This is a genomic window from Cricetibacter osteomyelitidis, assembly GCF_004340985.1.
Taxonomy (GTDB): Bacteria; Pseudomonadota; Gammaproteobacteria; order Enterobacterales; family Pasteurellaceae; genus Cricetibacter; species Cricetibacter osteomyelitidis.
Genome location: NZ_SLYB01000007.1, coordinates 1 through 56,941 on the forward strand (window position 1 = coordinate 1; position 56,941 = coordinate 56,941).

At 41.0% G+C, this 56,941-nt stretch carries 58 protein-coding genes, 2 tRNA genes and 1 riboswitch (1 of these 61 cut by a window edge); of the genes, 35 read left to right on the forward strand and 25 right to left on the reverse strand.

All coding sequences use genetic code 11. The features are described 5' to 3' along the window. Positions 1–198 precede the first annotated feature (198 nt). The 4 genes from miaA to tsaE are packed head-to-tail and all read right to left on the reverse strand — an operon-like array spanning position 199 to position 4,720. Positions 199–1,134 carry a tRNA (adenosine(37)-N6)-dimethylallyltransferase MiaA gene (gene miaA, locus EDC44_RS04525; RefSeq protein ID WP_131975819.1) on the reverse strand — a complete coding sequence of 312 codons (936 nt, stop codon included), beginning with the start codon at positions 1,132–1,134 and terminating at the stop codon, positions 199–201. Between the two features lie 8 nt (positions 1,135–1,142). Then, positions 1,143–3,026, reverse strand: a complete 1,884-nt coding sequence (gene mutL / locus EDC44_RS04530; protein WP_131975821.1) for a DNA mismatch repair endonuclease MutL — start codon at positions 3,024–3,026, stop codon at positions 1,143–1,145. Between the two features lie 9 nt (positions 3,027–3,035). Then, on the reverse strand, positions 3,036–4,244 hold the full coding sequence (locus EDC44_RS04535) for an N-acetylmuramoyl-L-alanine amidase (protein WP_131976025.1): 1,209 nt from the start codon (positions 4,242–4,244) through the stop codon (positions 3,036–3,038). A gap of 5 nt (positions 4,245–4,249) precedes the next feature. Beyond that, positions 4,250–4,720 carry a tRNA (adenosine(37)-N6)-threonylcarbamoyltransferase complex ATPase subunit type 1 TsaE gene (tsaE, locus tag EDC44_RS04540; RefSeq protein WP_131975822.1) on the reverse strand — a complete coding sequence of 157 codons (471 nt, stop codon included), beginning with the start codon at positions 4,718–4,720 and terminating at the stop codon, positions 4,250–4,252. A gap of 182 nt (positions 4,721–4,902) precedes the next feature. On the opposite strand from tsaE, the gene dhaK reads away from it, so the two are divergent. Genes dhaK through dhaM form a run of 3 tightly spaced genes read left to right on the forward strand, consistent with a single transcriptional unit; the run spans position 4,903 to position 7,012 of the window. Then, entirely contained in the window at positions 4,903–5,976 is a 1,074-nt protein-coding gene (dhaK, locus tag EDC44_RS04545; RefSeq protein WP_131975824.1) for a dihydroxyacetone kinase subunit DhaK, read from the forward strand. 1 nt (position 5,977) lies between these two features. Continuing rightward, positions 5,978–6,607 carry a dihydroxyacetone kinase subunit DhaL gene (dhaL, locus tag EDC44_RS04550; protein ID WP_131975826.1) on the forward strand — a complete coding sequence of 210 codons (630 nt, stop codon included), beginning with the start codon at positions 5,978–5,980 and terminating at the stop codon, positions 6,605–6,607. A gap of 3 nt (positions 6,608–6,610) precedes the next feature. Continuing rightward, on the forward strand, positions 6,611–7,012 hold the full coding sequence (gene dhaM, locus EDC44_RS04555; protein WP_131975828.1) for a dihydroxyacetone kinase phosphoryl donor subunit DhaM: 402 nt from the start codon (positions 6,611–6,613) through the stop codon (positions 7,010–7,012). Between the two features lie 65 nt (positions 7,013–7,077). Here the strand turns inward: dhaM and EDC44_RS04560 are convergent, their stop codons facing one another. Continuing rightward, positions 7,078–7,731 carry an OmpW/AlkL family protein gene (locus EDC44_RS04560; RefSeq protein ID WP_131975830.1) on the reverse strand — a complete coding sequence of 218 codons (654 nt, stop codon included), beginning with the start codon at positions 7,729–7,731 and terminating at the stop codon, positions 7,078–7,080. Between the two features lie 278 nt (positions 7,732–8,009). Here EDC44_RS04560 and EDC44_RS04565 point away from each other — a divergent pair, with 278 nt between their 5' ends. Genes EDC44_RS04565 through EDC44_RS04580 form a run of 4 tightly spaced genes read left to right on the forward strand, consistent with a single transcriptional unit; the run spans position 8,010 to position 10,170 of the window. Continuing rightward, complete coding sequence (locus EDC44_RS04565) at positions 8,010–8,816, forward strand: YciC family protein (protein WP_131975832.1); 807 nt, start codon at positions 8,010–8,012, stop codon at positions 8,814–8,816. 9 nt (positions 8,817–8,825) lie between these two features. Beyond that, the gene (locus EDC44_RS04570; RefSeq protein ID WP_131975834.1) at positions 8,826–9,377 is read left to right on the forward strand and encodes a septation protein A; all 552 of its coding nucleotides are present in this window, start codon (positions 8,826–8,828) and stop codon (positions 9,375–9,377) included. A 2-nt stretch (positions 9,378–9,379) separates the two neighbouring features. Next, the gene (gene yciA / locus EDC44_RS04575; protein ID WP_131975836.1) at positions 9,380–9,874 is read left to right on the forward strand and encodes an acyl-CoA thioester hydrolase YciA; all 495 of its coding nucleotides are present in this window, start codon (positions 9,380–9,382) and stop codon (positions 9,872–9,874) included. Next, positions 9,874–10,170, forward strand: coding sequence for a YciI family protein (locus EDC44_RS04580; RefSeq protein ID WP_131976027.1), 297 nt, complete (start codon positions 9,874–9,876; stop codon positions 10,168–10,170). The genes yciA and EDC44_RS04580 overlap by 1 nt, the downstream gene beginning before the upstream one ends. A 61-nt stretch (positions 10,171–10,231) precedes the next feature. Here the strand turns inward: EDC44_RS04580 and ffh are convergent, their stop codons facing one another. After that, on the reverse strand, positions 10,232–11,611 hold the full coding sequence (gene ffh, locus EDC44_RS04585) for a signal recognition particle protein (protein ID WP_131975838.1): 1,380 nt from the start codon (positions 11,609–11,611) through the stop codon (positions 10,232–10,234). A 266-nt stretch (positions 11,612–11,877) separates the two neighbouring features. Here ffh and EDC44_RS04590 point away from each other — a divergent pair, with 266 nt between their 5' ends. After that, the gene (locus EDC44_RS04590; protein WP_131975840.1) at positions 11,878–14,208 is read left to right on the forward strand and encodes a TonB-dependent receptor plug domain-containing protein; all 2,331 of its coding nucleotides are present in this window, start codon (positions 11,878–11,880) and stop codon (positions 14,206–14,208) included. A 58-nt stretch (positions 14,209–14,266) separates the two neighbouring features. Next, a complete protein-coding gene (locus EDC44_RS04595) occupies positions 14,267–17,035 on the forward strand; it encodes a M16 family metallopeptidase (protein WP_131975842.1) in 2,769 nt (922 codons plus the stop codon). A gap of 48 nt (positions 17,036–17,083) precedes the next feature. Here the strand turns inward: EDC44_RS04595 and EDC44_RS04600 are convergent, their stop codons facing one another. Both EDC44_RS04600 and ampD read right to left on the reverse strand, forming a co-directional pair. Beyond that, positions 17,084–17,554, reverse strand: coding sequence for a hypothetical protein (locus tag EDC44_RS04600; protein WP_131975844.1), 471 nt, complete (start codon positions 17,552–17,554; stop codon positions 17,084–17,086). An 89-nt stretch (positions 17,555–17,643) separates the two neighbouring features. Next, a complete protein-coding gene (ampD, locus tag EDC44_RS04605) occupies positions 17,644–18,198 on the reverse strand; it encodes a 1,6-anhydro-N-acetylmuramyl-L-alanine amidase AmpD (RefSeq protein ID WP_131975846.1) in 555 nt (184 codons plus the stop codon). Positions 18,199–18,346: 148 nt separating this feature from the next. On the opposite strand from ampD, the gene ppdD reads away from it, so the two are divergent. Genes ppdD through EDC44_RS04640 form a run of 7 tightly spaced genes read left to right on the forward strand, consistent with a single transcriptional unit; the run spans position 18,347 to position 23,330 of the window. After that, the gene (gene ppdD, locus EDC44_RS04610) at positions 18,347–18,787 is read left to right on the forward strand and encodes a prepilin peptidase-dependent pilin (protein ID WP_131975848.1); all 441 of its coding nucleotides are present in this window, start codon (positions 18,347–18,349) and stop codon (positions 18,785–18,787) included. 14 nt (positions 18,788–18,801) lie between these two features. Next, positions 18,802–20,220 carry a GspE/PulE family protein gene (locus EDC44_RS04615; RefSeq protein ID WP_131975850.1) on the forward strand — a complete coding sequence of 473 codons (1,419 nt, stop codon included), beginning with the start codon at positions 18,802–18,804 and terminating at the stop codon, positions 20,218–20,220. A 9-nt stretch (positions 20,221–20,229) separates the two neighbouring features. After that, on the forward strand, positions 20,230–21,459 hold the full coding sequence (locus EDC44_RS04620; RefSeq protein WP_131975852.1) for a type II secretion system F family protein: 1,230 nt from the start codon (positions 20,230–20,232) through the stop codon (positions 21,457–21,459). Continuing rightward, a complete protein-coding gene (locus EDC44_RS04625; RefSeq protein WP_131975854.1) occupies positions 21,456–22,187 on the forward strand; it encodes a prepilin peptidase in 732 nt (243 codons plus the stop codon). Before EDC44_RS04620 ends, EDC44_RS04625 begins: the two co-directional genes overlap by 4 nt. 19 nt (positions 22,188–22,206) lie before the next feature. After that, a complete protein-coding gene (coaE, locus tag EDC44_RS04630) occupies positions 22,207–22,815 on the forward strand; it encodes a dephospho-CoA kinase (protein WP_131975856.1) in 609 nt (202 codons plus the stop codon). Between the two features lies 1 nt (position 22,816). Beyond that, complete coding sequence (gene yacG, locus EDC44_RS04635; RefSeq protein ID WP_131975858.1) at positions 22,817–23,041, forward strand: DNA gyrase inhibitor YacG; 225 nt, start codon at positions 22,817–22,819, stop codon at positions 23,039–23,041. 10 nt (positions 23,042–23,051) lie between these two features. Then, positions 23,052–23,330 (forward strand): GNAT family N-acetyltransferase, encoded by a 279-nt coding sequence (locus EDC44_RS04640; RefSeq protein WP_131975860.1) that lies wholly within the window; start codon positions 23,052–23,054, stop codon positions 23,328–23,330. A gap of 22 nt (positions 23,331–23,352) precedes the next feature. Here EDC44_RS04640 and EDC44_RS04645 read toward each other — a convergent pair whose 3' ends face one another. The 3 genes from EDC44_RS04645 to EDC44_RS04655 form a co-directional block, all read right to left on the reverse strand. After that, positions 23,353–23,850, reverse strand: coding sequence for a YbhB/YbcL family Raf kinase inhibitor-like protein (locus EDC44_RS04645; protein ID WP_131975862.1), 498 nt, complete (start codon positions 23,848–23,850; stop codon positions 23,353–23,355). 71 nt (positions 23,851–23,921) lie between these two features. Then, positions 23,922–24,245: a ribosome-associated translation inhibitor RaiA gene (gene raiA / locus EDC44_RS04650; RefSeq protein ID WP_131975864.1), complete on the reverse strand. Its 324-nt coding sequence runs from the start codon at positions 24,243–24,245 to the stop codon at positions 23,922–23,924. 225 nt (positions 24,246–24,470) lie between these two features. Continuing rightward, entirely contained in the window at positions 24,471–25,847 is a 1,377-nt protein-coding gene (locus tag EDC44_RS04655; protein WP_131975866.1) for an alanine/glycine:cation symporter family protein, read from the reverse strand. Between the two features lie 92 nt (positions 25,848–25,939). After that, positions 25,940–26,056: riboswitch (glycine riboswitch) on the reverse strand. Between the two features lie 323 nt (positions 26,057–26,379). On the opposite strand from EDC44_RS04655, the gene aroK reads away from it, so the two are divergent. From aroK to EDC44_RS04670, 3 genes are read left to right on the forward strand one after another with little or no spacing between them, the layout of a single operon-like run. Beyond that, entirely contained in the window at positions 26,380–26,907 is a 528-nt protein-coding gene (gene aroK / locus EDC44_RS04660) for a shikimate kinase AroK (RefSeq protein WP_131975868.1), read from the forward strand. A 27-nt stretch (positions 26,908–26,934) separates the two neighbouring features. Then, complete coding sequence (gene aroB, locus EDC44_RS04665; RefSeq protein WP_131975870.1) at positions 26,935–28,029, forward strand: 3-dehydroquinate synthase; 1,095 nt, start codon at positions 26,935–26,937, stop codon at positions 28,027–28,029. Between the two features lie 20 nt (positions 28,030–28,049). Next, positions 28,050–28,898 carry a Dam family site-specific DNA-(adenine-N6)-methyltransferase gene (locus EDC44_RS04670; protein WP_131975872.1) on the forward strand — a complete coding sequence of 283 codons (849 nt, stop codon included), beginning with the start codon at positions 28,050–28,052 and terminating at the stop codon, positions 28,896–28,898. A gap of 150 nt (positions 28,899–29,048) precedes the next feature. On the opposite strand, the gene EDC44_RS04675 is transcribed toward EDC44_RS04670, so the two are convergent. Beyond that, entirely contained in the window at positions 29,049–29,363 is a 315-nt protein-coding gene (locus EDC44_RS04675; RefSeq protein WP_131975874.1) for a DciA family protein, read from the reverse strand. A gap of 92 nt (positions 29,364–29,455) precedes the next feature. Between EDC44_RS04675 and secM the strand changes: the two genes are divergently transcribed. From secM to mutT, 3 genes are all read left to right on the forward strand, one after another. After that, on the forward strand, positions 29,456–29,767 hold the full coding sequence (gene secM, locus EDC44_RS04680) for a secA translation cis-regulator SecM (protein WP_131975876.1): 312 nt from the start codon (positions 29,456–29,458) through the stop codon (positions 29,765–29,767). A 98-nt stretch (positions 29,768–29,865) separates the two neighbouring features. Further along, positions 29,866–32,568, forward strand: a complete 2,703-nt coding sequence (gene secA / locus EDC44_RS04685) for a preprotein translocase subunit SecA (RefSeq protein ID WP_131975878.1) — start codon at positions 29,866–29,868, stop codon at positions 32,566–32,568. A 68-nt stretch (positions 32,569–32,636) separates the two neighbouring features. After that, the gene (mutT, locus tag EDC44_RS04690) at positions 32,637–33,056 is read left to right on the forward strand and encodes an 8-oxo-dGTP diphosphatase MutT (protein WP_131975880.1); all 420 of its coding nucleotides are present in this window, start codon (positions 32,637–32,639) and stop codon (positions 33,054–33,056) included. 41 nt (positions 33,057–33,097) lie between these two features. Here the strand turns inward: mutT and EDC44_RS04695 are convergent, their stop codons facing one another. The 5 genes from EDC44_RS04695 to EDC44_RS04715 form a co-directional block, all read right to left on the reverse strand. Further along, on the reverse strand, positions 33,098–34,051 hold the full coding sequence (locus tag EDC44_RS04695; RefSeq protein WP_131975882.1) for an AEC family transporter: 954 nt from the start codon (positions 34,049–34,051) through the stop codon (positions 33,098–33,100). Positions 34,052–34,098: 47 nt separating this feature from the next. Next, positions 34,099–35,454, reverse strand: a complete 1,356-nt coding sequence (locus EDC44_RS04700) for a Na+/H+ antiporter family protein (protein ID WP_131975884.1) — start codon at positions 35,452–35,454, stop codon at positions 34,099–34,101. A 138-nt stretch (positions 35,455–35,592) separates the two neighbouring features. Beyond that, positions 35,593–36,309: a purine-nucleoside phosphorylase gene (gene deoD, locus EDC44_RS04705; protein ID WP_131975886.1), complete on the reverse strand. Its 717-nt coding sequence runs from the start codon at positions 36,307–36,309 to the stop codon at positions 35,593–35,595. Positions 36,310–36,318: 9 nt separating this feature from the next. Beyond that, positions 36,319–37,551, reverse strand: coding sequence for a phosphopentomutase (locus tag EDC44_RS04710; protein WP_131975888.1), 1,233 nt, complete (start codon positions 37,549–37,551; stop codon positions 36,319–36,321). A gap of 90 nt (positions 37,552–37,641) precedes the next feature. Continuing rightward, positions 37,642–38,907, reverse strand: coding sequence for a NupC/NupG family nucleoside CNT transporter (locus EDC44_RS04715; RefSeq protein WP_131975890.1), 1,266 nt, complete (start codon positions 38,905–38,907; stop codon positions 37,642–37,644). A 139-nt stretch (positions 38,908–39,046) separates the two neighbouring features. Between EDC44_RS04715 and yczE the strand changes: the two genes are divergently transcribed. Continuing rightward, positions 39,047–39,679, forward strand: a complete 633-nt coding sequence (yczE, locus tag EDC44_RS04720) for a membrane protein YczE (protein WP_131975892.1) — start codon at positions 39,047–39,049, stop codon at positions 39,677–39,679. On the opposite strand, the gene EDC44_RS04725 is transcribed toward yczE, so the two are convergent. Further along, entirely contained in the window at positions 39,676–39,978 is a 303-nt protein-coding gene (locus tag EDC44_RS04725; protein ID WP_131975894.1) for an RnfH family protein, read from the reverse strand. The two genes, yczE and EDC44_RS04725, sit on opposite strands and share 4 nt — an antisense overlap. 71 nt (positions 39,979–40,049) lie before the next feature. Here EDC44_RS04725 and EDC44_RS04730 point away from each other — a divergent pair, with 71 nt between their 5' ends. The 5 genes from EDC44_RS04730 to qseC all read left to right on the forward strand — a co-directional run bounded on the left by EDC44_RS04730 (position 40,050) and on the right by qseC (position 44,660). Further along, on the forward strand, positions 40,050–40,475 hold the full coding sequence (locus EDC44_RS04730) for an EamA family transporter (protein WP_131975896.1): 426 nt from the start codon (positions 40,050–40,052) through the stop codon (positions 40,473–40,475). 58 nt (positions 40,476–40,533) lie between these two features. Further along, positions 40,534–41,118, forward strand: a complete 585-nt coding sequence (pth, locus tag EDC44_RS04735; RefSeq protein WP_131975898.1) for an aminoacyl-tRNA hydrolase — start codon at positions 40,534–40,536, stop codon at positions 41,116–41,118. 90 nt (positions 41,119–41,208) lie between these two features. Further along, a complete protein-coding gene (ychF, locus tag EDC44_RS04740; protein WP_131975900.1) occupies positions 41,209–42,300 on the forward strand; it encodes a redox-regulated ATPase YchF in 1,092 nt (363 codons plus the stop codon). Positions 42,301–42,625: 325 nt separating this feature from the next. Next, positions 42,626–43,294 carry a response regulator gene (locus tag EDC44_RS04745; RefSeq protein ID WP_131975902.1) on the forward strand — a complete coding sequence of 223 codons (669 nt, stop codon included), beginning with the start codon at positions 42,626–42,628 and terminating at the stop codon, positions 43,292–43,294. Continuing rightward, complete coding sequence (qseC, locus tag EDC44_RS04750; RefSeq protein WP_131975904.1) at positions 43,281–44,660, forward strand: quorum sensing histidine kinase QseC; 1,380 nt, start codon at positions 43,281–43,283, stop codon at positions 44,658–44,660. The genes EDC44_RS04745 and qseC overlap by 14 nt, the downstream gene beginning before the upstream one ends. Before the next feature lie 42 nt (positions 44,661–44,702). On the opposite strand, the gene ftsH is transcribed toward qseC, so the two are convergent. Both ftsH and rlmE read right to left on the reverse strand, forming a co-directional pair. Beyond that, the gene (gene ftsH / locus EDC44_RS04755) at positions 44,703–46,559 is read right to left on the reverse strand and encodes an ATP-dependent zinc metalloprotease FtsH (RefSeq protein ID WP_131975906.1); all 1,857 of its coding nucleotides are present in this window, start codon (positions 46,557–46,559) and stop codon (positions 44,703–44,705) included. 73 nt (positions 46,560–46,632) lie between these two features. Further along, positions 46,633–47,262: a 23S rRNA (uridine(2552)-2'-O)-methyltransferase RlmE gene (gene rlmE / locus EDC44_RS04760; protein ID WP_131975908.1), complete on the reverse strand. Its 630-nt coding sequence runs from the start codon at positions 47,260–47,262 to the stop codon at positions 46,633–46,635. Between the two features lie 172 nt (positions 47,263–47,434). Here rlmE and nrdR point away from each other — a divergent pair, with 172 nt between their 5' ends. Genes nrdR through EDC44_RS04785 form a run of 5 tightly spaced genes read left to right on the forward strand, consistent with a single transcriptional unit; the run spans position 47,435 to position 52,056 of the window. After that, the gene (nrdR, locus tag EDC44_RS04765; protein ID WP_131975910.1) at positions 47,435–47,884 is read left to right on the forward strand and encodes a transcriptional regulator NrdR; all 450 of its coding nucleotides are present in this window, start codon (positions 47,435–47,437) and stop codon (positions 47,882–47,884) included. A gap of 2 nt (positions 47,885–47,886) precedes the next feature. After that, a complete protein-coding gene (gene ribD, locus EDC44_RS04770; protein ID WP_131975912.1) occupies positions 47,887–49,038 on the forward strand; it encodes a bifunctional diaminohydroxyphosphoribosylaminopyrimidine deaminase/5-amino-6-(5-phosphoribosylamino)uracil reductase RibD in 1,152 nt (383 codons plus the stop codon). Beyond that, positions 49,035–50,096, forward strand: a complete 1,062-nt coding sequence (degS, locus tag EDC44_RS04775; protein WP_131975914.1) for an outer membrane-stress sensor serine endopeptidase DegS — start codon at positions 49,035–49,037, stop codon at positions 50,094–50,096. The genes ribD and degS overlap by 4 nt, the downstream gene beginning before the upstream one ends. 2 nt (positions 50,097–50,098) lie before the next feature. Further along, on the forward strand, positions 50,099–50,698 hold the full coding sequence (gene yfbR / locus EDC44_RS04780; protein ID WP_131975916.1) for a 5'-deoxynucleotidase: 600 nt from the start codon (positions 50,099–50,101) through the stop codon (positions 50,696–50,698). 14 nt (positions 50,699–50,712) lie between these two features. Continuing rightward, positions 50,713–52,056, forward strand: coding sequence for an anti-phage deoxyguanosine triphosphatase (locus EDC44_RS04785; protein ID WP_131975918.1), 1,344 nt, complete (start codon positions 50,713–50,715; stop codon positions 52,054–52,056). A 35-nt stretch (positions 52,057–52,091) separates the two neighbouring features. Here the strand turns inward: EDC44_RS04785 and der are convergent, their stop codons facing one another. From der to dnaQ, 4 genes are all read right to left on the reverse strand, one after another. Continuing rightward, positions 52,092–53,606, reverse strand: coding sequence for a ribosome biogenesis GTPase Der (gene der / locus EDC44_RS04790; protein ID WP_131975920.1), 1,515 nt, complete (start codon positions 53,604–53,606; stop codon positions 52,092–52,094). A gap of 131 nt (positions 53,607–53,737) precedes the next feature. Continuing rightward, a tRNA-Asp gene (locus EDC44_RS04795) sits at positions 53,738–53,814 on the reverse strand. Positions 53,815–53,838: 24 nt separating this feature from the next. Next, positions 53,839–53,915 (reverse strand) — tRNA-Asp (locus tag EDC44_RS04800). A gap of 96 nt (positions 53,916–54,011) precedes the next feature. Beyond that, positions 54,012–54,776, reverse strand: a complete 765-nt coding sequence (gene dnaQ / locus EDC44_RS04805) for a DNA polymerase III subunit epsilon (protein WP_131975922.1) — start codon at positions 54,774–54,776, stop codon at positions 54,012–54,014. A 51-nt stretch (positions 54,777–54,827) separates the two neighbouring features. Between dnaQ and rnhA the strand changes: the two genes are divergently transcribed. Further along, positions 54,828–55,292, forward strand: coding sequence for a ribonuclease HI (rnhA, locus tag EDC44_RS04810; protein ID WP_131975924.1), 465 nt, complete (start codon positions 54,828–54,830; stop codon positions 55,290–55,292). 40 nt (positions 55,293–55,332) lie between these two features. Here rnhA and lysC read toward each other — a convergent pair whose 3' ends face one another. Further along, the gene (gene lysC, locus EDC44_RS04815; RefSeq protein WP_131975926.1) at positions 55,333–56,688 is read right to left on the reverse strand and encodes a lysine-sensitive aspartokinase 3; all 1,356 of its coding nucleotides are present in this window, start codon (positions 56,686–56,688) and stop codon (positions 55,333–55,335) included. 205 nt (positions 56,689–56,893) lie between these two features. Here lysC and EDC44_RS04820 point away from each other — a divergent pair, with 205 nt between their 5' ends. After that, a protein-coding gene (locus EDC44_RS04820; protein WP_131975928.1) for a YggS family pyridoxal phosphate-dependent enzyme crosses the window boundary here: on the forward strand, positions 56,894–56,941 show its 5' portion. The gene runs 663 nt beyond the window's last position; 48 of the gene's 711 nt are visible here — the first part of the coding sequence; it begins with the start codon at positions 56,894–56,896; the stop codon falls past the right edge of the window.

Consider the following 56,941-nt stretch of genomic DNA (forward strand, 5'->3'; position numbering starts at 1 on the left):
ATTAAAGAAACCGCAATTTGAAAGAGTTGCGGTTTTTTTGTTTTTTAAGGTGTGTTGGTCGAGTAAAATTTTTGAAAATACACACCGCACTTTAAGGTTATTTTAAGTTTGTAGTGAAACAGCACTATATTGTTAGATTAGTTTTATCAAAAAATGGATCTGATTTTTTGTTAAATCAGTTTATGCTTAAAAGGTTGGTTATATAGTTTTGAGTACTAGTTCTTTTGTCATTTCCGGCTGTAAGCTATCTAACCACTGAATCGGGCTTTTCCAGCCGCGTAGCCAAGTAATTTGTCGTTTGGCGAGTTGGCGGGTGGCGGCGATTCCTTTGAAAATCATTTCATTAAAATCTACTTCGCCATTTAAATATTCCCACATTTGGCGATAACCCACACAACGAATGGATGGCAGATTAGGATTAAGATCACCGCGTTGATAAAGTTTTTCCACTTCTTGTTGAAAGCCCTGTTCGATCATTTTATGAAAACGTAAGGCAATGCGTTCATGTAAAACGGCACGATCTTGTGGAGCGATGGCAAATTGCAGAATATTGTAAGGTAGTGGTTCGCCTTTTTGTTCTGTGAGTTTTGTCAATGTCTTGCCGGAAATATAAAACACTTCCAAAGCACGGTTAATGCGTTGGGAATCGTTAGGATTGATGCGTTGAGCAGAAACGGGATCGATTTTTATAAGTATTTCGTGCATTGCAGGCCAACCGATTAAGGCGGCTTTTTTCTCGATTTCTGACCGCACTTCCGCTTTTGCTTGCGGTAGAGGTGATAAGCCCTCCAGTAAGGCTTTGTAATAGAGCATTGTGCCGCCCACTAAAAGCGGGATTTTACCTTGAGCGGTGATATCTGCCATTTCCCTCAGAGCATCATTGCGAAATTCCATGGCCGAATAACTTTCGGCGGGATCTTTAATATCAATCAATCGATGTGGGACAAGCGCTAGTTCTGCTTTGCTCGGTTTTGCTGTGCCGATATCCATTCCTTTGTAAATTAGGGCAGAATCAACGCTGATGATTTCCACGGGCAAGTGTTGTCGTAACCAGATTGCTAAATCCGTTTTGCCGGAGGCTGTCGGCCCCATTAAGAAAATTGCCGTTGGTTTGCTATTAGATTGAAATTGCATATTACGTTCTATAAATAATCGGAAAGATCCACATTAATCAATAAATCTTGCAGCAATTGTTTATCTGCAAGAGTTTCCACTTCCGTCAATATATTTACCGCATCGGCTAAAATGGTGATTTCTGAAAATTCGATTTGTTCTAAAAGTGCGGTTAAAAATAGCGAGAATTCTGTGATTTGCTGAGATAATACACTAATCACACATTTTTGCAGATTTTGTTGACGTAAGCACTGCGGTACGGCAGTGAGTGTAATGCGGTGCTGATTTAAATGTTCATCAAAACTAAAACCCAGTTGAGCAAACCAATCTTTTTGCTGTTGCCATTGGGCTTGTTGATGATCGTCTAACTTAAAGGTAACCGGAATTAGCAGGGCTTGCCGTTGAGCTTGCGGATTTTGCAGATTTAAACGGAATTTCAGGTGCTGCAACGCAGTCAATGGCAATAAATAAAGCTGTTGATTTTGCTGTAATAATAATGCTTTATTTTGTACAAGTGTAAGTACTTGTAACACATTATTGGCTGTTTGCAGATGCGTAGCAATCGTGGTTGAGACAGAAATCGGTTTTTCTTGCAGTGGTGTTTGCCGAGGTTGTGAACCAATCAATTCAGCGTAGGCTTTCTGTTCCGTTTTATTCACCCCTTCTGTGCTGAAATGCGGTGAATAAAAGTGCGGTGAATAAAAGTGCGGTGTATATTTGCCGAATTTTGGCGGATTATAACTTGATTTGCTTCTCTCTTGGAAAATATTTTTGCCCGCCGCACTGCGATTTGGTTCGATTTTGCTTGTTCCTTGAGTTTGGCCTTGCACTTGCCAAAGAGGAAGCGGTTCGCTGATTTGATTGTGCGGAATTCGCTCTGTGCCGGATTGTTCCGTTAAAGGCAGGTCCAAAGCCGGTTCGCTATGCAACGCATTAGCAATACCTTGATAGATAAAATCGTGTACTAAGCGGGATTGTTGGAAGCGTACTTCGTGTTTGGTGGGGTGCACATTCACATCCACATCATTGGGATTGAGATCCAAAAATAACACAAAAGCCGGAAACAGCTCGCTATTTAAATGTTCCGCATAAGCCTGACGAATAGCATGATTAATCACTTTATCCCGTACCATTCGACCGTTAATGTAGCTGTATGCCAAATCGTTTTGATTGCGGTTAAAGCTTGGCAGAGCCACCCAGCCGGATAAATGCAGATCATTGTGTTTCCAATCAATATGTAGGGCATTAGAAACAAAATCATCGCCGCAAATGGCCGCAATGCGTTTGAGTTTTTGTTGATCATTGACGGCTTGTTTATATTGACGAATAATTTTGCCGTTATGTGTCAAGGTAAAGGCAATGGTGAGTTTTGCCAAGGCAATACGGCGGATCACTTCATCAATATGACCAAATTCCGTTTTATCTGTGCGTAAAAATTTACGGCGAGCGGGAGTGTTAAAAAATAAATTGGCTACTTCGACGGTTGTTCCCACAGGGTGTGAGGCAGGTTTAACGGTAGTTTCCATATCCCGTCCTTCCGCATAAACCTGCCAGGCTTCATTTTGTTCCGCCGTGCGGGATGTGAGCGTTAAACGGGAAACGGAGCTGATACTGGCCAAGGCTTCACCGCGGAAACCTAAACTTAAAATTGCTTCTAAATCATCTAAACAGGTAATTTTGCTTGTGGCGTGGCGAGCTAAAGCCAGACTCAATTCTGCTTTAGGAATACCGATGCCGTTATCGCGGATACGGATCAGGCTTGTTCCGCCGTTTTCAATATCCACGTGGATCTGTGTTGCTCCCGCATCAAGGCTGTTTTCCACTAATTCTTTGACCACGGACGACGGGCGTTCTACTACTTCGCCGGCGGCGATTTGGTTGGCCAGTTGGGGTGGTAAAATTTGAATCGGCATGATTTGTTCCTATTCCTGTAATTTGATTTTTTGTCCTGCTTGAACTTTTCCGTCTTTTAATTTATTGATTTTAATTAATTTATCCACCGGAATGCCATATTCACGAGATACCGCATATAAAGTCTGATCTTTTTTTATGGTGTGGTATTTGGGTACGGATTTGGATTTTTCCGTATTTTTTACCGCACTTTTGCTGTCTTTTGTTACTTTACTGTTTTTGGTTTCGACAACTTTGGTTTTACCCGGGATTTTTATGGTTTGACCGATAAACAGATTGCGGCTTTTGAGTTTGTTTAATGCCACAATATCATCGGATTTCACATGATATTTATTGGCTAAGCCCAACAGAGTTTCACCGCTTTTCACTTTATGGCGGACACCGGAATATTGCACTTTATTTTTAGTAGACGATGATTGAGTGTCATCAGAAATTGCTTTGATAGCCGCATCCGCTCCGCCTTGACGCTTGCGAAATTCCACTAAACCGTCATAAATAGTGCGAGCGAGTTTGCGACGATAGGCGGCATTATTTAAACGTAACTCTTCATCTTTATTGGATAAAAAGCCGGTTTCCACCAAAATGGACGGAATATCCGGCGAACGTAGCACACCAAGACTGGCGTGTTGCGGTTTACTGCGGCTTAATTGAGTTAAGCGACCAAAATGGCGTAAGACGGTATTTCCTAATTCATAACCGGTACGTTGTGAATGAGCGAACTGCAAATCAAGCACCGTTTGATTAAGATATCTTTCATTATGACCGGCTAATACTTTACCGGCACCGCCTAATAATTCTGATTGTTTCTCGTGATCTTCCAGCCATTGCCCCATTTCATCACTGGCACGACGATTAGATAACACCCACACGGATGCTCCGCGTAAATTCGGATTGAGAGATGAGTCCGCATGAATAGAAATTAAATAATTGGCCTTATTTTTACGGGCAATTTCGGAACGTTCCGGGACGGAAATATAATAGTCGCCGCGACGGGTTAAAACTCCCTTAAAATTCGGATCTTTATCTAATAAGACTTTTAATTCACGAGCGATGGAAAGTGTCACATTTTTTTCGTAAATTCTTAAGTTTTTGCTGATTGCACCGGGATCTTTTCCGCCGTGACCGGGATCAATGGCAATCGTCCACACAGCCGCAGAAGCCGCAGTGGAAGATAATGAGAGCGAAATAAATAAAGAAAATAATTTAATAAAACCTTTCATATTGATCAATTGAAACTTTCCAAAATATGTTGGCCAACAGGGGAGTTGGCAATTAATTCAATATTGCGAGCAGTATCCGCATAGCTGATATTCACTAATAAATCAGCGGGTGGCAAAATGCCTTGCCCTTTTTCCGCCCATTCTAATAAGCAAATACTGTCCGTAGAAAAATAATCCCGAATACCCATAAATTCTAGTTCTTCCGGATCACTTAAACGATATAAATCAAAATGATAAATATGCTTGCCCTGTAAATGATATTCTTCCACTAAAGTATAAGTCGGGCTTTTCACATTGCCTTGGTGACCTAAACTTTGGATCATTCCGCGACTTAATGTGGTTTTCCCCGCACCTAAATCACCGTTTAAAAATAAGGTGATACCGTGATTGCTTTTTGTGCCTGCTAATATGTGCATTAATTTGGCACCAAATTCAATCATGGCATTTTCATTGGGAATATATTGGAAATAGCTCATCGTTTATCATATTTCATTTAATCAAAAATGGCTGAAATTGTACCGCACTTTTAGAGAGATTTGTAGGAGAAAATAGAAGTGTAAGAATTTTAAAAGTTTTTTTCATTTTTGCTAAGTCGGTCACAAAAAAATTTATGAATTTTTGTTAAAGTATCGCTCGTTATTTTTTTAGGAGAAACGTAATGAAAAAATTAATTAATTCAATAGAAAATGTATTAACGGAACAATTACAAGGGTTTGCTAAAGCTCATGTTGATTTATTGGAACTAAATAACGAACCGGTTTATGTTCGTCGTATTGATGCTCCTGTATCGGGCAAAGTTGCCGTAATTTCCGGTGGTGGCAGCGGGCATGAACCGATGCATGCGGGTTTTATTGGAAAAGGTATGTTAGACGGTGCTTGTCCCGGAGCTATTTTTACTTCACCGACACCGGATCAAATGTTTGAATGTGCCATGTCCGTTGATTCCGGAGAAGGCGTTTTATTGTTGATTAAAAATTATACCGGAGATGTATTGAATTTTGAAACTGCCGTTGAATTGTTAAATGATTCGGGCATAAAAGTTGCGACGGTTTTAGTTGATGATGATGTGGCGGTTAAAGACAGTTTATATACGGCCGGTCGTCGTGGTGTTGCGAATACGGTTTTGATTGAAAAAATATTAGGTGCGGCGGCAGAAAAAGGTTATCCCTTACAAAAACTTGCTGAGTTAGGACGTCAATTAAATAATAATGGACATTCTATCGGTATTGCATTAGGTGCTTGCACGGTTCCGGCAGCGGGTAAACCTTCTTTCATTTTAGCTGAAAATGAAATGGAATTTGGTGTGGGAATTCATGGTGAACCGGGAATTGAACGGAGAAAATTCGTATCGCTGGATGAAACCGTTTCTCAGATGTTTGAAACTATTATTGAAAATGGACAATATCAACGCGTTGTCCGACAATGGAACGCAGATGGTACGGAATGGCAAGAAATCAATGAAAATAAACGTTCATTGCAAAGCGGTGATCGAGTGATTGCCTTGGTAAACAATTTAGGCAGTGTGCCATTATCAGAACTCTATGGTGTTTATAATATATTAGAACGTTGTTGTGATAATTATGGCTTAAAAATCGAGCGTAGCTTGGTCGGTTCATATTGCACCTCTTTAGATATGCAAGGTATTTCCATTACATTATTGAAAGTGGACGATGAAATGTTATCTTTGTGGGATGCCCCAGTACATACCGCAGGGCTACGTTGGGGATGCTAATATGAATTTAACAAAACAACAGATCATTCAATGGTTAACTCGATGTGATCAATTATTTGATGAACATAAAGATTATTTAACTCAATTAGATACGGAAATTGGTGATGGTGATCATGGCGCTAATATGCATCGCGGTTTTACTAAAGTAATGGAAAAATTGCTTACGGTGACGGATAAAGATATCGGGACAATTTTTAAAACTGTAGGAATGACTTTGCTTTCTAGCGTCGGTGGTGCCAGCGGTCCTTTATTTGGTACTTTTTTTATTAAAGGTGCACAGATTGCGGTAAATAAACAAGAATTAACGCTTGATGAGCTGACTCAAATATTAGCCGTAGGTGTCGAAGGTATTGTGGCACGCGGTCGAGCAGAAATCGGTGATAAAACAATGTGTGATGTGTGGCTTCCGGTTGTAGAAGTTATGCGATCATCACAGGATGATTTACTCAATACATTGCAAAGTGCGGTCAAAAAATCAGAAGAATGTTTGGTTGCCACGATTTCAATGAAAGCCAAAAAAGGGCGTGCCAGCTATTTAAATGAACGCAGTATAGGTCATCAAGATCCGGGAGCAACATCAGTAGTTTATATGTTACAGGCACTGACAGAGACAGTGGTGAATAAGGAATGATTTATGATTAATTTTGTTATTGTTTCTCACAGTGCCAAATTGGCAGAAGGCGTTGTAGAATTAGCTTTTCAAATGAAAGGCGATTGTAAAATTGTGGCGGCCGGCGGTATCGACGATGAAATTAACCCTATTGGCACCGATGCGACAAAAATTATGCAAGCAATCGAAGACGTTTTTGATGATGATGGAGTTATTGTAATGGTTGATTTAGGGAGTGCGATTTTAAGTGCTGAAACAGCCATTGAATTACTTGATCCTTCAATAGCATCTAAAGTAAGACTTTGTTTAGCCCCATTGGTTGAGGGAACGATTGGTGCTGTCGTTGCCGCAGCATCCGGAGATAATATCGATGAGGTCTTACAGGAAGCCTCATTAGCTTATGAAGCCAAATTACAAATGCACTAATCTATAAACAAAGAACGGTTATTATGGCAAATAACCGTTCTTTTCAATCTTTCTAACAAGAAAATTTAGAAGCTATATGCTAAACCGGCAAAGAAAATCACAGGATCCAGCTTAATTTTCACTTCATGATTTCCCTTTAAAGCATCAAAGCTGGCATTAGTACGAATATGTGTGTACCACATTGCGGTATTAAGATAAAGATTATCTGTTAATTTAATATCAATACCGGCATTTACTACAGGACCAAATGAATGTTTTTTCACTTTCAAATTAGTGATAGCCGGATTGGTTGATTCTGGATCAAAGAAACGAGTGTAATTTAAACCGGCACCAATATAAGGACGAGAGCCCGCATCTTTATCTAAGAAATAATATTGTAGGTAAAGACTTGGTGGTAAATGTTTTACTTTTGCCACATCGCCTAAATTAGAATTTGCTTGTAATGCGGGAACATTTGCACTGATTTTGTGAGAAAATGGTGTAGCCGCTAATAATTCTAAACCGATATTATCGGTAAACATATAAGTACCGGTTAAACCAAATTGAGCATTATTGTTCACATCTAACTTAACTTCGGTCGCTGTTTTTGTGGATGAAGTTGAGTTTGCCATTACTAAAATGCCACCGCCACGCACAATCACATCACCCGCTTGATGAGCACTTGCCATACCTGCAGTTAATGCGGCTGCCATACCTAATACTAATGCTGTTTTTTTCATAATAAATCCTCAGGGTTATTATCCAAATTTTTGCTTTTATTAACCATATTTTGTTTATGGTTATTCGTTGCGTAATATACCCATTTTTTAGTAGAAAAAATGTGACGAATGTCAAATTTTTGAAAAAATGTTGAAAAATAATTTTTGATTGATGTTAATTTGCTCTTTTATCTTATTATTTTTAATTTTGATCTATATCAAATATCACCTTTTTTATGATTTGGTGAAAAATATTGTTATAATGACCGCACTTTTTTATCTGATGAATGGATTTTTGAATGAACATTAATTTCACCCAAATTTTTCAAGACAGCTGGAACTTCATTAGAAATCAACGCCGATTTACCTTATCTTTTATGTTGATTTTTGTTGCCGTGTTGATCATATTCCAGCTCATCTTAGGCTATATGCAACCGATCATATTTAAAGAAGTTAGCGAACAATTCGCGGTTATGACACAAAATATTCCTGCCGAAGCTAAAGCTCAGTTGGAAGCAATAAATGGTAATGACTCGACACAATCAGTCTTGCTGTCTTTAGCCATGATAACTCATCCTAGAATGTTGGCGATTTTGATTTCCAGCCAAGTGATAAATAGTTTTGTTATCACTTGCGGAATTATTGCGGTTCATCAAATTAGCCGGCTGCAACCGTTTTCGTTGTCAATGGCTTTTGCCAGAGGATTACAATGTTTTTTGGGCGTATTGGCTATTAATATTATTGTTTTAATGCCTATTGGCTTGGGGGCGGCTTTCGCGGTTGGCGGAAATGCATTAGGTTCCTTATTAATGCTTGTCGGAATCTATATTTTTATTCGTTTATGCTTGGCTTATTTCGTATATTTAATTGAAAATAAAAGCATATTTGAAGCTATTCGTTTTACATGGCAAAAAACGCAAAAAGGATTCGGTTCGTTATTTATTTTCTTTTTATTAGCTTATGTGGTGCTGACAATGCTACACAGCCAACTCAGTGTGTTGGACGACAATATTGTATTATTGTTTATCGGAATGGTTTTGAGCGCGTTTTTACATTTATTCTCTATTATTTTTAGTTATCGTTTTTATACATTGTTTATGAAATAAGGCCATAATATGAAACAATTACTTGAATTTATTCCATTAATTCTGTTTTTTGTCGTTTATAAAATGTTTGACATACAAGAAGCCGCATTGACACTTGTTATTGCAACCGTTTTGCAAATGGCAGTGCTTAAAGTGTTATACAAAAAAATCGAAAAACATCAATTGATCATGGGTATTGCTGTGGTGTTTTTCGGTTTGTTGACCGCATATTTTGATGATATCAAATATTTGCAATGGAAAGTTACAATCGTTTATACCATTTTTATACTGGCGTTATTGATCAGTCAATACGGCTTTAAGAAACCTTTAATCAAGCAATTATTAGGTAAAGACATTAGTTTGCCGGAAAACGTATGGAATAACTTGAATTTAGGTTGGACAGGATTTTTTGTTTTATGCTTACTCTTAAACCTTTACATCAGCCAATATTTTTCTAAAGATATTTGGGTGAATTTCAAAAGTTTTGGTATTATAGGCATGACTTTGGTGGCAACCGTGATAACCGGTTTTTATATCTATCGCTACTTGCCACAAGACGAACAAAATCAACAAGGTAAGTAATTATGACTATAGATTTCATTGAAACGAAAGAGGGGGCAAACCCGGGAAGACAGTCACAAGGCACCTTATTGTTACGAACTTTGGCTATGCCGTCAGATACCAATGCTAACGGTGATATTTTCGGCGGTTGGATTATGTCGCAAATGGATATGGGGGGAGCTATTCTTGCTAAAGAAATTGCTCATGGCAGAGTCGTAACGGTATCCGTAGATAAAATGACGTTTATCCGCCCGGTTGCGGTGGGAGATGTGGTCTGTTGTTATGGTCGCTGTACTTATGTGGGTAAAAGTTCTCTAAAAGTTAAAGTGGAAGTTTGGGTCAAACGAGTTTCCCGCGAACCAATTAACGAACGCTATTGCGTTACCGAAGCCGTATTTACATTTGTTGCCGTGGATGACGCCGGTCGTTCCCGCCCGATTCCAAGAGAAAATAATAATGAATTACAAAAAGTGTTAGATGCGTTAGAAAAACAATCAAATAAGGAACTCGAATTATGATGTATTATGTTATTTTTGCTCAAGACAAACCCGACACTTTAGCACAACGCCTAGCCGTGCGTGAGCAGCATCTTGAGCGTTTGCGTACACTACAAGCCGAAAACCGATTATTAACCGCGGGCCCGAATCCGGCGGTTGACGATGAAAACCCGGGAGAGGCAGGATTCACCGGCTCGACGGTGATTGCACAATTTGAAAGCTTAGAAACAGCGAAAAATTGGGCAAGCCAAGATCCTTATGTCGCTGCCGGAGTATATGGTGATGTGACTGTAAAACCTTTTAAGAAAGTGTTTTAATTTCCACTGTTAAAACGAAAAGAGCGGTAAAATCTACCGCTCTTTTGGATTGATAAAGGCATTATCGTCCAAACATTCCGCCAAGGTTCGCTAAACCGCCCCCCATCATGCCTTTCATACCACGCATCATTTTTGCCATACCGCCTTTACGCATTTTTTTCATCATACGCTGCATTTCATCGAATTGTTTCAGCATACGGTTAAGTTCTTGCACCTGTGTGCCGGAACCTAAAGCAATACGGCGTTTACGGGAGCCTTTGATAATATCCGGATTACGGCGTTCTTTCGGGGTCATAGAATTGATCATGGCTTCCATACGACTAAACATTTTATCATCCACTTGGTTTTTTACATGATCCGGCAGGTTTTTTGCACCGGGCAGTTTTTCCAACATTGTCATCATACCGCCCATTTTTTTCATTTCGATCAACTGATCACGGAAATCATCTAAGGTAAATTCCTCACCCTTTTTAAATTTCTGTGCCATTTTTTCCGCTTTTTCTTTATCAACAGAACGTTCTAGATCTTCAATTAAGGATAAGACATCGCCCATACCTAAAATACGGGAAGCGACACGATCCGGATGGAATGGTTCAAGGGCATCGGTTTTTTCACCAACCCCTAAGAATTTAATCGGTTTGCCGGTAATTTGACGAATGGACAATGCGGCACCGCCACGGGCATCACCGTCCACTTTGGTTAAGATTACACCGGTCAACGGCAACGCTTCATTAAAGGCTTTAGCGGTATTTGCCGCATCCTGACCGGTCATTGCATCTACGGTAAACAGGGTTTCAATCGGATTAAGTGCGGTGTGAATTTGTTTAATTTCATCCATCATCTCACCGTCAACGTGCAAACGACCGGCAGTATCCACAATCAACACATCATAGAATTTCAGTTTTGCATCCGCTAACGCTGATGTGACAATTTCTACCGGTTTTTGTTTGGTATTCGACGGATAAAAATCCACTTTCACCGCTTGTGCCAAGGTTTCCAGCTGTTTGATCGCCGCCGGGCGATAAACGTCGGCAGAAACCACAAGCACTTTTTTCTTATGGCGTTCACGTAAGAATTTGGCTAATTTACCCACAGAAGTAGTTTTACCCGCACCTTGCAAGCCTGCCATTAAAATGACGGCCGGCGGTTGGCTTGCTAAATTCAAGCTCTCGTTCGCTTCCCCCATTGCGGTTTCTAATTCGGTACGAACGATTTTTAAGAATTCTTGGCCCGGTGTTAGGCTTTTATTCACTTCTTCGCCGATTGCACGCTCTTTGACTTTATTAATAAACTCTCGCACCACCGGCAATGCCACATCCGCTTCCAATAACGCCATACGCACTTCACGCAGAGTGTCTTTAATATTATCTTCCGTTAAACGTCCTTTACCCGTGATATTTTTTAAGGTTCTCGACAAACGATCCGATAAGTTCTCAAACATAAATATTCCTTATAAAATTTGGCGGAAACAGACCGCACTTTTACTCAAAATTGAGGGGATTATACCTAAAATCAAGAAAAAAATCTCAATAAAGTGCGGTCATTTTTTTAGAAAAATTATTTGGTTATTTTGCTCCAAATGACAATTAATTTATTTTTATATTTAAAATTCAATGTATTGATTTCTCTCAGAATATTTGTACAATATGTGCTTTTAAAAATAATAATAATTATCAATTAAAATTTAATTTAAGGATAGGAGGTTTTATGAACCCACAGAAAACATTAGTTGCTATTTGTATTGCCATAGCATTGTCTGCACAAGCGACAGAAAATAGCTCAGAATCACAAACAAACAATAAGTTAAGTGAGATTGTGGTGTATGCCGAGCAAAATATGGATATTTCATCTGCTCAAACCGTGCATCAAGCGGATATTGCCAGAGAACCCGCCGCTAACGGCAATATGTCGGATTATTTAAAATCCAATCCGCACATTCGCTTTGAAAATAGTGATGAAAGTTCATATCAGCGCGGCGAGATTAAGCCGGCTTCGGTTTCCATTAATGGGGCGGAACCGAATCAAACCAGCTATTTTGTCGATAATGTGAATATTAATAATGACTTAGGTTTAGGTGCCGATATTTTTGACGGTACAATGGCAACGGTTCCTCAAGCAAATCATGCACAAGCTTACTTCTTTGATGCGAATTTATTGTCTTCTGTTACCGTGCATGACAGCGATGTATCCGCCAGCCTTGGTGGTTTTAGTGGTGGTGCGGTGGTGGCTAAAACGAAACAATATGCAGGTGAAGATAGTGTGAAATTACGTTATCGTACCAGCCAATCCGGTTGGAATAAATTCCATATTGAAGAAGCAGATCGGGCTAAATTTCAACAAGCAGCTCCAAATGGTGCAAATGCTGATTATCAACCTAAATATAATAAACATTTTTTCAGTCTTTCGGTTGAACAGGGGCTTACAGAAAACCTCGGCGTAGTCTTTGGCTTAAGCCGCCGCGGTTCACATATTCAACAAAACCGTTTGATCTCCATTGATGGTAAAACGGATAAACGTGATCATACCCGTCGTTCCGATAATGCATTAGTCAACTTTAATTATACGCCAAACGATCAACATCGTTTTGAATGGGGTTTACGTTATTCCAATTATCGTGAAAGCAAGTTTTATGCGAATAATATTGACAGTGATGTGTTAGATTATCATCAAGCGTTTGGTACGACATTCTCTTGGGTGAATGCATTGGATCGCGGTATATTGACCACGACATTAGCTTATGACCGTTTTAATAATAAACGTAAATCTGCAGCGACTCATATGAAAACTACGATTGATAAAGATGGCAATGAATATAGTTTAGGCGGGATGGGAAACAGTACCTTAACCCAACAAAATGTGCATTCTTCCATTGAATATGCCATGAATCCGTTTAATTGGGGAAATGTGGAACATTCTATTTCTTTAGGCGGGATCTATCAATCCACCCAATATAAATTTCATCGTGAACAAGATGCTACGGCACAAGTTTGTACGGATTTAAGCATTTATGGTTCAGGGGTAATATGTGATGATAATGCTGTAAAGAAAGGTACGGTAAAAGCCAAATATCAAAACGTAGCGCTTTATGTTGAGGATTTGATTAAAGTCGCTAATTTTGAGTTTCGTCCCGGTATTCGTTTAGAGCGTGATGATTATCTGAAAAATACCAATATTGCTCCGCGTTTTGTTGCTCGTTGGAAACCTTGGGAAGACACCGGATTGACGGCAGGTTGGAATCGCTACTATGGTCGTAGTTTTGCGTCAATGAAATTAGCCGAAGGTGTTTTTAAATTAGATGGCAAAAATACTTTCCGCTATATCGATGTAAAAAACTTTAAAACACCGTATGCGGATGAAGTGAGTTTAGGTTTCGAGCAACGTTTCGGCGATATGATGTTTAATGCGAAATATTTACACCGTCAAAATAAAAACCGTATTGTGCTACATGAAGAAACCTCCGGCGAACGTTATTATACAAAGGGTAAAAATTATAGTGCGGATATTTATACCTTACAAATCAATAACGTAGAACCTTGGGTGTTAGGTAAAACACATTGGAATACCCATTTAGCTTTTGATTGGTTAGAAACGGATGGTATTGATTTCGGCCGTAGTCATGATGTTAATGCCAATGTTATTTTAGACGGAAAGCTGACAACTTACGGTGAAATGATGAAACGGATTAATAACTACCGTGAAGAATGGACCGTTCGCTTAGGTCTGGATATGGCGATTCCGGATTATAATTTAACTTGGACAAATAACATTTATGTTAAAGCACCGATTAAAGGCGTGAATTATCGTGACGATCTGAATAATATCCCGCTTTATTATAGTTATGACTACGGTACGCACACCCAATGGGATACCAGTATTCGCTGGCAGCCGCAATTATTTAAACAACATTCCGTATTTGTGAAATTTGATGTACTCAATGTGCTGAATAAAACCCGCAAAGGAATTACATCTAACGGCGAAGACTATGGTTTTTACGCCGCAGGTCGTGAATTTTGGCTTGAACTCGGTTACGAATTCTAATTTAAACTGATTAAAATACGATTACTATTTTTCAATAGTAATCGTATTCGCTTTTATTATGAAAAAACTATTAATTTTCTTACCGCTCTTTTTTTTACTCGGTTGCCAGAACTCTTCGCAACGAACAGAGCAAGCTTTGCCTTTTAACCCGGAAATTCAACAGGGAGTGTTGAATAACGGGTTAAAATATTATGTACAAGAAAATGGCGAACCCAATGATCGCGTATACATCAGATTAGTGGTGAATGCAGGATCGATGAATGAAGATGACGATCAAAAAGGTGTGGCACATATCGTAGAACACATGGCGTTTAACGGTTCGCTAAAATTTCCGCATAATGAAATTATCGCCGCATTAGAACAATTAGGCATGAAATTTGCACGGGATATAAACGCGTTCACGGATTTTGAAAATACCGTATATACCTTGAATATCGCCAAAAATGATAAGAAAAGTCTGGAACTTGCATTGGATGTGGTAAATGAATGGATGAATCATTTAACGATTTTGCAAGAGGATCTGGATGCCGAACGCGGAGTAGTATTGGAAGAATGGCGTGCCCGTTTAAGTCCGATGTTGCGTTTGGGCGATAAAAAAAGTTTAGTGGAAATGGCGAATTCCCGCTATATACTGCGTGATCCTATCGGTGATGTGGAGGTCATCAAGCATGTGCCGCGTAAGCGGGTGCAGGATTTTTACCGCACTTGGTATCGCCCGGACAATATGTCATTGATTGTGGTGGGTGATATTAAGAAAACGCAAATAGTCGATTTGATCGAACAAAAACTGGCAACTGTCAATCCGCAAAGTCGCCAGCCATTGCCTAAAATTGATTTTACTATTCCGTTGATTAAACAATGGCGAGTGGCAACAGTGTCGGAAGCCGACATTCATACGCCAAGTATTGAGCTTAGTTTTTTTGATGAAACGAACAATGCCGATACGGTTGCGGCTTATGCACAAGAATTGCGTCAACAGATTGTCTTGCGTCTGATTAATGTTCGTTTACAAGAATGGGAAAATCAGCAAAGTGCGGTCGTAAATTCGGCAAATTTTTATCATAGCCACTTGGGAAAAGAAACTTTACAAGGTGTTTTTTCAATTCAATTAATGGATCGACAGTATAAGCAAGGCATCAATAAACTCTTTGAATTTATTGCTCAAATTCAACAACAGGGGTTTACTGACGCAGAGTTGAAGGATGAAATAACACGTTTACAACGGCTGAATGAAAAAGAAGTGAAAATTAAAGTCGGCAGTTTGAAATTAGCCAATGATTTAATTCCTATTGCGGCAAATAACCAAGTGAGCTTATCGCCTCGCCATCGTTATCAATTAAATAAGCAGTTATTAGCACATATAAATTTATCGGAAATTAACCGCACTTTCCGACAAATGGTGAATTTACCGTCTAAATTATTAATGATTACGCAGCCGCCCGGTGAGAAAAAACTTTCTCTGAGTGCTGATCAAATTGCACGGCAATGGCAACTGGCATTAGGGAATTCACAACAAATTTGGCAATCGGATTCCGCTCAAATGACAATGCCTGAACTGGCGTTGGCAAACGGCGATCTTCAGCAAACACACTATTGGAAAAAAGCTAATGTTAATGAATATCGGCTAAGTAACGGTAGCAAATTGATTTATCATTACAGTGATAAAAGCCCCGGTCAAGTGTATTTCAAGGCAGTCACTTCAGGCGGATTGCGTTCCGTACCAAATAATCAATATCATTTATTACGTTCCGCAATTGCCGTTGTGGATGATACGGGTATCGGCAGTTTACCGCAAGCCGGGGTCAATCAATTATTTACGCAAAATCCGATTGCATTTACCACGGTTGTCGATGATACCCGACAAGGCTTTACCGCAGCGGGCAAGGTGGAAGACATGGAAAATTTACTTAAATTATTCCGTTTGAAACTACAATCGGCACCTGTTTCGGAACAAATGTTGAATAAATATAAAAATGAAAGCAAAGATCAGTTTAATCAGGCAGATAAAGAAACGGAATTTATGCGGGCTGTGTCTAAATTGCGTTTTCCTGAAGTAGAAACCGTGTATAGTCGCCGACAACAAGATATTTTATCGTTACGAGCAGAGGAACTGTCGAAAATTTATCAACAATATATTTTAGATAAAACGGATTTTACCTACTTTATTGTGGGCGATATTTCAGAAAGTGCGGTACAAAAATTAGCAAAACAATATTTGGCTTCCGTACCGGTAAAATCGCAAAATCGAATTGCGAAAACCGTCAATATTCATACGCCAAGTAAACCGTTCGTATTGAAGGGATTATCCGAACCTCGTGCGGATGTGGAAATTTATTTGAATGCAACGCAGCCATGGCGTGCGGAAAATGAATATTTTCTGGATATTTTGGGGGATGTGTTACAGGAAAAATTGCGTTTTAGTTTGCGCGAAGATGCTTCAGGCGTATATTTTGTAAATAGTTGGTTTAACCAGGATCCTCATACCTCACAAATTGAGGGTAAGATCGCATTCAGCTGTGCACCGGAACGGGTTGATGAGCTGTTCAGATTGACTGAACACACTTTGGATCAATTAATGCAACAAGGTATTGAACCTGCACTGTTGGAGAAAAAATTGCGGGAAAAACAGATGATCAGCAAACAACAGTTTGAATCCACTTTAGTTGTTTTAGGTATGCTGGAACAAAGTTTCCGATTAACCGACAGCCCGGATTTAATGTATTTATATGAACAGGCTGAACAAATTGTTACGAAAGAAAAATTTGATGCGTTAAGTCGCTCGATTTTACAGAAGTCCGGACGTTTTAAAGCCGTATTGACACAATAAGTAAAGAAAAAGCCCTGTATGTATAGGGCTTTTTTGTATGAAAATATATTATTGACCAAACTTTTGTTGTAATTCTACTTGAAGTTTTTGTAATTCTTCAGCTGATTTTACAGCATTTTGAGTTTTTTCCATTAACGCTTTTTGATCAATGGATTGTGGATTTTTCATTGCATTTAAGCCATCGATCATTAAATCTTTTGAGGCATTCCAAGTTGAAATCATTTTGTCTTTTAATGCTTTGATTTCAGGGCTTTTCACGTCAACGGCTTCTAGGCTTTTTTGCATTTCGGCAATTTTAGTATTGAATTGATCTAATGTCGGTTCGATTTGTGCTAAATCTTGAGTTGCAACTTTTTGTTGAAGTTCTAATTGAAGTTTTTGTAAGTCTAATTGAGCTTGTTGTTGTGCAACCGACCAATCCGTTAATTTTTTGAAATCTGCTTTAGGATCTGCTTTGTTACAGGCTGCAACAAAAAGAGAAAATAACGCTACAGCTGCGATTTTAATAAATTTATTCATTGAAAATTTCCTTGTGATAGATAATAAATTGCTGCTTCTTTTTATGCAGAAGCCTGTGCATTTTACATTTCTTACAGTCTTTTTTCAAATTAAATCATTGAAAAATAACGTTGCCAATCGAAATACCGACCAGGATCGATTTTACGTCCAGGCGAAATATGGCAATGTCCTACAATACGTTCCGAGGTGATTTTAGGATAATTTTGTTGAATAATTCGGGTTAATTTTGCCAAAGTTTGATATTGTTCATCAGTAAAAGCTTGCTCGTTACTTCCTTCCAATTCGATACCGATGGCAAAATCATTACATTTTTCACGTTTCTCAAAACAAGATAAACCCGCATGCCAAGCACGATCATTGAAATTAACATATTGTGTGATTTTTCCCTGTCGATTGATTAGGCAGTGAGCGGATACACGAAAATCTTTAATTTCTTCAAAATAGGGATGAATAGTGGGATCTAATTTTCCTTGAAAAAAGTCATCAATATAACCGCCGCCGAATTGTTCCGGTGGCAAACTGATATAGTGAATAACTAATAATGAAATATCCTGAATATTCGGTCGTTCATCAAAATGCGGAGATGAAATGATGTCAGTATCAGTTAACCATCCGTTTTGAATATTTAGAGGTTGTTTTTGCATTATTTTTGCCTGTTTTTGTGATCTTGCTTCCAAAAAGTGTGGTTGATTTTAGAAATTTTTTCTGTTTTCTCATGGTTTCTTGCATAGTAAAGAACGTTAATATTCCGAGATATTAACCCTGTCTTATTAATTCATGCAAGGACATAAAATGAAATTAAATCAATCTTATGCGTTAAAAAAAGGGTTCACATTAATTGAACTGATGATCGTGATTGCTATTGTAGCTATTTTAGCAACTATCGCAATTCCTTCGTATCAAAATTACACCAAAAAAGCGGCGATTTCCGAATTGTTGCAAGCCGCTGCACCTTATCGCAGTGAAGTCGAGTTATGTATATATAACACAAACAGTAAGGATAACTGCACAGCAGGAAAAAATGGTATTCAAGCGGATATCTCATTATCCAAGAAAAAATATCTAAAATCGGTATCGGTTGCCGCAGGTGTGATTACTGTGAATGGGCAAGGAACATTGGATAATGAAAGTTATACATTGACAGCCGAAGGCGATGCTAAATCCGGCGTAAGTTGGAAAGCAACCTGTAACGGAACTAAAGAACTGTATCCGGCCGGATTCTGTTCCAATTAGGGGGTATTATTGCAGTGTATTATCAGTCGAACAGCTTGATAATCACTGCTATAAGTGGAGAAATTTTTGAAATTGCACCGCACTTATGGCAGAAAAATCAGCAACAACAAACAATTTTGCTACGCTATTTAGCGTTACCGTTAAAAAGTAACGATTCAACTTTATGGTTAGCCGTAGATTCTTTAAGCAATTTGGCCGCTTGTGAAACTTTTGCCTTTCTGACAGGCAAAATAGTGGAACCGATATTGGTGGAAAGTCATCAATTAAAACAAGCATTGCAACAGCTTTCTCCGCAAATATCGCAAGTGCAAGAACCGAATCAGTTGTTATATCTGGCGGAAACAACAATAGATGAATCAACATATAACGAACAGTCCGACGAGCCTGTGATTTGTTTACTTAACAGCATTTTTGAAAATGCCCTAAAACATAAGGCATCGGACATTCACCTGGAACCGCAAACATCGGCGATGCAGATCCGGTTTCGTATTGATGGCGTATTACAGCCGCAAACACCTATTGCCTTGAGTTTGGCAAGCCGTATAATTTCCCGTTTGAAATTATTGGCTAAGCTGGATATCAGTGAAACCCGTTTGCCGCAAGATGGACGATTTCATTTTAAAACCGCGTTTTCTGATATGTTGGATTTCCGCCTTTCTACCCTGCCTACTCATTTAGGCGAAAAAGCCGTGTTGCGGTTGCAGCAAAATAAACCGATTTCACTGCAATTTTCAGAACTAGGAATGACGGAACAGCAACAAACACAATTCCGTCAAGCACTCAGTCAGCCGCAAGGGCTGATTTTGGTCACCGGTCCTACGGGAAGCGGAAAAAGTATTTCGCTTTATACCGCACTTCAATGGCTAAACGGTACGGATAAACACATTATGACTGCCGAAGATCCTATTGAAATTGAACTGGACGGTATTATTCAAACGCAAATTAATCCGCAAATCGGCTTGGATTTCAGCCGTTTGTTACGCACTTTTTTACGTCAAGATCCTGATGTGATTATGTTGGGGGAAATACGTGATGAAGAAAGTGCGGCAATGGCATTGCGGGCGGCACAGACGGGGCATTTAGTGCTTTCAACGCTACATACCAATGATGCCAAATCCGCAGTTTCCCGACTGCGTCAACTAGGCATTCGGCAACACGAAATTGACAGCTGCCTGCTATTAGTCATCGCTCAACGGCTAGTGAGAAAGAAATGCCAAAAGTGCGGTAAAAATATAGAAAATATTGATAGTTGCACTTGTCATCAAGGTTATGCCGGACGTATCGGGGTATATCAATTTTTAATGCCGGTAAATCGGGATAATCGCATTGAATATCAGACGGATTTTGCCGATTTGCGGGAAAGTGCCTTGCATAAAATCAATGAGGATATCACCGACTTAGCGGAAATTGATCGGGTATTAGGCATGAAATAAGGGAACATAATGGCTGAAAAATTAAAGTTATTCCGTTGGAAAGCCGTCAACCGTTTGCAACAAAAACAGCGGGGCAGTATTGTGGCAGAAAATGCTATGCAGGCTCAACAGCATTTGCTGAAAAAAGGGCTAAGCCAGGTGACATTACAGCAAAACTGGCAGTTGAACAGCAAACCCACCAATACGGAAATTTGTGATTTATTGGCTCAATTAGCCACATTGTTGAATGCCCGTATTACCTTAAAACAAAGTTTGCAGATTATGTTGGATAATTGCATTAATTTGCAGCTTAATCAATGGATCCGGTATTTACTTAAATCCATAGAAAACGGTTTATCTTTTTCGCAAGCCTTGGAACAATATCCCCAATGTTTGAACTATCAAGAACGCCAGCTAATCCGCGTGGGGGAATTAAGCGGAAAATTACCGCAAGTATGTACGGAAATTGCCGAGCATAAAAAACAGGCGTTAGCACTGCAACGAAAAATTCAGAAAATTCTGCTATATCCGATGATAGTGTTGTTTATCTCTCTTTCACTTACATTATTGTTGCTGATTTTTATTGTGCCGCAATTTGCTGAGATGTATGGTGATAATCAGGCTAATTTACCGGTATTTACCGCATTATTGTTAAATATTTCTGAATTTTTACAGCAGTATTGGTGGAGTCTGTGTATTTTGACCGCACTTTTTGTACTGTTACTGAAATATCAGCTCACACATTCCGTGCGTTGCTATCAATGGAAAAACCGCTTTATGATGCTGATGCCATTATTGGGCAAAATTTTACAGCTTTCCCGTTTAATCGGATTTTGCCGGGCAATGCAGTTAATGCTGCAATCGGGCGTGCCATTGAATCAGGCGCTTAATTCTTTCCTGCCGAGCAAAAAACAATGGCAGAGCAAAAAAACGGTGATTGACGGTGATTTGTGGCTACAGGATCAAATAAAAAAGATGACTTATTGGATCCAACAAGGCTATGGGTTTTCAGAAAGCGTCAGTAGCGATTTATTTCCGTTGCAAATCCAGCAAATGTTGCAAGTGGGAGAAAAAAGCGGTCAGTTAGCCATGATCTTGCAACAAATCGCCGATAACGAAAAACAACGCTTGGACCACCAAATCGATCTGCTTTCCCAACTATTGGAACCCCTGATGATGGTGATTATCGGCGGATTAATCGGTTTGATTATGCTGGGTATGTATATGCCGATTTTCAATATGGGAAGTTTGATTCAATGATAGCCCTATTATTTTTATTAGGCGGTGTAAGCGGTTTATGGATTCGGTATTATCTCACTGGTTTTGCTTCATCTCTAAACAAAGATGTTTATAACACTTATATCGAAATTTTTCCCGATAATCCACCGCACTTTGTACCGGATTCCGCTATATTAACCCCCTTAAAGTGCGGTGCAAATTGGCGGTATTTTTTAGCGGGCGGTATATTTTTTGCCGGATTATATGTATGTTATCCATCTTTTTTACTCGTATGCGTAATAGGTCTATTTTTTATATTATGTTTCACGATTTCCGTTATTGACTGGCATTATCAACTGATTTCCCCCGCATTATGTCAAGGATTATTGGTGTTAGGCATATTCAGTGCATGGCAAAATATCAACTCTATTTCTCTTGATGATGCCTTAATCAGTACTTTTACTGCGTGGTCGCTCTTTTTTCTACTTTTTTACCTTGCCCGTTTTATTTACCAAAAAGAAGCCTTTGGCCGCGGGGATTATTGGCTGATTACAGCTTTAGCAACATTTATTCACTGGCAGACACTGCCTTTATTTATCCTGCTATCTTGTTTATTTGCCTTGTGTTATGCGGTTTATCAAAAATTACGGAAACAAAGCATTAAAAAGCAAATTCCTTTTGCTCCGTTTTTGTGTTTGGCGATGATGGCTGTTTGGGTGATAAATTGGGTTGATCTTGACTTATTTTCAGTATATAACTTCAACCATTAGTCCTTAAAATGGGTAAAATATGAGTTTTATTGTAGGCTTAACCGGTGGTATAGGTAGTGGCAAATCAACGATAGCGGAGCTTTTTGCCGAATTAAATGTGCCGATTGTGGATGCGGATCTTGTGGCAAGACAAGTGGTGGAAAAGGGCAGTCCGTTGTTGCAGCAAATTGCGGATCATTTCGGTACGGATGTATTATTGGCTTCCGGTGAGTTGGATCGTGCAAAATTACGTTCTTTGGCTTTTAATCAAGAAGCTGAGAAGCAATGGTTGAATAATTTATTACATCCTGCTATTCGACAAGAAATGTTGCGACAATTACAGCAACAAACTGCCCCTTACGTATTGTTTGTTGTGCCTTTGTTAATTGAAAATAATCTCACGGAATTATGTGATCGTATTTTAGTAATTGATGTGTTGCCGGAAACCCAACTGGCACGGGCAACAGCTCGTGATTGTAATAATATTGACTTGATTCAACGCATTATGCAATCTCAAGTGAGCCGAGAAGTGCGTTTGGCAAATGCCGATGATGTGATTGATAATAATGAAAATATTCAGCAAAATCTGACCGCACTTCGGCAAAAAGTGTTAGAATTGCACCAATTTTATTTACAACAGAGCCGATAAAATGACAGAGAATACTGATAATGAATTAATTTCCGTCCCTTGTCCTACTTGTGGCACTGCAGTTGAATGGAGTGCAAAAAGCGAATTTCGCCCCTTTTGCAGCAAACGTTGTCAAATCATTGATTTAGGCGATTGGGCTGCTGAAAAAAATGCCATCCCCACAGCAACAGCTGATTTTGCCATAGATCCGCAACTCGATGATTCACAAGATTGGGCAAAAAATTAAGGAAAAAGTAATGAATATTCAACATGAACAAAATAATGAGAACGGACAAAAGAGCGGTGCGTTTTTAATAAAAAATGAAAACGGTAAGGTGATTGCCGAAATGAGCTATTTTTTTGAAAATACCGACACCATCAATGCTAATCACACATTTGTGGATCCCAGCCTACGCGGACAAGGCGTAGCGGATGCGTTATATCAACAGCTTATCGCCTTTGTGCAAAACAACCAACTGAAATTACACCCGACTTGCAGCTATGTGGTAGCGAAATGGAAACGTGAACAACAATAGTATAAAGGGCATTATGCCCTTTTTATACATCATACCGTCCCATCACAACGGATTGATCTAAAATATGTCCTTGCATTGCAAAATGAAGATCATTAAAACGAAAGCCTTGCGGTAAATCAAGATCGGTATCTAACGCATAGACAATCACTTCATAGCGATGTTCGCAGTTTGGCGGTGCCATTCCGCCATAAGCCGATGCTTCAGCAATATCAAACTTACCCAAAACGCTTGCCCAACTGTTGGCACCCTGCACATAATCGGTGGCGGTTTGGCTTTCATTTTCGGCAATAGAAGTGCGCTTCAAATTTGCGATTAACCAATGGATCCAGACAAAACCGCTGGCCGTGATGGCATCTTTGTCTTCTACGACGACAGCAAAGGATTTGGTATTGGCCGGAGCATCAGTGATTTCAAAAGGAATAGAGTAGTTTGGCATTCCGTTTGGGGTAAATTGCGTTCCCCGCTTGCCGTATTTATCTTCAAAGTACCCGTTTTTGATCGCAGAGCTTGTTACTTGCATAATCATTATCCTTATTTTTTCGATTAAGAAGAAAGCCCGAAATTCGGGCTTTAAATGGGAATATTACAAAATTATTCTTGGAAAGAATCTTTTAAACGTTCATCGGCTCGACGGGCTTCACCTTTATGTTGTAATTTATTTAGTTGTCGTTCGAGTTTTTCTTCAACTTCATTGATTGCTTTATACATATCGTCAGTTTCCGCACTGGCGAATAAATCACCTAATGGCGTACCGATAGATGCTTCTACAGAGAAACCTTTCGGTGTTTTATTCAGAATAAAGTGAGGATTAATTAATTGAGTTTGCCATTTTCCTAATTTTGCGAGACGCTCCTCCACGTGAGCACGAATTGCGGGAGTGATTTCCATTTGTTTGCTGGTGATATTTAGTGTCATAGCATTTTCCTTTTTTGTTATAGAGCAATGATTTTATTACTCTTTGTTAAATCCTTGAATACAAAATAGATCCTGCTATTAGTTTTTGCAAGTGGTTTTTGGGGATTTTTAAAGAAAATTTTAAAAATATGATCTAGATAACAAAACGAAAAAAAAAGGCTTTTAATTTAGAGAAAAGTTGTTATGATTGAGCGAATAACAAATGTTCCCCGCTCTTGAAATATTTTATTCTACGGCTTCAAAATTTTCATTAATTTCATTATTTTTCAAGCGTCTGAAATAATCTTTGGTTTCTTCCACCACAACGTTGCGTAAACCGATTAAGGCGATTAAGTTAGGGAAAGCCATTAAACCGTTTACAATATCCGCTAAAATCCAAATAACATCTAATTTAATAAATGCCCCGCAACCGACCAAAATGATAAATAAAGTGCGGTAGATTTTAATACCTTTTATGCCTGCCAGATAAACAAAGCAACGTTCACCATAGTAGCACCAGCCAAGAATAGTGGTGAAGGCAAAGAATAATAAGCCGATTGTTACAATGAGAGCACCGATTTCAGTGCCTAATCCCATAACGAATGCTGCATTAGTCACTGCTGCACCTTCTTGACCGGATTGCCATACGCCGGTGATGACTAAAACCAAACCGGTCATAGAACACACAATAATAGTATCTAAGAATGTACCGGTCATAGAGATTAATCCTTGACGCACCGGTTCTTTGGTTTGAGCGGCAGCGGCGGCGATTGGTGCAGAACCTAGGCCTGATTCGTTAGAGAAAATCCCACGAGCCACGCCGGATTGAATGGCTTTCATTACCGTGAAACCTAAAGCTCCGCCTAATGCAGCTGTAGGGTTAAACGCACTCTCGATAATTAAAGCGAAAGCGGCAGGGAGTTTATCAATGTTTAAAATGAGAATAATTAAAGAAGTCGTGACATATAACACGGCCATAAACGGCACGATAACAGAAGCAACATTCGCAATGCGTTTGACTCCGCCTAAGATAATTAGGCCTACTAATAAAGTAATAACAGCCGCGGTATAAACAATATCCACATTAAACGTATCTTGCATAGCATGCGTAATCGCATTAATTTGCGGAAATGTCCCGATACCGAAAAATGCCACCAAAATACCGAATACGGCAAATAATTTTGCTAACCATTTTAATCCTAAACCGCGTTCGATATAGTACATCGGACCGCCGGCCATAAAACCGTTTTTATCGCGTACGCGATATTTTACCGCCAACACACATTCTGCATATTTAGTTGCCATACCGAGTAAAGCGACGATCCACATCCAAAATAATGCTCCCGGTCCGCCGGCTTGTACTGCGGTTGCCACACCAACGATATTTCCCGTACCGATGGTTGCAGATAAAGCAACGCTTAATGCGGCAAATGCAGAAACATCCCCTTTATTGTTTTTTCCCTGTTCTTTTTTAAAGACATAACCCAGTGCTCTCGGCAGTTGGAAAATTTGAATAAACCCTAATTTTAGGGTGAGATAAAGCCCGGTTCCGCTTAATAAAATTAATAGCGGCGGTCCCCAAATAAAGCTATCAATAGCAGATAGCATTTCAGTTAATGACATTGTTGATTCCTGTAAATTTTTGAAAAAAATACAGAGCGGTGAAAAGTAGAACGGTATAAGAGAACCGCAAAGTGCGGTTAGAAATAGAAAACTTTTCATCCCCTGTCCTTTTGCCTGAGCGTTTGAAAATGATAAATATCATTTTTTGCGCCTTCGGCGTCCATTTCGCATTACGATAAAATGCGTTGGATCTCTCCAAGGGTTCGTCCGGTAACAGTCCTCGCTTTGGTTAAAGCACCTGAAAGATTTTACTTCTTCGGTGTGGAGTAAACTCTCCACTCTCCAGCTACCTTCATCCGAACAACTTTTGTAAATCAAAAGTGCGGAAGATTTTAGCAAAAATTTTTCAAATCTCAATATTTTGTTGAAAATTTATAGAAATAAGTAGGTAAACCTCATTCTTAGGTTGAAAAATAAGTAAGTTTATTGAGATAATAACCGTTATCTCAAAATTTGAGGTTTGGGTGATCTTTAGGAAAAGGTTTAGAAAAGATCAATACACATAATCAAATAACTATAAGAATTTAAAACAATGGCAGAAAAAAGAAATATTTTTCTAATCGGTCCGATGGGTGCGGGCAAAAGCACTATCGGTCGCCAGCTGGCACAACTTCTGAATATGGAATTTGTGGATTCGGATCACGAAATTGAACAGCGTGCCGGAGCGGATATTAGCTGGATTTTTGATGTGGAAGGGGAAGACGGTTTTCGTAAACGTGAAACTCGAATTATTAATGAATTAAGTCAACAACAGGGGATTGTGCTTTCCACCGGCGGCGGTGCAATTCTTTCAAAAGAAACGCGTAATCATTTATCGGCACGTGGTATTGTGATTTATTTAAAAACCAGTGTGGATAAACAATTCCAACGTACTCAACGTGATAAAAAACGACCGTTGTTGCAGGGCGTAGAGGATGCTCGTCAAGTATTAGAACATCTGGCTAAAATCCGCGAACCGTTATATGAAGAAATTGCTGATATTACTTTTTCTACCGATGAACAAGGTGCCAAATTAATGGCAAATCAACTGATTGAATTGATTGAAAATTTTAACGGCTAAACAGATTTAATAATCTAAGGAATTATTATGTTGACGGTTAATGTAGAATTAAAAGAACGCAGTTATCCAATTTATATCGGTGAAAATTTATTACAAAATCCCGATGTTTATCCGCTGAAAGCCGGACAAAAAGTGATGATTGTGACAAATCCTACCGTCGCTCAATTCTATCTTGATACCGTCACGGACACTTTAACGAAAAAAGGCTGTGTGGTAGAGCACGTATTACTGCCTGACGGTGAAAAATATAAAACCTTAGAATCTTTAAATTTAATTTTTACTGCGTTGCTAAAGGGTAATCACGGCCGCGATACTCAGTTAGTCGCATTAGGTGGCGGCGTGATCGGCGATATTGCCGGTTATGCGGCAGCAAGTTACCAACGCGGAATTAAATTTATTCAAATTCCTACGACTTTATTGGCTCAAGTGGATTCCTCCGTGGGCGGTAAAACCGGCGTAAATCACAAGTTAGGCAAAAATATGATCGGAGCGTTTTATCAACCGCAAACCGTAATTATTGATACCTTAACGTTGAATAGTTTGCCAAAACGAGAAGTGAATGCCGGCTTGGCTGAAGTGATTAAATATGGTGCAATTTTAGACTTACCGTTTTTTGAATGGTTAGAGCAGCATATTGATCATTTAGTAGCGCTCAATCAACAAGATCTGCAATTTTGTATTGCCCGTTGTTGTCAAATTAAAGCAGATGTTGTGGCTTGCGATGAAACGGAAAAAGGCGAGCGTGCATTATTAAATTTAGGTCATACCTTCGGCCATGCTATTGAAGCTTATTTAGGCTATGGCAACTGGTTGCACGGTGAAGCGGTGTCTGCCGGTTCAATGATGGCGGCGGCATTATCTGAAATTTTAGGCGATTTAAGCGTACAAGATGTTGCCCGCTTAGAAAAATTATTTGCCCGTGCTAATTTGCCGACTATTTCACCGGATGGTATGCAACCGGAAGATTATTTGCCTTACATGATGCGCGATAAAAAAGTGTTGGCGGGTAAATTGCGTTTAGTGCTGTTGAAATCCTTAGGTCAGGCTTATGTGGCAATGGATTCCGACAAAGAGCAAGTGTTGCAGGCGATTCGTCGTTTTACGCAAACCAATAACAATTAATTGTTGAAGCGATCTTACTTATGCCGTCCGCTAAAAAAACTTCAGCCGAAAAGCACCGCTCTTTTCTCAAATGGGCGGGCGGTAAATTTCGTTTAACGGATGAAATCATTAAACAATTCCCGAAAAATAAATCCTGTTTGATCGAACCTTTTGTGGGGGCGGGATCTGTTTTTTTAAATACGCACTTTGAACGCTATATCTTGGCGGATGTGAATGCTGATCTGATTAATCTATTTAACATTGTCAAAGCGGATGTAGAAAGTTATATTGAAGCATTAAAGCCGATTTTTTTTCATCCGCAGGCCAATACCGCAGCCTATTATTACACGCAGAGGGAGCAATTCAATCACACTGATGATGTATTTATCCGCTCCGTACTATTTTTATATTTAAACCGTTTCGGCTTCAACGGTTTATGCCGCTACAATTCCAAACACGAATTTAATGTGCCTTTCGGTAGCTACAAAACCCATTATTTTCCCGAAGAGGAACTGCGTTATTTTGCGGAAAAAGCTCAAAGTGCGGTGTTTATTTGCCAGGATTTTAATGAAACTTTTAAACTGGCGGACGAACATTCCGTGATTTATTGCGATCCGCCTTATGCACCCATTCGTCAAATCACCAATTTTACCAGCTATTCCAGCCACGAATTTTCTTTGCAACATCAGCAGGCTCTTGCCGAGCTAGCCAGAAATACGGTAAATTTACAAAACACCCAAGTGATTGTATCCAATCACGACACTGCGTTTACCCGCAAAATTTATCAAGGGGCAAAGTTAAAAAAATTAAAGGTGCAACGTTCCATTAGTCAATCCGGCGATAAACGCATAAAAGTCGGTGAATTGATTGCGGTGTTTAAAGCACAATAATTGCCGTTCTTTTTCTTTATGTTATTTATAGAGTAGCTACTATCAAATAGCAGTATGATTTGTATAGTGGAAAATTGCTTAAAATACATCATACGGTCAAAACGATAAAAAACCATAATTTTTTAGGATACGAAGGCATAGCTAATTAAGCTATGCCTTATTTATGGCGAGAGACGGATTTATTTTAAAACTGAGTTCGGTTAATTCCGGTTTGACTTGTTGAATCTGATTTAATAATTCCTGTTGGCGAAATAACAATGCTTGTCGCACCATGGCACTTTTCACTTCCAGTATCAACGTGCTGTTTTCCATGTTGCTAACACGAAATAATCCTTTAAACTCCGTAGGAAATAATGCCGTTAATCGCTCATTTAATTGATTAAGTGCGGTGGATTTTTGCAAAATTTTGCTTAAATGAGAATTTTCAATCAATGTTTTGATATTAGTGATTTTTTTATTTTGCATAGCTTGATTTTCAATTATTTATCCTTATATTTATGACATTCTAACGGAATTTGAGTATAATCAACAAAATTTTTAGGTAATAATTCGTTTTTATGATTCGCAACAAAAATAAACATTCTTTATGGTCGCAGATACTTGCCGGTATGATTGCGATTTTTTTGTTGCCCGCAACACAGCCTTTGGAGAATCGCACGGCAGCGGAAAACACCTATCAAAACGAACAAACCTTACAGCCTCAATCCTTATTTGATCGAGTATTGCAATTTAAGCAAACGCAACAAACTCAAATTCAATCCTATACACAAATAGCGGCACGGCAAAAATTTTTGCAAATTGAACCGCACTTTGCCGCTTTTCTTATTAATCCTTTAGCGCCCATTCGGGCCGGACCTGTTCTCGCATAATTTATTCTATTTTATAGGTTGGTGCAGTTATATTTGCTTCAACGGATTTATTTTATCAGTGAGTAACAACTGCTCACACAACTCAATGAGAGAAAATTATGCTTAGAACTATTGCAACTAAAATTTTTGGTAGCCGCAACGATCGCGTGCTACGTCGTTTAAATAAAATTGTAAAACAAATTAATCAATTAGAACCGTCTTTTGAAGCCTTAAGCGATGATGAATTAAAAGTTAAAACAGCCGAATTCAGACAACGTTTGGCAGATGGAGCAACTTTAGAATCATTGATTCCCGAAGCTTTTGCCACTGTGCGTGAGGCCAGCCGTCGAGTGTTGGGCATGCGTCCTTTCGATGTGCAATTAGTGGGAGGAATGGTTTTAAATGATCGCTGTATCGCGGAAATGCGTACCGGTGAAGGCAAAACTTTAACCGCAACCTTGCCTTGTTACTTAAATGCCTTGACCGGTAAAGGCGTGCATGTGGTGACGGTGAATGATTATTTGGCTCGCCGCGATGCGGAAACTAATCGCCCGTTATTTGAATTTTTAGGTATGACCGTGGGTGTGAATGTGCCGGGTATGCAACCGGATGAAAAACGTGCGGCTTATGCAGCGGATATTACTTATGCTACCAACAGCGAATTAGGTTTTGACTACTTGCGTGACAACTTAGCGCATTCAGCGGATGCCCGTTTCCAACGCCAATTACATTATGCGTTGGTGGATGAAGTGGATTCTATTTTAATTGATGAAGCCCGTACACCATTAATTATTTCCGGTCCGGCAGAAGACAGCTCTGAGCTTTATATAGCCATTGATAAACTGATTCCGCAGCTTGTCCAACAAGAAAAAGAGGACAGTGATGAATATCAGGGTGAAGGCGATTTCTTCTTAGATTTAAAAAATAAACAAGCCCATTTAACCGAACGCGGTCAGATTAAAATTGAAGAATTATTGACGGCGAAAGGCTTTATGAATGAAGGCGAATCCCTTTATTCTCCGGCTCGCATCAGTTTATTACACCACGTTTATGCGGCATTGCGTGCACATACTTTATTTGAAAAAGATGTGGATTATATTGTTAAAGACGGTGAGATCGTAATTGTAGATGAACATACCGGCCGTACCATGGCTGGTCGTCGTTGGTCTGACGGTTTGCATCAAGCCATTGAAGCAAAAGAAGGCGTGCAAATTCAGGGTGAAAACCAAACCGTTGCTTCTATTACCTACCAAAACTATTTCCGTTTATATGAAAAATTAGCGGGTATGACCGGTACGGCAGATACAGAAGCTTTTGAATTTCAACAAATTTATGGTTTGGAAACGGTGGTGATTCCAACTAACCGTCCGATGATCCGTGATGATCGGACGGATTTAATGTTTGAAAACGAACAATATAAATTTGATGCTATTATCGAAGATATTAAAGACTGCGTTGCCCGTAATCAACCAGTGTTAGTTGGGACGGTATCTATCGAAAAATCGGAATTATTGTCTAACGCCCTGAATAAAGCGGGTATCAAACACAATGTATTAAATGCTAAATTCCACGCACAAGAAGCGGAAATCGTTGCCAATGCCGGTTATCCGGGTGTGGTGACCATTGCTACCAATATGGCAGGTCGTGGTACTGATATCGTATTAGGCGGTAACTGGAAAGCGGAAGTGGATAAGTTAGAAAATCCGACGGAAGAACAAATTGAGGCGATTAAAGCCGCGTGGCAGGAACGTCACGATATCGTAATGCAGGCCGGCGGTTTGCATATTATTGGTACGGAACGTCACGAATCTCGTCGTATCGACAATCAGTTACGCGGTCGTTCCGGTCGCCAAGGTGACCCGGGTTCATCTCGTTTCTACTTGTCTTTAGAAGACGGTTTATTGCGTATTTTCTTAAATGAAGGCAAGCTCAATATGATGCGTAAAGCATTCACCGAACCGGGCGAAGCGATGGAATCCAAAATGTTAGCCCGTGTGGTAGCTCAAGCTCAGGCAAAAGTGGAAGCACATAACTTCGATGGTCGTAAGAATCTCTTACAATTTGACGATGTGGCAAATGATCAACGCCACGCAATTTATCGGCAACGTAATGAGTTATTGGATCAAGGCGATATTTCTGAAACTATTGCCGCGGTGCGTGAAGATGTGCTGAATACGGTAATCAGCCAGCATATTCCGCCGCAGTCTTTAGAAGAACAATGGGATATTGCGGGATTGGAGCAACATTTAAAAACAGATTTTGCTTTAGAATTGCCTATTGCTCAATGGTTAGAGCAAGATAACCATTTACACGAAGAAACCTTACGCGAACGCATTGTAGAAGCTGCCGTGCAGGAATATCAACGTAAAGAAGATATGGTCGGTGCAGACACCATGCGTAATTTTGAAAAAGGTGTGATGTTACAAATCTTAGATGAATTGTGGAAAGAGCATCTGGCTGCGATGGATCATTTACGCAAAGGGATTCATTTACGCGGTTATGCACAAAAAGATCCGAAACAGGAATATAAAAAAGAGTCATTCCAAATGTTTACGGAAATGTTGGATGCTTTAAAACTGGCAGTTGTGACGACCTTGAGCAAAGTTCAAGTACGCACGCAGGATGAAATGGAAGCTGCCGAGCAGGCACGCCGGCAAGCTGCCCAAAACAGCAGTGCGGCAATGCAATATCACACTAACGGCGATGAAGCGGATAATGAAAATGCGGAACCGTCTCAACGCAAAATCGGTCGAAACGAACCTTGCCCGTGTGGTTCCGGTAAGAAATACAAACATTGCCACGGTAGTCGTGTAAAAGCATAATAAGTAAAAGTGCGGTTGATTTTAAAAAAGTTTTTTAATTAACCGCACTTTTTGTAAGGAAAACAATAATGACAATTCCTCAAACATCAAAACCTTTAGTTAACGTTGCCGTCGGCATTATCCGCAATGAATTTAAACAAATTTATCTCACTCAACGCCTGGAAGGACAGGATTTTGCCCAGGCTTTAGAATTTCCCGGCGGTAAAATGACTGAAGGCGAAACACCGGAACAAGCCTTAAAACGCGAGTTGGAAGAAGAAGTCGGGATCCACGTTTTAAGTGCCTATCCCTATGAAAAATTTACCTTTGAATATCCCACCAAAATCATCGAATTTTATTTTTATCTTGTGGAAGAATGGTTAGGCGAGCCTTTCGGTCGAGAAGGGCAAGAAGGCTTTTGGTTACCGCAAAACGAACTGGATGCGGGACAATTTCCACCGGCTAATGCGAAATTAATTCAGCGGTTGCTAGCGGAAACATTGAACTAATCCTCAAATTACTGCCGCAAATATTGCGGCAGCATTTGTGTTTACATTAAATTAAATTGTTTGAGAATAACGGAACCAATAGCTACAGTAAACATTGAACCTATTGTCGTCAGACCAATAATATTTGCTGTTAATTTAGCATCTCCACCCATGCTGCGAACCATCGGATAGGCTGCAGCCGCTAGAGGTGTAGCGGTAATTAAAAAGATAACGCCGAGCTCTATGCCTTTTAAACCAAAGGATAAACCGACTACTACCAACGTTATCGGGGCAACCAAATTTCTGGCTAATGCCGACCATATTGCGACATAAGAGGGATTTTCCGTCTTTTTTAAGTTTAGACTTGCACCGGCACAGATTAATGCTAATGGCATTGTCATATTGGCTACGTAGTTGGCTGTGGAATGTAGTGGTTTGGGTAAGGTCAGTTCTAGTGTATTGAAGATGATAGCAATTGTAATACCTATGATAAGCGGATTTTTTGCCAATTGAAGAAACATTGCAGTTATATTAAGTTTTTGATTATCTGTTAATGAATTCGTCAAGGTGATAACAGACAGTATGTTGAATAAAAATACAATGGCAGCTACATAAACCGCCGCCGTGGCAATACCTGCATGTCCATAGGCATTTGAGCAGAGTGCAACCCCCAGAATTCCGGCATTACCGCGAAAAAATGCCTGGGTAACAATAGCACGTTGTTTTTTTTCAACAGTTTTTGCTGCAATGAATTCACCCGTAAAATAAAGTAGCAATGTTCCTGTCACACCGGCAGCAATCATGGTGAATTGTGCGGAAAAATCGATTTTATTCGAGATAATACCGAGAAATAAAAGTAAGGGTAGAGTACAGTGAAATAACACTTTGGAGGATTGATCACAAAATTTATCGTCAATAAACTGCTGTTGACGTAAAAATACGCCGAGCAGTAATAACAATACATTCGGTAAAATAATTGTGACCGAAAATTCGAGAGAAGTTAGAAATTCATTCATAATTTTAAATTATCAAAAAGGGCGTATGATTAGTACGCCCCTTGGAATTATAATGTCATTGCTGCAATCCAGCCGAAGACTAACAACGGAATATTATAGTGAATAAAGGTTGGTACGACAGAATCCCAAATATGATCATGTTTGCCGTCTGCATTCAACCCCGATGTCGGACCTAATGTTGAGTCGGAAGCCGGTGAACCGGCGTCGCCCAATGCTGCCGATACGCCCACAATTGCGACGGTGGCTAACGGAGAGAAACCGAAAGATAAGCATAACGGAATATAAATAGAAGTAATAATCGGCACGGTTGAGAATGATGAACCAATTCCCATAGTGATAAATAAACCGACGAGTAACATTAAAAATGCTGCTATTCCTTTATTATCTGTGCCTAAACCTTGGCTAAAGGACTCCACCAATTCCGGAACACCACCGGTAGCATTGATAACACTGGCAAAGCCCGAGGCCGCGATCATCACAAAACCGATCATCGCCATTAAACGTAAGCCTTGTTGGAAAACATCATTGCTTTCTTTCAGTTTGAATACACCGCCCAAAGCAAAAATCATTAAACCGACTAATCCTCCGATAATCGTTGAACTGGTAAATAATTGAATAGCAAAAGTGACAACAATTGCGACAATACTTACAATAACATGGAAGGGTTTAATATTTTGAATATGGGATTCGATTTCCATCGTAGTCGGTTCAGCGGTTAAAACTTTGTATTCGCGGGGTTTACGGTAAGTAATAAAAATAGCCGTTAATAAACCAATTACCATACCGATTACCGGAATCGACATTGCCAATGATACTTCTGCCACATTGGTATGCAGACCTAAGTTTTCGCCTACTTGGTTGATATTTTTAACCAAAATACTTTCAATAAAGATCTTACCGAAGCCCACCGGCAATAGCATATAAGTTGCGGTTAAACCGAACGTCAACACACAAGCAACCGCACGACGGTCTATTTTTAATTTATTGAAAATGCTTAATAACGGCGGCACGACAATAGGAATAAAGGCAATGTGTACCGGCAATAAATTTTGTGAAGAAATTGCGAAAGCCAACAATATGGCAAGGATCAAATATTTAAACCAAAATACTTGGCGACCGTTCGGATCTTGACCTATCATTTTGATGGCTTTAAAGGCGAGTAAATCCGTAATACCGGATTTTGAAATGGCTACTGCAAAAGCACCGAGAATAGCATAGTTCATTGCGACTTCTGCACCGCCGCCTAAACCGCCGGTAAACGTTTTAATGGTTTCGGGCAAGTCCAAGCCGCCCAATAATCCCGCAGCCAATGCGGAGATAACTAATGCGATTACCACATTAATACGCAATAAACTGAGTACTAATAAGAGAATAATGGAAAGTACAACTTCATTTGTCAGCATAATGATTCCTGTAAATTATTGTAAAGTTATAAAATGGTTTTAAGTTTACCGACTTATCAGAAATTTTTCAAAAAAATAACCGCACTTTTGGTAGAAATTTTGAAAAAAGTGCGGTCGGTTTTGAAGAAATTTATTAAATTAATCGTTATCGCCGAGTAATACCGATTCCAGCGCCACTTCAATCATTTCATTAAAAGTGAGTTGGCGTTCTTCGGCGGAAGTTTGTTCGCCTGTGCGGATATGATCGGAGACGGTGCAGATGGAAAGTGCTTTAGCACCAAATTCAGCGGCAACGCCGTAAATGCCGGCGGCTTCCATTTCTACGCCTAAAATGCCGTATTTTTCCATTACATCGAACATTTCCACATCCGGTGTGTAGAATAAATCTGCGGAGAATAAATTGCCTACACGCACTGCCACACCTTTTGCTTTAGCGGCTTGTACGGCTGCCGTCGCCATATCAAAATCGGCAATAGCGGCAAAATCGTTGTCTTTAAAACGGATACGGTTGACTTTGGAATCGGTGCAGGCTCCGATGCCGATAATCACATCACGTACTTTTACATCTTGGCGAACGGCGCCGCAAGAGCCTATGCGAATAATTTTTTTCACACCGTATTCGGTGATCAGTTCTTTTGTGTAAATAGAGCAGGACGGAATTCCCATTCCATGCCCCATTACGGATATTTTTCGACCTTTGTATGTGCCGGTGTAGCCCAACATATTGCGGACATTGGTCACTTCTTGGGCGTTGTCTAAAAAGGTTTCGGCAATGTATTTTGCACGTAGCGGATCGCCCGGCATTAATACAACATCGGCAAAAGCACCAGCTGGTGCGTTAATATGTGGAGTCATCATTTTTCCTTATTTTGTAAATAGTAATATTGCTGTTCCATAATCCATTTCGCTTAATCCGAAATAGGCTGCGACGGTTTGACCGATATCGGCAAAGGTATCCCGTTTGCCTAAAAAGGTTTTCGGTACGTTTTGACCGTATAATAACACAGGAATATGTTCGCGGGTGTGATCCGTACCGTGCCAGGTAGGATCGCAACCATGGTCGGCGGTGATAATCAACAGGTCGTCATCATTCACCAGTTCTAATAATTCCGGCAAGCGGCAATCAAAATATTCCAAGGCGGAGGCATAACCTGCCACATCGCGGCGGTGGCCGTAGTCGGAATCGAAATTCACAAAGTTAGTGAAAACAATAGTATTTTCGCCCGCACTTTTTATTTCTGTGAGTGTTTTATCAAATAATTCCGGCAAACCGGTGGCTTTCACTTGGCGGGTAATGCCCACGTGAGCGTAAATATCGGCGATTTTACCGATAGACACTACATCCCCTTGTTGTTCATCTACTAATTTTTTCAAAACGGTCGGAGCCGGTGGCTCGACGGCATAATCGTGACGGTTGCCGGTACGTTGAAATTCACCGGCATGGTTGCCTATAAACGGACGGGCAATGACTCGGCCGATATTGTAGCTTTCTAATTCATCACGCACTAATTGGCAGAGTTCATAGAGCTTTTCCAAACCGAAAGTTTCTTCATGGCAAGCGATTTGAAACACAGAATCCGCCGATGTGTAGAAAATCGGTTTGCCGGTTTTCATATGGGTTTCACCCAATTGATCTAAAATTACTGTGCCCGATGAATGACAATTGCCTAAATAGCCGGGTAAATTGGCTTTTTTCACAATACGATCCAATAATTCTTGCGGAAAGCTGTTTTCGTGCTGTGGGAAATATCCCCAATCAAATAACACAGGTACTCCGGCAATTTCCCAGTGGCCGGAAGGCGTGTCTTTGCCGGATGAAATTTCTTGAGCAAAAGCATAGCCGCCTATTAAGTGCGGTGTGTTTTGGAAGTTTTTTGGTAAGCATCCGGTAGATTCTTTGGCCGCTAAGCCCAGTCCCAATTTTTCTAAATTAGGCAATGATAACGGTCCTTGACGATTTTGGGTATCCGCTTTGCCTTCGGCACAATATTGAGCGATATGTCCTAAGGTATCAGAGCCTTTATCGCCGAATTTTTCAGCATCGGCGGAAGCTCCGATACCGAAAGAGTCCAGCAGCATGATAAATACACGTTTCATTTTTGCTCCTTTTATTTATTATTTACGCAAATGTTTTCGTATGTTCTATACGACAACACCACGAGTTTCGTGGTGTTTGTTCATTTCTTGTTAGGCCGGCACAGCACCGCTGAGCCCGATAAACAATCCGGCAATCGTTGCACTCATGAGATTTGCCAAAGAACCCGCAATGACCGCTTTAATCCCGAGTCGTGCAATGTCACCGCGGCGATTCGGTGCCATTCCGCCCAAACCACCGATTAATACGGCAACGGAGCCCAGATTCGCAAAACCACATAACGCGAAAGTGATGATGGCTTTGGTTTTATCCGTTAATTGTACCGCACTTTCCGGTGAAAGGTATTTGGTAAATTCCATATAACCCACAAATTCGTTGACCGCCAGTTTAATACCGAACATTTGACCGGCGATTTCCGCTTCGTTCCATGGCACGCCGACCACCCACGCAAGCGGTTTGAACACCCAGCCGAAAATCATTCCAAGGGATAATTCAGGATAACCGAACCAATCGCCCACGCCGCCGAGAATTCCGTTGATTAAAGCGATTAATGCAACGAATGCGATTAACATCGCTCCCACATTTAATGCCAACTGCATCCCGGAACTGGCACCGGCAGCAGCGGCATCTAACATATTAGACGGTTTTTCAATATCGACGTTTTCTAAATCATCATTAAATTTTTCTGTTTGCGGTAATAAGATTTTTGCGAATAATAATCCGGCCGGTGCAGCCATGAAAGAAGCGGCGATCAAATATGGTAGCGGTATGCCCATTCCGGCATAACCCGCCATCACCGAACCCGCAATAGAAGCCAAGCCGCCGCACATAATGGCGAATAATTCAGATTCCGTCATTTTGCTGATATAAGGTTTCACCACTAACGGTGCTTCGGTTTGACCGACGAAAATATTGGCTGCAGCGGACATGGATTCCGCTTTCGATGTGCCTAATAATTTTTGTAATGCACCGCCGATTACTTTGATGACCCATTGCATTACGCCGATGTAATAGAGTAGGGAAATTAAGGCGGAGAAGAATACGATAATCGGCAGCACGCGTACGGCAAAAATGAAACCGCCACCGCCAAATACTTCAAACATTTTATCGCTGGCAAATGCACCGAAGACAAAACTGATCCCTTCGTTTCCGTAAGCAATGATTTTGGCGACACCATCAGCCAACCATTGTAAAGCATGACGACCGGCGGGCACGTAAAGAATCAATGCACCGATGGCAATTTGAATAAATAATGCACCGAATACGGTACGGAAATTTATGGCTCGACGGTTGTTGGAAAGCAAAAATGCTATTCCCAGTAACACCACTATGCCTAAAAGACTAATTAATACATCCATAAGATCACCTTGAGATAAATTTAATGGGGCAATTCTACTGATTTTTAGTTCAAAACGCTATTAATAATGCAATAAATGTCTTAAGTAAATTCTGTTTTTTCTATTATGATGAGCAGGTTAGAAATTCAGAAGAGCGTATATGAGCGATAAATATAGCGTACTCCCGCAAACCAAATGGACCGCAGACGCATTATGGACGGTAGAACTAAAAGCATTATCTATGTTACTGTTTTCTTTAGTGATTATGGGTGTCGGTGATGGTTTATTAGTACTTTCCGAACTGGGTTCGGCACCCGGAACGGTGCTTGCTCAAGGCATTGCATTGCAAGGTCATTTCAGCGTGGGTTGGGGATCATTGATCGTTAGTGTGGTCGTGATGTTGCTTTGGTTTCCGCTCAAGTTAAAGCCCGGTTTAGGTACGATTTTAAATGTTTTAGTAATTGCATTATTTCTCGGTTTGACCGTGGTCTTAATACCCAAGCCGATAGAATTGTTCAATCGCATTTTATTTGCCCTATTCGGTATCGGAATTTTGGGGATTGGCACCGCACTTTATCTCACCTGTCATATGGGAGCAGGACCGCGAGACGGATTAATGGTGGGATTATGCCACCGCTTTAACTGGAAGATCGGCGTGGTGCGTACGTGTTTGGAAGTTACCATGTGTATTAGCGGATGGTTATTAGGCGGTATTTTAGGCTTAGGCACTTTATTATTCGCTTTCTCTATCGGCTGGATTGTGCAACTTACTTTATCTTTTCTACGTAATTAGTGCTTATCCGCTTTTGCCGCCGCTTGTGCTGCCGCACGTTTACGCCGGATTTCTTTCGGATCCGCCAACAGCGGACGATAAATTTCAATACGATCACCGTCATTTAAAGTGTCCGTTAATTTTACCGGACGACTGAAAATGCCCACTTTATTTTCCGCCAGATTAATTTCCTGAAACTGCTGCAAAATTCCTGATTGCACAATTGCCGCTTGCACGGTTGTACCTTCATCTAAAGTGAATCGTTTTAAATAATGACGTTCAGGGTAGGCATAGACAATTTCGATACTGATTTGGGACATAATAAACCTTATTCATTCAAGCATTTTTTGCTATTATAGCGAAAAAGTGCGGTGTAAATGAGGAAAATTTTATGTTTCAATCATCTTGGGTATTGTTTGCATTAGGTTCGGCATTTTTTGCCGGACTCACAGCCATTTTAGGCAAATTGGGCGTGGAAGGAATTAACAGCAATTTAGCCACCTTTATTCGCACTATCGTGGTGCTGGTGATGGCCGGAGGCATTATTACCGCCCGCAATGAATGGTATTTGCCCCAACATATTGCCGCCAAACCGTTGGCTTTTCTGATTTTATCCGGCGTGGCAACGGGGCTTTCTTGGCTGCTTTATTATCGTGCATTGCAGCTTGCCCCCGCTTCTTGGGTCGCCCCAATCGACAAACTCAGCGTAGTGATTGCCATTGTATTGGGAATTGTCATATTAGGCGAACCTATCAGCTGGAAATTAATGCTCGGCTCGAGTCTGATTGTTGCCGGTGTATTGGTACTGGCTTTTTAATTGAGAATTAAACGGTTTTCCGCTACAATATCGCACCTTTTTATTGAGAGAATGTGTCATGTCACAAATTAAATTAATTGTCGGGCTGGGTAATCCCGGCGATAAATATGCGGACACCCGCCATAATGCGGGGGAGTGGTTGATTGAACGATTAGCCCGCAAGTTTAATTTCAGTTTGGCCGCAGAAAACAAATTTTTCGGCAAAACTGCCCGCACTTTAATTAACGGACAGGAAGTGCGCTTCTTAGTGCCGACCACGTTTATGAATTTAAGCGGTAAAGCGGTAGGGACGCTAGCTGCATTTTACCGTATTAAACCGGAAGAAATTTTAATCGCTCACGATGAATTGGATTTACCGCCCGGTGTGGCGAAACTCAAACAAGGCGGCGGACACGGCGGACATAACGGTTTGAAAGACAGCATTGCTCAATTAGGCAATAATAAAAACTTCTACCGTTTGCGTATCGGTATCGGTCATCCGGGGGATAAAAATCTGGTGTCGTCTTATGTGCTGGGAAAGCCCTCGCCAATAGATTGGACATTGATCGATAAAGCCCTTGATGAAGCGGTGATCGGCGTGGAAACTATTTTTAAAGACGATATCACCAAAGCAATGAATCGTTTAAATGCGTTTAAAGCATAGTTACTATAGGGAGCATTTGCTGCCCACTGATAAAATTATTGATAACTCAAAATGACGGGGGAAACCCGTAAAATATAAAGGAAAACAATTATGGGATTTAAATGCGGTATTGTGGGTTTACCGAATGTGGGCAAATCAACATTATTTAATGCGTTAACCAAAGCCGGTATTGAAGCGGCGAACTATCCGTTCTGTACCATTGAACCAAATACCGGTGTTGTACCAATGCCCGATCCGCGTTTGGAGGCTTTGGCGGAAATCGTTAAACCGGAACGCGTATTGCCGACTACTATGGAATTTGTGGATATTGCAGGCTTAGTTGCGGGTGCAAGCAAAGGCGAAGGTTTAGGTAATAAATTCTTGGCAAATATCCGTGAAACCGACGCTATCGGCCATGTTGTACGTTGTTTTGAAAATGACGATATCGTACACGTTGCAGGAAAAATTGATCCTGCAGAGGATATTGACACCATCAACACTGAATTAGCCCTGGCGGATTTGGACAGCTGTGAAAAAGCCATCCAACGTTTAACCAAACGAGCCAAAGGCGGCGATAAAGATGCCAAATTTGAATTGTCCGTTATGGAAAAAATCCTGCCTGTGCTGGAAAATGCCGGTATGATCCGTTCTGTGGGGTTGGATAAAGACGAATTACAGGCTATCAAAGGTTATAATTTCTTAACTCTAAAACCGACTATGTATATTGCCAACGTGAACGAAGACGGTTTTGAAAATAATCCGTATCTCGACCGCGTGCGTGAAATTGCCGAAAAAGAAGGTGCGGTGGTTGTGCCGGTGTGTGCGGCCATTGAATCTGAAATTGCCGAGCTTGATGACGATGAGAAAGTGGAATTCTTGCAAGATTTAGGCATTGAAGAGCCGGGTTTAAACCGTGTCATCCGTGCCGGTTATGCCTTGTTAAACTTACAGACTTATTTCACCGCAGGCGTAAAAGAAGTGCGAGCTTGGACGGTTTCTGTGGGAGCAACTGCACCGAAAGCCGCAGCCGTAATCCATACGGATTTTGAAAAAGGCTTTATTCGTGCGGAAGTGATTGCTTACGATGATTTCATTCGGTTCAAAGGCGAAAACGGCGCTAAAGAAGCAGGAAAATGGCGTTTGGAAGGGAAAGAATATATCGTACAAGACGGCGATGTGATGCATTTCCGTTTTAATGTGTAAATTAATAACTTATTGAAAATAATGATAAATGCTGTGCCAACGTGATATTGGTTCAGCATTTTTTATATCTAAAAAAATTTTATCAGCCTTAATCTTTTCTTAATATTTCCCTGTTTTACTACGGACACTTGAAAGTGAGTATCTATTAAATATTAAGCACAAGCGGATAACGCACTAAATACTTCGCAAGGTATGGCATGTCGTGCTGATGCACGCGCTCAATGCCGATAATGATTTAATTATGATTCCGCGGCAGAAATGCCGTTTTTTTGTGTTAAAATTTCTACAAAAAATACCGCACTTTTGGGCTATTAAGGGGGGAACAATGCGAATTTTATTAATTGAAGATGATCCGCTGATTGGAAACGGTTTAAATATCGGATTAGATAAATCCGGTTTTTCGGTGGATTGGTTTACGGACGGCAAAACCGGTTTTGATGCCTTGAAATTTGCTCCTTATGATGCCGTAGTGTTAGATCTTACTTTGCCGAAAATGGACGGTTTAGATATTCTGCAGCGTTGGCGGAAGGACAATCAAAATGTGCCTGTCTTAATTTTAACTGCTCGTGATACTTTAGATGAACGGGTTAAAGGCTTACAAAGCGGTGCCGACGATTATTTATGCAAACCTTTTGCGTTAGCCGAAGTGGTGGCTCGCTTGCAAGCCTTGATCCGCCGCAGTCACGGACATACCAATCCTATTATTGAACATAGCAATGTGACATTTGATCCGACGCAACATCGCGTGTTACTGAATGATGAAGAAGTCATGCTCACTGCTCGCGAATATAATTTATTAGAACTCTTTATGATGAATAAAGAACGGGTACTATCTCGATCATCCATTGAAGAAAAACTCTATAATTGGGATGACGAAGTGAGTAGTAACGCCCTTGAAGTACATATTCACAGCTTGCGTAAAAAATTGGGTAAAACCTTTATCCGCACTGTGCACGGTATCGGTTATACCTTAGGAACCAATGATGAAAACTAGAAGCTTACGTGTTCGTTTGATTTTGTTTTTATCTGTTGCCGCACTTTGCTTGTGGGGCATTGCCACTGCGATTGCTTGGCGGCAGGCGGCTAAAGAAATTAATGAATTGTTTGATACACAACAAATTTTATTTGCCGAACGGCTCACATCATCGGATATGAATACACTTTTGTTGAAACGTAATCAACGGGGTGGGTTCCGTCCCTTTCATCGCGGTGCACCGGGGCGACCTAAATTAGAATTAGATGATGATGCCCTTGCTTTTGCGGTGTTTACCCGAAATGGCGAAATTTTAGTCAGTGACGGACGTAATGGCGAGAATTTCTTTTATAAACCCGTACGCGGTTTTTCTGTGACAGAAATTTATGGTGATGATGATAAATGGCGAATTTTTTGGCTTCCGACACCAGATCATCAGTTAATGGTGGCTGTTGGACAAGAATTGGATTATCGTAAAGATTTGGTAGAAAAAATGGTACTAAGCCAAATGTGGATTTGGTTGCTCGGTTTACCATTTTTATTTGGTGTAATCTATTTTGTGGTGACGAAAGAAATGAAAAGTTTTAGACGTGTGACAAAAGATTTGGAAAGTCGTTCACCGGATGCCCATCATTTGCTGAGTACGGAAAATCTGCCGACGGAAGCATTGCCGTTGGTAAATAATTTAAACGAATTTTTCAGTCGTACATCAAATACCTTGCTGCGGGAACGGCGTTTTACATCAGATGCCGCACATGAGTTACGCAGCCCGTTAGCCGCTTTACGGATCCAAACGGAACTGGCTCAAATGGCTGGCGACGATACCAAAATGCGAAATGAAGCGTTAAATCATTTAACCCAAGGCATTGATAGGGCGACACAATTGGTGGAACAGCTATTAACTCTTTCTCGGCTTGATGCTTTAAATGAATTGGATAATTTAGAACATATTCATTGGGATAAGATTATCGAATCCTTAATCGGCGAACGTTATTTCATCGCACAAAAACGCCATATTGAGTTGGTTTTTGAGAATAACGGTATATCAACGTTACAACAAGGTCAGCCATTATTGATTTCGCTCATGTTGCGTAATTTAATTGATAATGCCATTAAATATTGCTCGGAGCATAGTACGATCAAAGTGATTTTAGATAATCATCAGGTTGTGGTGGAAGATAACGGCGGTGGTGTCAGTGATGATGATTTGGCAAAACTCGGTCAACGTTTCTATCGCCCTGCCGGTCAAAATGAAAAGGGCAGTGGTTTGGGATTATCTATTGTACATCGCATTGCTGAACTGCATCATTACAAAGTGCGGTTGGAAAATGTGAAAAATAATCAAGACGAACGTATAGGCTTAAGAGTGGCAATTAATTTGCGATAAAAAATACCCGCTATTGAGCGGGTATTAATAACTATTTTCAGTTTAATCAGCTTGTGCTTGAGTTTGATGCGAACTGTCGTTCCATCCCATTGGTGGTGTCACCGGTTCGCGGTTCATCAATTGTTTGATTTGCTCTTCTTCAATGGTTTCATATTTCACTAACGCATCTTTCATTGCATGTAAAATATCCATATTATCCACCAAAATCTGACGGGCACGTTCATAATTTCGGTTTACAATCGACCGCACTTCTTCATCAATAACATGTGCGGTTTCATCGGACATATGCTTTGCTTTCGCCATTGAGCGGCCTAAGAACACTTCGCCGTCATCTTCCGTATAGAGAATCGGACCGAGTTTGTCGGAGAAACCCCATTGTGTCACCATATTACGAGCAATATTGGTGGCCACTTTAATATCGTTAGAGGCACCGGTAGATATATTTTCTTCACCGTAAATCAAGTCTTCCGCCAAACGACCTGCATATAAAGTAGAAAGTTTACTTTCTAATTGTTTTTGACTTACACTCACCTGATCGCCTTCCGGTAAAAAGAAAGTCACACCTAAGGCACGACCACGCGGAATAATTGTTACTTTATGTACTGGGTCGTGTTCAGGCACCAAATAACCCACAATAGCATGACCGGCTTCATGATAAGCGGTGGATTCTTTTTGTTTTTCCGTCATAATCATTGTGCGACGTTCCGGCCCCATATTGATTTTGTCTTTCGCTTTTTCAAAATCCAACATGGTGACGATACGTTGATTATTACGAGCTGCAAATAATGCCGCTTCATTCACTAAGTTCGCCAAATCCGCACCGGAGTAGCCCGGTGTTCCGCGTGCTAATACCATTGCATCCACTTCGGGGGCGATAGGTACTTTTCGCATATGCACTTTTAAGATATGTTCACGACCACGTACATCCGGAAGACCAACCACCACTTGTCGGTCAAAACGACCCGGGCGGGTTAATGCCGGGTCTAATACGTCCGGACGGTTGGTTGCAGCAATAACGATGACACCTTCATTGCCTTCAAAACCGTCCATTTCTACCAACATTTGGTTTAAGGTTTGTTCGCGTTCATCGTGACCGCCGCCTAAACCCGCACCACGTTGACGACCCACCGCATCAATTTCATCAATAAAGATTAAGCAAGGTGCGGCTTTTTTCGCTTGTTCAAACATATCACGTACACGGGAAGCTCCCACACCTACGAACATTTCCACAAAGTCCGAACCGGAAATCGTGAAAAACGGCACTTTAGCTTCACCGGCAATGGCTTTTGCCAATAAGGTTTTACCGGTTCCCGGCGGGCCGACCATTAAAATGCCTTTTGGAATTTTACCGCCTAATTTTTGGAATTTGCTCGGATCACGTAAGAAATCTACGATCTCGCCCACTTCCTCTTTTGCTTCATCCGCACCGGCAACATCCGCAAAAGTAGTTTTGATCTGTTCTTGGGTCATTAAACGGGCACGGCTTTTACCGAATCCCATGGCACCACGGCCACCGCCGCCGTTCATTTGACGCATAAAGAATAACCACACGCCCACCAAGAACAGCATTGGGAACCAAGAAATCAAGATTTGAGATAATAATCCGCGTCTTTCCGGTGGTGTACCTTCAACTTTAACTTTTTTATTTAACAAATCATTTAAAATCTGATTGTCGTTTAACGGTAAAACCGTGTTGTATTTTGTGCCGTCCGTTTTGGTTACGGCAATTTCATTACCGTCAAAACGAGCTTGACTCACTTGATTATTACCCACATCGGTAACAAAGGTTGTATAGTCCATAGCGTTAGCACTGGACGGCGAATTGAATCCTTGATAAGCCGTCATCATAACGATAGCGACCACAGTCCACAGGATTAAATTTTTTACAATGTCATTCAAGGTCTTACCTCATAAAAAATTAATAAAAATTACGAATGGCTATTTAATCATAAACCGCAAATAAGATCTATGGTTATAATTTATAGCCTGTTGCAACAATATATACTTCGCGGGAACGACCGCGAGAAGCTTCCGGTTTGCGTACTTTCACTACGTTAAACAGCGAGCGGATTTCACGCAAATACTCGTCAAATCCTTCCCCTTGGAAAACTTTCACTACAAAACCGCCTTTTTTAGCAAGCACTTGTTTGCACATATCCAACGCCAATTCCACTAAATACATAGCACGCGGAATATCCACCGACGGCATACCGCTGAAATTTGGCGCCATATCAGACATGACAACGTCCACTTTTTCTTCGCCGACACGTTCAAGCAACGTATTGAGCACATTCTCATCACGGAAATCCCCTTGCAGGAAATCCACACCTACAATAGGATCCATTTCTAAAATATCGCAAGCAATCACGCGGCCTTTTACACCGATTTGGCTTACTGCATATTGTGACCATCCCCCCGGTGCTGCACCGAGATCTACCACGGTCATCCCCGGTTTAAACAAACGGTCGGTTTGTTGAATTTCATCCAGTTTGAAATAAGCACGAGAACGCAATTTTTGCTTATGTGCTTTTTGTACAAACGGATCTTTAAAATGTTCATTTAGCCAGCGACTGGAACTCGCCGAACGTTTTTTACTGCCCATAGATTGTTAATTGTTGGTTAAAACACACGAATGTCGAAAATATTAGGGCATTATACAGGGATTTCAAGCCCTATGGGAAAATAAGTCGACATAAAGTGCGGTAAAAATTAACAAAAATTTTAAAACTTTGCTAAAATAAATCACTATTTATCAGATTTTAAAGGAAGTTACTATGCATTGTCCATTTTGCTTTGCCAATGATACAAAAGTGATCGACAGCCGTTTAGTATCGGACGGATTTCAAGTTCGCCGCCGCCGCGAGTGCATTGTATGCCATGAACGCTTTACTACCTTTGAAACCGCTGAGCTTCTTCTGCCGAAAGTGATCAAAAGCAATGGTAACCGCGAACCCTTTGATGAAGCCAAACTACGTCGCGGTATTCAGCATGCCTTAGAAAAACGCCCGGTCAGTTCAGACGATGTGGAACGCTCAATCGCCCATATTATCCATCAACTGCGAGCTACCGGCGAACGGGAAGTGCCGAGCAAATTAGTGGGTACATTAGTGATGGACGAACTGAAAAAATTAGACAAAGTCGCCTATATCCGCTTTGCTTCCGTTTATCTCAGCTTTGATGATATTGCCCAGTTTGGAAAGGAAATCGAAAAAATTAAGGACTAACGATGCCGACTCAATTTACTTCACAAGATAAACAATTTATGCAAATGGCATTGGATTTGGCAGTGCGGGGGCAGTTTACCACCACGCCGAATCCCAATGTAGGCTGTATATTGGTGAAAAATGGTGAGGTGATCGGGCAAGGGTATCATCACAAAGCCGGTGAACCGCATGCGGAAGTGATGGCGTTGCGGGATGCCGAACAGCGGGGAAATGATGTGCAGGGAGCGACCGCTTATGTGACTTTAGAACCCTGCTCCCATTTTGGGCGAACGCCGCCTTGCGCCTTGGGATTGATTAATGCCAAAGTAGGCAAAGTGATCGCTTCAATGACGGATCCTAATCCACAAGTGGCAGGTTGTGGCTTGAAAATGCTGTCCGAGGCGGGCATTGAAAGTGCGGTGGGATTATTGCAAGAAAAAGCGGAAGCCATCAACAAAGGCTTTCTGAAGCGAATGCGAACCGGATTGCCTTTTGTACGGCTGAAATTGGCAATGAGTTTAGATGGCCGCACTGCAATGGCCAGCGGTGAAAGCAAATGGATTACCGGTACGGAAGCCCGAGCCGATGTGCAGGCGGAGCGGGCAAAAGCATCAGCGATTTTATCCACATCGGCTACTGTGTTGGCAGATGATCCCGGTTTAAATATCCGCTGGCAGCAGTTGCCGGAAAAAGTGCGGTCGGTTTATCCGGAAAATTCAGTGCGGCAGCCCGTGCGGGTAATTTTAGACCGACAGCATAAAGTACCGTTTTCTGCACAAATATTCCAAATTCCATCGCCGGTATGGCTGGTTTCAAACAGTGCAAGAAATGAAAAATTTACTAAAAATCTACCGCACTTAACGGAAATTCTTTTACCTGAAAACATGCAAAATCCCTTGTTAAGTTTAATGCGGGAATTAGGGCAACGGCAAATCGATACCCTTTGGGTGGAAGCGGGAGCGACTTTTGCAGGTGCGTTAATTGAAGCGGATTTAATCGATGAACTGATTTTATATATTGCGCCGAAATTATTAGGCAGTGATGCCCGCGGATTATGTCACTTGCCTCATTTAACCCGCTTGGTCGATGCCCCACAATGGAAGTTGCATTCAATGACACAAATCGGACAAGATGTAAAATTGGTTTATAGTAGAGAATACAAGGAAACAGAATGATCAAAAAACTTATTAAATCAGCCGTGATCGGCTTATTGGCGGCCTTGCTGATCTTATTAGTGATTCCGCAATTTCGCTCGATGACATCATTTTATTTGTCTGATGATGTGGTTTCCTTTAAAAGTGCCGTGCGATTGGCATCACCGGCAGTGGTGAACGTATATAACCGCTCTTTTTCCGCCACACAAAATAACAGTGATACAGAATTGGAAGTGCGTAATTTGGGGTCCGGCGTGATTATGTCAAAAGACGGTTATATTTTAACGAATCGTCATGTCATCCAAAATGCCGATCAAATTGTGGTGGCCTTGCAAAGTGGTCAAGTTTCGTCGGCAACCTTGGTGGGTTCGGATAACCTAACGGATATTGCGGTGTTGAAAATCAATGCTGAAAATCTACCGACTATCCCGCAAAATCCCGATCGCCAAATCAGTGTGGGCGATGTAGTGCTGGCAATCGGCAATCCTTATAACTTAGGGCAAAGCGTATCGCAAGGCATTATCAGTGCTACCGGCCGTAATGCAGTGGGCGATGCCTCCGGTCGTCAAAATTTTATTCAAACTGATGCATCAATCAACCGTGGAAATTCCGGCGGTGCATTGATTAATTCCCTAGGCGAGTTGATCGGTATCAGCACGCTGAGTATCGGCAAAGACAGCAATGAAATCGCCGAAGGGCTGAATTTTGCCATTCCTATTGATATTGCCAATAAAGTAATGCATAAAATTATCCGTGATGGTCGAGTGATCCGCGGTTATTTAGGGGTGGGATCAAATATTCTGTATAGCAACGGTAAAGGATTTGACGGACAAGGCGTGTTAATTTCCAGTGTTGCTCCAAATGGTCCGGCGGAAAAAGCGGGTATCCAGGCCGGTGATGTGATCGTGAAAATGGATAACACAGAAATTCATTCTGCTCCGCAAATGATGGAGCTGATTTCTGATACTGCACCTTATACACAGATCAATGTAAGCGTATTACGCTTGGGTAAAATTTTAGTTTTACCGGTGACAATCGGAGAATTAATCGTACCGAATACAGTAGTATCGGGAGAATAGTGATGAATGCAAACATCAAAACCAGCCACTTTTTTGCCTGTTTGGATCGCTTGCGTTTGATCCAACGCTGGTCGCTTATGCGGAATATGGAAAAGGAAAATCTGGCGGAACACAGCTTGCAAGTGGCTTTTGTAGCTCACGCGTTGGCGGTGATTAAAAATAAATTTTATCAAGGTTCGGTTAATGCGGAGCGTATTGCGGTAATGGCGATGTATCACGATACTTCGGAAATTTTTACCGGCGATTTGCCCACCCCAATTAAATATTTTAATCCGCAAATTACAGAAGCCTATAAACAAATTGAAACCGCGGCCGAATTGCATTTGCTGAGTCTGCTGCCCGCCGAACTGCAAGGGGAGTTTGCCGGTTATTTAGACAGCGAGCAAATCGCCCCGCAAGAAAAATATATTGTGAAACAGGCGGATATTATTTGTGCTTATATTAAAGTGAAAGACGAATTGGAACACGGCAATAATGAATTCAAACCGGCAAAAGTGCGGTTGGAAAAATTAATGGAACAATGGCACAGTGCTGAAATGGATTATTTTATGCAGGTTTTTGTGCCGAGCTTCGGGCGATCCATTGATGAAATTACCCTGTAATTAAGGTGAACATAATGCAGATTAATCCACAATGGCAAGAACGTTTTATTGCCGATAAAGCCAGAGAAAAAGATCACCGACCTGCCTATCGTCGAGATCGCGGACGAGTATTGCATTCCGCTGCTTTCCGTTGTTTACAGGCAAAAACGCAAATCCACGCCGTGGGAGAAAATGATTTCTATCGTACCCGCTTAACCCATTCTTTGGAAGTGGCACAAATCGGCAGCAGCCTGGTCTCCCAGCTTAAATTTAGCGATGCGTTCACCACAATTGCCGATGTGCTTTCGCAAGATAAAGCAGAATTGCAAAGACAGCTTAAGCCGATTTTACCCAGCACGGATTTAATCGAAACCCTGTGTTTTGCTCATGATATCGGACATCCTCCTTTTGGACACGGCGGGGAAGTGGCATTAAATTATATGATGCGTGATGCGGGCGGTTTTGAAGGAAATGCTCATACCTTTCGTATCTTAACCAAACTGGAGCCTTATACGCCCCATGCGGGAATGAACTTAACCCGCCGCACATTGTTGGGCGTGGTGAAATATCCGACGATTTTAGATCTGGTGTCGCCGCAATATACCCAACTGCCGGAACTACAGCATGATCCTCGTTATGTGAAAATTGCGGATTGGAAACCAGGCAAGGGTATTTTTCGTGATGATTTAGAAACTTTTGCTTGGTTGCTGCAGCCGTTATCGGAAAGTGACCGCACTTTGTTCGGCAGCTATCAAAAAGAGCGGTCGAATCCGCAAGAGTTTTTGAAAACCCGTTTTAAATCATTAGATTGTAGTATTATGGAATTGGCGGACGATATTGCCTATGGTGTCCACGATTTAGAAGATGCCATTGTGGTGGGCGTGATTAGTCTGCAAGAATGGCAAGACGCTTTCACCAAGCTTTCGCAATGTCAATCAAAATGGATGCAAAATAACTTGGAATTAATCACACAAAAGTTGTTTTCCGATTATCACTACGAACGCAAAAACGCCATCGGTGCCTTGGTTAATTATTTCATCACCAACGTGCGTTGGGTACAAACTGCAGATTTTGACGAGCCGTTATTGCGTTATAACGCACAATTACCGCCGGAAGTAGTAGAAGTGCTGACGATCTTTAAAAAATTTGTGTGGCAATATGTGATCCGTGATGTGGAAACCCAACGCATCGAATACAAAGGCCAACGGATTTTAACGGAAATGTTCCAAATCTTTGAATCCGACCCGGAACGCCTACTGCCTCGCAACACCGCAAACCGCTGGAAAAATGCCGAACCGCAGCACAAAAAGCGTATTATCTGCGATTATATGGCCGGAATGTCCGATGCTTATGCTTTAAGGGTTTATCAGAATTTGTAAAAAGAAAAATGGACGAAACGCCCATTTTTTATCCGTTATTTTTTCCCTTTTTTAATAAACTTCATCAAACGTTTACGTTTGCGTAGTTGGTTCGGAGTGAGTTTGTTTTTTCTACCTGCAAACGGGTTGTTGCCCTCTTGGAATTGAATCCGAATCGGCGAACCCACAATTTTCAGGCTGCGGCGGTAGTAGTTGGACAAATACCGTTTATAGGAATCCAGTAATTTATCTATTTGGTTGCCGTGGATCACGATAATCGGCGGATTATATCCCCCAACATGGGCGTATTTTAATTTAATGCGACGACCTGCCGTCATTGGTGGTTGGTGTTCGTCGGTGGCCATTTGCAAAATACGCGTTAACATTGATGTGGACATTTTGCGGGTAGCACATTCATAAGCTTCTTGCACTGATTCAAACAGGTTGCCTACACCGCTGCCGTGTAGAGCGGAGATAAAATGCACACGGGCAAAGTCGATAAAATCCAAACGGCGATCCAGTTCGGATTTAACGCGATCTTTAATCTCTTGATCCAAACCGTCCCATTTATTGACCACAATCACCAGTGAACGACCGGCATTTAAAATAAAGCCGAGCAAGGAAAGATCTTGATCGGAAATGCCTTCGCGGGCATCAATAGTGAGCAATACCACGTTGGCATCTTGAATGGCTTGCAAGGTTTTGATAACCGAGAATTTTTCCACGGTTAAAGTTACTTTGCCGCGTTTACGCACACCGGCAGTGTCGATAATGGTATATTGCTGGCCGTCGCGTTCCATCGGGATATAAATACTGTCACGGGTTGTACCCGGCATATCATATACCACCACGCGATCTTCGCCTAAAATGCGGTTGGTGAGCGTGGATTTCCCTACATTAGGACGACCCACAATGGCGATTTTGATATTTTCCCCGTGTTCGGTTTCTGCTTCTTCCAGATCTTCATTAAGTGCCTCATCTAAAAGTGCGGTATCATTTTCATCAGAAAAATCAAATTCGCGATCCCATTCGTCTTGTTCATTCTGTTCATTTTTTTCGTTATCAGCATTAGATTTTTTAGCAATAGGAGCCAGCACAGATTCCATCAACAATGTCACGCCTCGCCCTTGTGAGGCGGCGATAGGGGTCACTTCGCCCAAACCCAGTTGATAAAACTCTGCAATATGGGAATCTGCATCAATACCGTCGGTTTTGTTCGCTACAAGAATAGTGGTTTTATTTTGGCGTTGACGTAAATATTGGGCGATGCCGATGTCCGCGGAAGTCAAACCGGCACGGGCATCCACTAAAAATAATACAATATCTGCTTCTTCAATGGCTTGTAGAGACTGTTCCGCCATTTTCTCTTCCACGCCTTCTTCCGTGCCGTCGATACCGCCGGTATCGATCACAATAAATTCATAACCGGCAACATTTGCCTGACCGTATTTGCGATCACGGGTAAGACCGGGAAAATCCGCTACCAACGCATCACGAGTGTGAGTCAAGCGGTTAAATAGGGTTGATTTGCCAACATTCGGACGACCGACAAGGGCAACAACTGGAGTCATAAAAACCTCGATTTGAGTATATATAAATTTTAAAATCGCCGTATTATAGCTGATTTTATGGGAAAAGTGCGGTTAAATTCCGGTAAATTTTAGACAAAAAAATAGCACCTGCATGCGGTGCTTTTTAACATTGGCGGAATGGACGGGACTCGAACCCGCGACCCCCTGCGTGACAGGCAGGTATTCTAACCAGCTGAACTACCACTCCGTGTTAGAAAATATTGACCAAAATTGGCGGAATGGACGGGACTCGAACCCGCGACCCCCTGCGTGACAGGCAGGTATTCTAACCAGCTGAACTACCACTCCGCATTTGGTGTGCGAATAATAATAGCCTTTTGCCTGACCGTCAACCCTTTTTTTGAATAATTGTATTAGTTGGTTAATCAGTAAGCGAAAAGAAGATTATTCACTATCTTGGGATAACCGTTTCAGCCAAATACAATTATCGCCGCTTTTCTTATTGATTAATTTGAAATATTCCAAATGGGCTTCCAGTTCTTGATCCGTAGGCTTGATGATTTTCAAATCTTGGGCAAAACTCACCGCACTTTTATGACTGATTTGCTCTGAATTTGCAGAAACGGATAAGGTATCTTCATCTTCATCGAATAAGCTGGTTTGTCCGCCGGTCATCGCCAAATAAACATCGGCTAGGATTTCCGCATCCAGTAATGCTCCATGCAACGTTCGTTTGCTGTTATCGATGCCTAGACGATCACACAAAGCATCTAAGTTATTGCGTTTGCCCGGATACATTTGACGAGCCAGCTGCAGAGAATCGGTCACTAGGCTGATGTCGGTAGTTTTGAGCGTTTTTCCTATTTTGCCGAATTCATAATCCATAAATCCCACATCGAAGGGCGCGTTATGAATAACCAGCTCGGCACCTTTGATAAACTCAATAAATTCATCGGCAATTTGATCGAAAGTCGGCTTGTCCGTCAGCATTTCATCCGTGATACCATGCACTTTTATGGCCTCGGGATCCACGGAGCGTTTGGGATTGATATAAACATGATAATTACGGCCGGTAAGTCGGCGGTTGATCATTTCTACCGCACCGATTTCAATAATGCCGTGCCCTTCATAGTGTGCACCGAACTGATTCATACCGGTGGTTTCCGTATCGAGCACTACTTGGCGATTTGTATTAATTTCTATACTCATATTTTTTTTTAGGTTATGATCGGAAAAATTTAAAGTAGATTGTAACAAATTATGCGGAAAAAAATTGAAATTTTTACGGACGGATCTTGCTTAGGTAATCCCGGTCCCGGCGGGTTGGGAATTTTATTGCGTTATAAACAGCATGAGAAACAGATTTCCAAAGGCTATAAACTAACCACAAATAATCGAATGGAATTATTGGCGGTGATTGAAGCGTTGAATACATTAAAAGAGCCTTGTGATGTGGAGTTGCACAGTGATAGTCAATATATGCAAAACGGTATCACAAAATGGATTTTTAATTGGAAAAAAAATAATTGGAAAGCCAGCACCGGCAAGCCGGTAAAAAATCAGGATTTATGGATTGCTTTAGATGGAGCCATACGCCCGCACAGTATTAATTGGCATTGGGTGAAGGGGCATTCCGGTCATTATGAAAACGAGTTATGTGATGAATTGGCAAAGCTGGGGGCGGCGAATCCCACGTTGGATGATGTGAATTATCAGGCGGAATAAATGTAGGACGGGCATATTATTATGCCCGCCGTAAAATTAATTATTGTTCAAATAATTCGGTATGCAATGTGCGTACTATATCATCAGCGTGATGGCTGTGAACCAATAAGCATACGTTATTTGTGCTTGCACCGTAACTGATCATGCGAATGTTATAGTTTTCCAAAGTGCCGAATAAACGTTTTGCTACGCCGGCCGCTAAGTGCAAGTCATTGCCGATTAATGCCACTAAGGCTAAGCCGGTATCCACTTTCACATTGCAGATTTCACTTAATTCCGCTAATAAATCGTTAGATAACATCTCCACACTGGATGAAGCGGAGCCGGTTTTATCCAAGGTTAAGGCAACGCTCACTTCTGATGTGGTGATAGTATCCACGGAAATTTTGTATTTCGCTAAAATATTAAAGATTTTTGCTAAAAAGCCTTGAGCGTGCAGCATATTTAAGCTGGATAAAGTCAATAAAGTTTGTTCGCGGCGTAATGCGATGGCACGGAAAGTCGGGCGTGGTTGCGGATCACGGGTTACCCAAGTGCCGCCTTGTTCCGGTGTTTTGCTCGAACCTACATACACAGGAATGTTGCTGCGAACTGCCGGTAATAAAGTTGCCGGGTGGAGTACTTTTGCACCGAAAGTCGCCATTTCAGCGGCTTCCGCGAAACTTATGGTATCGATGCGTTGTGCTGCCGGCGCGACACGCGGGTCAGTGGTGTAAATACCGGCTACGTCGGTCCAAATTAACACATCTTTTGCGTTTAGCACTTCTGCGACTAATGCCGCAGAGTAGTCACTGCCGCCACGGCCTAATGTAGTTGTTTTGCCATTCGGATCACGACCGATAAAGCCCTGTGTGATCACTAATTCACCTTGGTCAACTAATGGTTTGAGCACATTATCAGAATTTTTCTGTGTTTGTTCGTCATCCGGTATCGCTTTACCGAAATTACTATTAGTTGCAATCACTTGACGCACATCCAACCAAGTAGCGTTGCAATTTAATTCACGTAAAACTTCCACGAAAATTAAAGTTGACATCATTTCACCGTGACTGATTAATTCATCGGCTAAAGCCGTTGATGTGGCAAGGCTGGCTGCTTCCGCTAAAGAGTCGATATTTTCCAATAAGCGATCGATTTCATCACGTACGATGGAAACATCTTTTAATTCATTTAAAATGTTATATTGAATTTGACGTACGGCTTCGACTATTTCCGCACGACGGGCTGCCTCGCAACCGTTTGCGAGTTCAACTAAAAAATTAGTTACACCGGCAGAAGCGGAAAGTACGACGACACGGGTATTGGGATCGGCAATAACGATTTTGGCGGAAGCCGTCATTGCACCGAAGTTTGCTACGCTGGTACCACCAAATTTTGCAACAGAAAGATGAGCCATAATAGATTCCTTTTTTATAAAGTTAAGATGAGTTGTGTTTGTGTAATAAATAGCTTTAAATGAAGTTATTGTCAAACAAATTATGTTTAATTTATAAACCAGTTTGGAAAGTGCGGTCTGTTTTTAGAAAATTTATAGATTACTTGAGGCTTTGTGCTTTATATAAGAATAACGTAAAATAATTGCTTATTGTTAAGGAGAGTGTATGACACAAATTCAACAAAATTTAGAACATATTCGTCAGCAAATTCAG

What these genes read in the sequence shown, in the direction of transcription:
- miaA (WP_131975819.1), bottom strand. Translation starts at nt 1,134, where the DNA reads ATGCAATTTCAATCTAATAGCAAACCAACGGCAATTTTCTTAATGGGG.
- mutL (WP_131975821.1), bottom strand. Translation starts at nt 3,026, where the DNA reads ATGCCGATTCAAATTTTACCACCCCAACTGGCCAACCAAATCGCCGCC.
- EDC44_RS04535 (WP_131976025.1), bottom strand. Translation starts at nt 4,244, where the DNA reads ATGAAAGGTTTTATTAAATTATTTTCTTTATTTATTTCGCTCTCATTA.
- tsaE (WP_131975822.1), bottom strand. Translation starts at nt 4,720, where the DNA reads ATGAGCTATTTCCAATATATTCCCAATGAAAATGCCATGATTGAATTT.
- dhaK (WP_131975824.1), top strand. Translation starts at nt 4,903, where the DNA reads ATGAAAAAATTAATTAATTCAATAGAAAATGTATTAACGGAACAATTA.
- dhaL (WP_131975826.1), top strand. Translation starts at nt 5,978, where the DNA reads ATGAATTTAACAAAACAACAGATCATTCAATGGTTAACTCGATGTGAT.
- dhaM (WP_131975828.1), top strand. Translation starts at nt 6,611, where the DNA reads ATGATTAATTTTGTTATTGTTTCTCACAGTGCCAAATTGGCAGAAGGC.
- EDC44_RS04560 (WP_131975830.1), bottom strand. Translation starts at nt 7,731, where the DNA reads ATGAAAAAAACAGCATTAGTATTAGGTATGGCAGCCGCATTAACTGCA.
- EDC44_RS04565 (WP_131975832.1), top strand. Translation starts at nt 8,010, where the DNA reads ATGAACATTAATTTCACCCAAATTTTTCAAGACAGCTGGAACTTCATT.
- EDC44_RS04570 (WP_131975834.1), top strand. Translation starts at nt 8,826, where the DNA reads ATGAAACAATTACTTGAATTTATTCCATTAATTCTGTTTTTTGTCGTT.
- yciA (WP_131975836.1), top strand. Translation starts at nt 9,380, where the DNA reads ATGACTATAGATTTCATTGAAACGAAAGAGGGGGCAAACCCGGGAAGA.
- EDC44_RS04580 (WP_131976027.1), top strand. Translation starts at nt 9,874, where the DNA reads ATGTATTATGTTATTTTTGCTCAAGACAAACCCGACACTTTAGCACAA.
- ffh (WP_131975838.1), bottom strand. Translation starts at nt 11,611, where the DNA reads ATGTTTGAGAACTTATCGGATCGTTTGTCGAGAACCTTAAAAAATATC.
- EDC44_RS04590 (WP_131975840.1), top strand. Translation starts at nt 11,878, where the DNA reads ATGAACCCACAGAAAACATTAGTTGCTATTTGTATTGCCATAGCATTG.
- EDC44_RS04595 (WP_131975842.1), top strand. Translation starts at nt 14,267, where the DNA reads ATGAAAAAACTATTAATTTTCTTACCGCTCTTTTTTTTACTCGGTTGC.
- EDC44_RS04600 (WP_131975844.1), bottom strand. Translation starts at nt 17,554, where the DNA reads ATGAATAAATTTATTAAAATCGCAGCTGTAGCGTTATTTTCTCTTTTT.
- ampD (WP_131975846.1), bottom strand. Translation starts at nt 18,198, where the DNA reads ATGCAAAAACAACCTCTAAATATTCAAAACGGATGGTTAACTGATACT.
- ppdD (WP_131975848.1), top strand. Translation starts at nt 18,347, where the DNA reads ATGAAATTAAATCAATCTTATGCGTTAAAAAAAGGGTTCACATTAATT.
- EDC44_RS04620 (WP_131975852.1), top strand. Translation starts at nt 20,230, where the DNA reads ATGGCTGAAAAATTAAAGTTATTCCGTTGGAAAGCCGTCAACCGTTTG.
- EDC44_RS04625 (WP_131975854.1), top strand. Translation starts at nt 21,456, where the DNA reads ATGATAGCCCTATTATTTTTATTAGGCGGTGTAAGCGGTTTATGGATT.
- coaE (WP_131975856.1), top strand. Translation starts at nt 22,207, where the DNA reads ATGAGTTTTATTGTAGGCTTAACCGGTGGTATAGGTAGTGGCAAATCA.
- yacG (WP_131975858.1), top strand. Translation starts at nt 22,817, where the DNA reads ATGACAGAGAATACTGATAATGAATTAATTTCCGTCCCTTGTCCTACT.
- EDC44_RS04640 (WP_131975860.1), top strand. Translation starts at nt 23,052, where the DNA reads ATGAATATTCAACATGAACAAAATAATGAGAACGGACAAAAGAGCGGT.
- EDC44_RS04645 (WP_131975862.1), bottom strand. Translation starts at nt 23,850, where the DNA reads ATGCAAGTAACAAGCTCTGCGATCAAAAACGGGTACTTTGAAGATAAA.
- raiA (WP_131975864.1), bottom strand. Translation starts at nt 24,245, where the DNA reads ATGACACTAAATATCACCAGCAAACAAATGGAAATCACTCCCGCAATT.
- EDC44_RS04655 (WP_131975866.1), bottom strand. Translation starts at nt 25,847, where the DNA reads ATGTCATTAACTGAAATGCTATCTGCTATTGATAGCTTTATTTGGGGA.
- aroK (WP_131975868.1), top strand. Translation starts at nt 26,380, where the DNA reads ATGGCAGAAAAAAGAAATATTTTTCTAATCGGTCCGATGGGTGCGGGC.
- aroB (WP_131975870.1), top strand. Translation starts at nt 26,935, where the DNA reads ATGTTGACGGTTAATGTAGAATTAAAAGAACGCAGTTATCCAATTTAT.
- EDC44_RS04670 (WP_131975872.1), top strand. Translation starts at nt 28,050, where the DNA reads ATGCCGTCCGCTAAAAAAACTTCAGCCGAAAAGCACCGCTCTTTTCTC.
- EDC44_RS04675 (WP_131975874.1), bottom strand. Translation starts at nt 29,363, where the DNA reads ATGCAAAATAAAAAAATCACTAATATCAAAACATTGATTGAAAATTCT.
- secM (WP_131975876.1), top strand. Translation starts at nt 29,456, where the DNA reads ATGATTCGCAACAAAAATAAACATTCTTTATGGTCGCAGATACTTGCC.
- secA (WP_131975878.1), top strand. Translation starts at nt 29,866, where the DNA reads ATGCTTAGAACTATTGCAACTAAAATTTTTGGTAGCCGCAACGATCGC.
- mutT (WP_131975880.1), top strand. Translation starts at nt 32,637, where the DNA reads ATGACAATTCCTCAAACATCAAAACCTTTAGTTAACGTTGCCGTCGGC.
- EDC44_RS04695 (WP_131975882.1), bottom strand. Translation starts at nt 34,051, where the DNA reads ATGAATGAATTTCTAACTTCTCTCGAATTTTCGGTCACAATTATTTTA.
- EDC44_RS04700 (WP_131975884.1), bottom strand. Translation starts at nt 35,454, where the DNA reads ATGCTGACAAATGAAGTTGTACTTTCCATTATTCTCTTATTAGTACTC.
- deoD (WP_131975886.1), bottom strand. Translation starts at nt 36,309, where the DNA reads ATGACTCCACATATTAACGCACCAGCTGGTGCTTTTGCCGATGTTGTA.
- EDC44_RS04710 (WP_131975888.1), bottom strand. Translation starts at nt 37,551, where the DNA reads ATGAAACGTGTATTTATCATGCTGCTGGACTCTTTCGGTATCGGAGCT.
- EDC44_RS04715 (WP_131975890.1), bottom strand. Translation starts at nt 38,907, where the DNA reads ATGGATGTATTAATTAGTCTTTTAGGCATAGTGGTGTTACTGGGAATA.
- yczE (WP_131975892.1), top strand. Translation starts at nt 39,047, where the DNA reads ATGAGCGATAAATATAGCGTACTCCCGCAAACCAAATGGACCGCAGAC.
- EDC44_RS04725 (WP_131975894.1), bottom strand. Translation starts at nt 39,978, where the DNA reads ATGTCCCAAATCAGTATCGAAATTGTCTATGCCTACCCTGAACGTCAT.
- EDC44_RS04730 (WP_131975896.1), top strand. Translation starts at nt 40,050, where the DNA reads ATGTTTCAATCATCTTGGGTATTGTTTGCATTAGGTTCGGCATTTTTT.
- pth (WP_131975898.1), top strand. Translation starts at nt 40,534, where the DNA reads ATGTCACAAATTAAATTAATTGTCGGGCTGGGTAATCCCGGCGATAAA.
- ychF (WP_131975900.1), top strand. Translation starts at nt 41,209, where the DNA reads ATGGGATTTAAATGCGGTATTGTGGGTTTACCGAATGTGGGCAAATCA.
- EDC44_RS04745 (WP_131975902.1), top strand. Translation starts at nt 42,626, where the DNA reads ATGCGAATTTTATTAATTGAAGATGATCCGCTGATTGGAAACGGTTTA.
- qseC (WP_131975904.1), top strand. Translation starts at nt 43,281, where the DNA reads ATGATGAAAACTAGAAGCTTACGTGTTCGTTTGATTTTGTTTTTATCT.
- rlmE (WP_131975908.1), bottom strand. Translation starts at nt 47,262, where the DNA reads ATGGGCAGTAAAAAACGTTCGGCGAGTTCCAGTCGCTGGCTAAATGAA.
- nrdR (WP_131975910.1), top strand. Translation starts at nt 47,435, where the DNA reads ATGCATTGTCCATTTTGCTTTGCCAATGATACAAAAGTGATCGACAGC.
- ribD (WP_131975912.1), top strand. Translation starts at nt 47,887, where the DNA reads ATGCCGACTCAATTTACTTCACAAGATAAACAATTTATGCAAATGGCA.
- degS (WP_131975914.1), top strand. Translation starts at nt 49,035, where the DNA reads ATGATCAAAAAACTTATTAAATCAGCCGTGATCGGCTTATTGGCGGCC.
- yfbR (WP_131975916.1), top strand. Translation starts at nt 50,099, where the DNA reads ATGAATGCAAACATCAAAACCAGCCACTTTTTTGCCTGTTTGGATCGC.
- EDC44_RS04785 (WP_131975918.1), top strand. Translation starts at nt 50,713, where the DNA reads ATGCAGATTAATCCACAATGGCAAGAACGTTTTATTGCCGATAAAGCC.
- der (WP_131975920.1), bottom strand. Translation starts at nt 53,606, where the DNA reads ATGACTCCAGTTGTTGCCCTTGTCGGTCGTCCGAATGTTGGCAAATCA.
- dnaQ (WP_131975922.1), bottom strand. Translation starts at nt 54,776, where the DNA reads ATGAGTATAGAAATTAATACAAATCGCCAAGTAGTGCTCGATACGGAA.
- rnhA (WP_131975924.1), top strand. Translation starts at nt 54,828, where the DNA reads ATGCGGAAAAAAATTGAAATTTTTACGGACGGATCTTGCTTAGGTAAT.
- lysC (WP_131975926.1), bottom strand. Translation starts at nt 56,688, where the DNA reads ATGGCTCATCTTTCTGTTGCAAAATTTGGTGGTACCAGCGTAGCAAAC.